31 protein-coding genes and 2 pseudogenes (1 of these 33 only partly in view) are annotated in these 40,902 nt (G+C 42.4%); 13 read left to right on the plus strand and 20 right to left on the minus strand.

Features of this window, described 5'->3' with window-relative positions:
- The 5 genes from H6G41_RS34975 to trmD all read right to left on the minus strand — a co-directional run.
- On the minus strand, window positions 1-142 hold the 5' portion of the coding sequence (locus H6G41_RS34975) for a hypothetical protein (RefSeq protein ID WP_242037820.1). It extends 116 nt beyond the left edge of the window; 142 of the gene's 258 nt are visible here — the first part of the coding sequence; its start codon is at window positions 140-142; its stop codon lies beyond the left edge, outside the window.
- The gene (locus H6G41_RS34980) at window positions 139-354 is read right to left on the minus strand and encodes a hypothetical protein (RefSeq protein WP_242037821.1); all 216 of its coding nucleotides are present in this window, start codon (window positions 352-354) and stop codon (window positions 139-141) included. The genes H6G41_RS34975 and H6G41_RS34980 overlap by 4 nt, the downstream gene beginning before the upstream one ends.
- 13 nt (window positions 355-367) lie before the next feature.
- A complete protein-coding gene (locus H6G41_RS06595; RefSeq protein WP_190744747.1) occupies window positions 368-874 on the minus strand; it encodes a type I restriction enzyme HsdR N-terminal domain-containing protein in 507 nt (168 codons plus the stop codon).
- Between the two features lie 97 nt (window positions 875-971).
- Window positions 972-1,457 carry a 2-C-methyl-D-erythritol 2,4-cyclodiphosphate synthase gene (gene ispF / locus H6G41_RS06600; RefSeq protein ID WP_190744748.1) on the minus strand — a complete coding sequence of 162 codons (486 nt, stop codon included), beginning with the start codon at window positions 1,455-1,457 and terminating at the stop codon, window positions 972-974.
- Window positions 1,458-1,587: 130 nt separating this feature from the next.
- Window positions 1,588-2,361, minus strand: a complete 774-nt coding sequence (gene trmD, locus H6G41_RS06605; RefSeq protein WP_190744750.1) for a tRNA (guanosine(37)-N1)-methyltransferase TrmD — start codon at window positions 2,359-2,361, stop codon at window positions 1,588-1,590.
- 570 nt (window positions 2,362-2,931) lie between these two features.
- Between trmD and H6G41_RS06610 the strand changes: the two genes are divergently transcribed.
- Both H6G41_RS06610 and cphA read left to right on the plus strand, forming a co-directional pair.
- On the plus strand, window positions 2,932-3,795 hold the full coding sequence (locus H6G41_RS06610; RefSeq protein ID WP_096646243.1) for a cyanophycinase: 864 nt from the start codon (window positions 2,932-2,934) through the stop codon (window positions 3,793-3,795).
- Between the two features lie 169 nt (window positions 3,796-3,964).
- On the plus strand, window positions 3,965-6,667 hold the full coding sequence (cphA, locus tag H6G41_RS06615; RefSeq protein WP_190744752.1) for a cyanophycin synthetase: 2,703 nt from the start codon (window positions 3,965-3,967) through the stop codon (window positions 6,665-6,667).
- 67 nt (window positions 6,668-6,734) lie between these two features.
- Here cphA and tatA read toward each other — a convergent pair whose 3' ends face one another.
- Together tatA and H6G41_RS06625 are read right to left on the minus strand one after the other, a co-directional pair.
- Window positions 6,735-6,908, minus strand: coding sequence for a twin-arginine translocase TatA/TatE family subunit (gene tatA, locus H6G41_RS06620; protein ID WP_096646245.1), 174 nt, complete (start codon window positions 6,906-6,908; stop codon window positions 6,735-6,737).
- A 65-nt stretch (window positions 6,909-6,973) separates the two neighbouring features.
- A complete protein-coding gene (locus tag H6G41_RS06625) occupies window positions 6,974-8,368 on the minus strand; it encodes a serine/threonine-protein kinase (RefSeq protein ID WP_190744754.1) in 1,395 nt (464 codons plus the stop codon).
- Between the two features lie 93 nt (window positions 8,369-8,461).
- Between H6G41_RS06625 and cbiT the strand changes: the two genes are divergently transcribed.
- Window positions 8,462-9,064, plus strand: coding sequence for a precorrin-6Y C5,15-methyltransferase subunit CbiT (gene cbiT / locus H6G41_RS06630; RefSeq protein WP_190744756.1), 603 nt, complete (start codon window positions 8,462-8,464; stop codon window positions 9,062-9,064).
- A 400-nt stretch (window positions 9,065-9,464) separates the two neighbouring features.
- On the plus strand, window positions 9,465-10,358 hold the full coding sequence (locus H6G41_RS06635; RefSeq protein ID WP_190744803.1) for a phosphatidate cytidylyltransferase: 894 nt from the start codon (window positions 9,465-9,467) through the stop codon (window positions 10,356-10,358).
- Window positions 10,359-10,491: 133 nt separating this feature from the next.
- On the opposite strand, the gene H6G41_RS06640 is transcribed toward H6G41_RS06635, so the two are convergent.
- On the minus strand, window positions 10,492-11,205 hold the full coding sequence (locus tag H6G41_RS06640; protein ID WP_190744758.1) for a DUF2993 domain-containing protein: 714 nt from the start codon (window positions 11,203-11,205) through the stop codon (window positions 10,492-10,494).
- A 136-nt stretch (window positions 11,206-11,341) separates the two neighbouring features.
- Here H6G41_RS06640 and H6G41_RS06645 point away from each other — a divergent pair, with 136 nt between their 5' ends.
- Both H6G41_RS06645 and H6G41_RS06650 read left to right on the plus strand, forming a co-directional pair.
- Window positions 11,342-12,157 (plus strand): pseudouridine synthase, encoded by an 816-nt coding sequence (locus H6G41_RS06645; RefSeq protein WP_190744760.1) that lies wholly within the window; start codon window positions 11,342-11,344, stop codon window positions 12,155-12,157.
- On the plus strand, window positions 12,132-12,932 hold the full coding sequence (locus H6G41_RS06650) for a RodZ domain-containing protein (protein WP_190744762.1): 801 nt from the start codon (window positions 12,132-12,134) through the stop codon (window positions 12,930-12,932). Before H6G41_RS06645 ends, H6G41_RS06650 begins: the two co-directional genes overlap by 26 nt.
- A 101-nt stretch (window positions 12,933-13,033) precedes the next feature.
- Here H6G41_RS06650 and malQ read toward each other — a convergent pair whose 3' ends face one another.
- Window positions 13,034-14,542, minus strand: coding sequence for a 4-alpha-glucanotransferase (malQ, locus tag H6G41_RS06655; protein ID WP_190744764.1), 1,509 nt, complete (start codon window positions 14,540-14,542; stop codon window positions 13,034-13,036).
- A gap of 171 nt (window positions 14,543-14,713) precedes the next feature.
- Between malQ and H6G41_RS06660 the strand changes: the two genes are divergently transcribed.
- Together H6G41_RS06660 and H6G41_RS06665 are read left to right on the plus strand one after the other, a co-directional pair.
- Entirely contained in the window at window positions 14,714-15,145 is a 432-nt protein-coding gene (locus tag H6G41_RS06660) for an NUDIX hydrolase (protein WP_190744766.1), read from the plus strand.
- Between the two features lie 104 nt (window positions 15,146-15,249).
- The gene (locus H6G41_RS06665) at window positions 15,250-16,500 is read left to right on the plus strand and encodes a Rid family detoxifying hydrolase (RefSeq protein WP_190744768.1); all 1,251 of its coding nucleotides are present in this window, start codon (window positions 15,250-15,252) and stop codon (window positions 16,498-16,500) included.
- Window positions 16,501-16,761: 261 nt separating this feature from the next.
- On the opposite strand, the gene H6G41_RS06670 is transcribed toward H6G41_RS06665, so the two are convergent.
- Window positions 16,762-17,034 (minus strand): GlsB/YeaQ/YmgE family stress response membrane protein, encoded by a 273-nt coding sequence (locus H6G41_RS06670; RefSeq protein ID WP_190744770.1) that lies wholly within the window; start codon window positions 17,032-17,034, stop codon window positions 16,762-16,764.
- Window positions 17,035-17,269: 235 nt separating this feature from the next.
- Window positions 17,270-18,268, minus strand: a complete 999-nt coding sequence (locus tag H6G41_RS06675; protein WP_190744772.1) for an RsmB/NOP family class I SAM-dependent RNA methyltransferase — start codon at window positions 18,266-18,268, stop codon at window positions 17,270-17,272.
- A 188-nt stretch (window positions 18,269-18,456) separates the two neighbouring features.
- Here H6G41_RS06675 and H6G41_RS06680 point away from each other — a divergent pair, with 188 nt between their 5' ends.
- Window positions 18,457-19,899 (plus strand): DUF2157 domain-containing protein, encoded by a 1,443-nt coding sequence (locus tag H6G41_RS06680; RefSeq protein ID WP_190744774.1) that lies wholly within the window; start codon window positions 18,457-18,459, stop codon window positions 19,897-19,899.
- Window positions 19,900-20,161: 262 nt separating this feature from the next.
- Entirely contained in the window at window positions 20,162-20,908 is a 747-nt protein-coding gene (locus tag H6G41_RS06685; protein ID WP_190744775.1) for a GDYXXLXY domain-containing protein, read from the plus strand.
- A 137-nt stretch (window positions 20,909-21,045) separates the two neighbouring features.
- Here H6G41_RS06685 and H6G41_RS06690 read toward each other — a convergent pair whose 3' ends face one another.
- The 6 genes and pseudogenes from H6G41_RS06690 to H6G41_RS06715 all read right to left on the minus strand — a co-directional run bounded on the left by H6G41_RS06690 (window position 21,046) and on the right by H6G41_RS06715 (window position 29,328).
- A complete protein-coding gene (locus tag H6G41_RS06690; protein ID WP_096643096.1) occupies window positions 21,046-21,285 on the minus strand; it encodes a hypothetical protein in 240 nt (79 codons plus the stop codon).
- 208 nt (window positions 21,286-21,493) lie between these two features.
- The gene (locus tag H6G41_RS06695) at window positions 21,494-21,724 is read right to left on the minus strand and encodes a hypothetical protein (protein WP_190744777.1); all 231 of its coding nucleotides are present in this window, start codon (window positions 21,722-21,724) and stop codon (window positions 21,494-21,496) included.
- 392 nt (window positions 21,725-22,116) lie between these two features.
- Window positions 22,117-22,920 (minus strand): DUF928 domain-containing protein, encoded by an 804-nt coding sequence (locus H6G41_RS06700; RefSeq protein ID WP_190744779.1) that lies wholly within the window; start codon window positions 22,918-22,920, stop codon window positions 22,117-22,119.
- Window positions 22,921-22,972: 52 nt separating this feature from the next.
- Window positions 22,973-25,317, minus strand: a pseudogene (locus tag H6G41_RS06705) (CHASE2 domain-containing protein).
- A 255-nt stretch (window positions 25,318-25,572) separates the two neighbouring features.
- Complete coding sequence (locus H6G41_RS06710) at window positions 25,573-26,532, minus strand: DUF1822 family protein (protein WP_190744781.1); 960 nt, start codon at window positions 26,530-26,532, stop codon at window positions 25,573-25,575.
- A gap of 180 nt (window positions 26,533-26,712) precedes the next feature.
- Window positions 26,713-29,328, minus strand: a complete 2,616-nt coding sequence (locus H6G41_RS06715) for a CHAT domain-containing protein (RefSeq protein ID WP_190744783.1) — start codon at window positions 29,326-29,328, stop codon at window positions 26,713-26,715.
- A gap of 248 nt (window positions 29,329-29,576) precedes the next feature.
- Here H6G41_RS06715 and H6G41_RS34580 point away from each other — a divergent pair, with 248 nt between their 5' ends.
- Complete coding sequence (locus H6G41_RS34580) at window positions 29,577-30,851, plus strand: hypothetical protein (RefSeq protein ID WP_199316062.1); 1,275 nt, start codon at window positions 29,577-29,579, stop codon at window positions 30,849-30,851.
- A gap of 478 nt (window positions 30,852-31,329) precedes the next feature.
- Here the strand turns inward: H6G41_RS34580 and H6G41_RS06725 are convergent, their stop codons facing one another.
- Window positions 31,330-36,999, minus strand: coding sequence for a CHAT domain-containing protein (locus tag H6G41_RS06725; protein WP_190744785.1), 5,670 nt, complete (start codon window positions 36,997-36,999; stop codon window positions 31,330-31,332).
- Between the two features lie 207 nt (window positions 37,000-37,206).
- Between H6G41_RS06725 and H6G41_RS06730 the strand changes: the two genes are divergently transcribed.
- Window positions 37,207-39,207 (plus strand): ShlB/FhaC/HecB family hemolysin secretion/activation protein, encoded by a 2,001-nt coding sequence (locus tag H6G41_RS06730; RefSeq protein WP_242037822.1) that lies wholly within the window; start codon window positions 37,207-37,209, stop codon window positions 39,205-39,207.
- A gap of 118 nt (window positions 39,208-39,325) precedes the next feature.
- Window positions 39,326-39,736, plus strand: a complete 411-nt coding sequence (locus H6G41_RS06735) for a tetratricopeptide repeat protein (protein ID WP_190744805.1) — start codon at window positions 39,326-39,328, stop codon at window positions 39,734-39,736.
- 114 nt (window positions 39,737-39,850) lie between these two features.
- On the opposite strand, the gene H6G41_RS06740 is transcribed toward H6G41_RS06735, so the two are convergent.
- Both H6G41_RS06740 and H6G41_RS06745 read right to left on the minus strand, forming a co-directional pair.
- Window positions 39,851-40,276, minus strand: coding sequence for a DUF4278 domain-containing protein (locus H6G41_RS06740; RefSeq protein WP_190744787.1), 426 nt, complete (start codon window positions 40,274-40,276; stop codon window positions 39,851-39,853).
- 431 nt (window positions 40,277-40,707) lie between these two features.
- Window positions 40,708-40,902 (minus strand): annotated as a pseudogene (locus H6G41_RS06745) (photosystem II q(b) protein); the annotation flags it as partial.

The following is a 40,902-nucleotide window of genomic DNA, read 5'->3' on the forward strand; positions in this document are numbered from 1 at the left end:
TACCACTTAAGAATACTTTTTTTGCTGTTGGGTAAGAACTTTTTGCATGGATTATAATAATATCAATAACATCAAACAAACGATTTTGAATATCATTTAGTAATAATTTATTAAAAATACGCGCCTGTTCTAGGTGAGTCATAAATATTTGTGCATTGGAGAAGTTAAATCTCGTTTTGAGTTATTAATCTGTTTATCCAATTCTTTTTCAAATTCTTGAACATAATATTCTTCTTTTTCCCATCTACTTAGGGCTTCAACATAGCAAATTTCTGGTATGACTATATGAATGGATGGAGGGAAAGATGGCAATAAATTTTTAGCTTCTAAATCCTTCCCTTTTGCAATTGCCATCAAAAAGTTAGTTTCAACGTAAAGTATCACCATCAAGATTTGCCTGAGAATGAGTAGTTCCACCTTCTAATTTTTGCAGCAACCCTATTTCTAACAACTTTTCTGATGCTGGCGGTGTTTCTGATTTCCAGTGATAAGCTAAGTCTCGCAGCCAAGCTTCCACAAGCGTTTCTAAGTAAAGACCGAAAATTCTTCTCCTGCTAAACTCCGGATCGTAATGACTAAGGATATTAGCAGTTTCTAGTGAAATCAGAGAATCTGAAAATTTATTACCATCCCATTTAAAAATATCAACATTTCCTAGATCAGCCAACATAGCAAATGTCTCATGGGCTAAATAAAAACGAGTATTTTTTGCATTTTGCAAATATGACTTTAGTTGTGAAAGAGCTTTGTCTTTGGCATCTCCCCCTTTTAATTTTGTTGCTTTAACTTCAACTAATAAAACAATCTGCTCCTCCTTATCCAAGACAATAATATCAGCAACATAATTAGGGATTTGAAATTTTGCAGCTTCCATTGTCTTAGTTCTCCCAAATGATTTAATAATTTTTGAGAAATCTCTTGCTTGTGTATACCTATGCTATCCATTAACCAATCTATTACCGAAATTAAAGTTAGTTAACAGCTACTAGTAAAACCACAGCATAAGCACATATCCCCTCTTCACGCCCTACAGGGCCTAATTTTTCATTGGTAGTAGCTTTAATACCAATTTGATTTGGTTCTAACTGTAAAACAGCCGCTAGTTTGTCCCGCATTTTCTCAATATGGGGTTTTAATTTTGGTCTTTCTGCGACTACCACAGAGTCAATATTGCCGATTCGCCAACCACGATCGCAAATTAGCTGGTTTACTTGAGTTAATAGCACCAAACTATCTGCACCCGCCCATTGAGGATCTGTCGGCGGAAAATAATGTCCAATATCGCCTAAAGATAATGCCCCTAGCATGGCATCCATAATCGCATGGGTCAGCACATCAGCATCACTGTGCCCCAGTAAACCCAGTTCATGGGGAATATTCACTCCCCCTAAAATTAAAGCGCGATCGCTCACTAATCTATGAATATCGTAGCCGTTACCTATACGAATGTTCGTCATTTGTCAATAGTCAATAATCAATTGTTATTGGGCATTGGGTATGGGGCATTGGGCACTTGTACTGAGCGAAGTCGTACCCTACGGGAAGCAAGCTACGCGGAGCGTCTCGAAGAGAAGTATTGGGCATTGATTAATTCTTCCCCTTGTCTCCCTTGTTTCCTCTGCTTTCCTGCTCCTCTGCTCCCTCTGCCCCTCTGCTTCCTCTGCCTCTCTGCTCCTTGTCCCTTTGCCATTTTTCCAGTAAATCGGGGCGGCGATCGCTAGTTCTTTGAATTTGTTGTTCGTAACGCCACTGGGCGATGGCGGCGTGATTTCCAGAGAGTAAGACATCCGGTACTTTCCAACCGCGAAAATTCGCAGGACGGGTGTATTGGGGATAATCTAACAAACCTTCTTCAAAACTCTCTGCCGTCAATGACTCCACTTTGCCAACAGTGCCCGGTAATAGTCTTACCACACCATTGAGTAAAGCCATTGCGGGGATTTCGCCACCTGTGAGAATAAAGTCGCCTAGGGAGACTTCACGGGTAACTAAATGCAGTACTCGTTCATCAACTCCTTCATAATGGCCACAAATGACAACTAATTGGTTATAATTTGTTGCCAGCTCACGTAAAAGCGGTTGATTAATAGTTTGTCCCTGAGGACTCATCAAAATCACCTCTCTTTGCGGTAGAATCGGCAGCGACTCTACAGCAGCGAAAATGGGTTCCGGCTTCATCAGCATCCCCACACCGCCGCCATAGGGTTCATCATCTACTTTCCGGTGCTTGTCATTAGTAAAGTCTCTAGGATTAATCAGATTGACTTGAGCAATCTGTTTGGCTAAGGCTTTAGCCAGCAATCCAGAACTCAAAACTGAGGTAAAACAGTCAGGAAAAAGCGTAACTATATCAAAGCGCACAGTTATTCGTATTCAAGAACACTAATCTTAAATTTGAATGTCTAGGAAACACAAGAAGCTAATGAGTGGTAGGGCTAGAGATAAAGTTTGTCAATAGTAACTAAAAGTACCAGAAAACTTAGATCTTGCGGGAGACAAAAAGTTTTTCTATTTACTTACTTTATGTTTAAATATTGTCAAAACTACATTTAAATTAATATTCTGAACTCAGTTAACAACTTTCAGGATGCATCGAGCCAGCCTCAGAACACAGCTTGTCAAAACCTACTCGCCCCCCATCGTGGGCGTAGCCTAGCCCCCACTTAGCCCTACTCGCACTATTTTGCCAAACTGGCAAAAGTGGACAGGTGAACAAACAAGGCGCTGGCTTTGAGCAAAATGGACATATCAAGACTGAGGCGTCTTGTGAATCGAGCAAACACTCGCAACTGCAAAAAAGTGTCCTCTCATACAAGCAAAGCGCAAAAATCGCCAGGCTACTGAACTTTGTTATATTCACACGCCATTCGCCACAAGCCGGGAAACCCGTCCAAGGCGATGGCTCCTGAAGTTGTTGACAGGAGAAACACAATGCCGCAATTAAAAGCTAAATCGCTGGAAATGAGGACACCCCAAGCAACTAAAACCGCCGTTCTGGTTATCGGAGGCGCAGAAGATAAAGTTCACGGACGTGATATCCTAAGAACTTTTTTTGGCCGTGCTGGTGCTAGCAAGGCCTATATTACAATTATTCCATCTGCCTCTCGCGAACCAGCCATTATTGGCGGTCGGTACATTCGGATTTTTGAAGAAATGGGTGCGGAGAAGGTTGAAATTTTAGATATTCGCGAACGGGAACAGTGCGAAGCCTCTCAAATTAAAGCATCTCTGGAAGCCTGTAGCGGAGTATTTTTGACAGGAGGGGATCAATTGCGTCTGTGTGGCGTGTTGGCAGATACGCCAGTGATGGACATTGTCCGACAGCGAGTTAGGGCAGGGGAACTTACCTTAGCTGGCACCAGTGCGGGAGCGGCGGTGATGGGGCATCATATGATTGCTGGCGGTGGTAGTGGGGAAACGCCTAACCGCTCTCTGGTAGATATGGCAACAGGCTTAGGCTTTATTCCCGAAGTGATTGTAGACCAACACTTTCACAACCGTAATCGCATGGGGCGATTAATTAGCGCGATCGCTGCTCACCCCGATCGCTTAGGTATCGGTATTGACGAAGATACCTGTGCGGTGTTCGAGCGCGATGGTTGGCTACAGGTTATGGGTAAAGGTAGCGTCACAATTGTCGATCCCACGGAGTTAACCCACACAAATGAACCTCATGTAGGAGCAAATGAACCCTTAACTGTGCATAATTTACGCCTCCATATCCTCAGCTATGGCGATCGCTTCCACCTGTACCAGCGGACTGTATTGCCTGCTGTACACCGGATCTCCAGCTGACGGAATAGAGTATCTGAGGTTACACTGAGTTGATCGTTGATTTATTTCTAACCGTAGAAAAATCAGAGATACAGTATTTAAAAATAAAAACTGTTCATGATAAACAGTTTACGGTCAATCCCAGTAAGAAACTAGAATATTGGTTCCGAATCTCCATCTACCTATTCCCATGAGAATCCTCAAGATCCAGACCTTACGCGGCCCAAACTACTGGAGCATTCGACGCCACAAGCTGATCGTCATGCGCCTCGATTTAGAAAACCTTGCCGATAAGCCCTCGAATGAAATCCCCGGTTTTTACGAAGGATTAGTTGAGGCGCTGCCAAGTCTGGAGGGCCACTATTGCTCACCGGGCTGTCGGGGTGGTTTTTTAATGCGCGTGCGCGAAGGCACAATGATGGGCCATATCGTTGAGCATGTAGCCCTCGAACTGCAAGAACTAGCCGGAATGCATGTCGGCTTTGGTCGTACCCGCGAAACAGCTACACCTGGAATTTACCAGGTAGTCATTGAGTACCTCAATGAAGAGGCGGGACGCTACGCCGGACGAGCAGCCGTGCGGTTGTGCCAAAGTATAGTCGATCGCGGTCGTTATCCCAAAGCCGAGCTAGAGCAAGATATCCAAGACTTAAAAGACTTCTGGCGCGATGCATCTTTGGGGCCGTCAACAGAAGCGATCGTCAAAGAAGCAGAAAAACGCGGCATACCCTGGATGTCTTTGGAAGCACGCTTTTTGATTCAGCTAGGCTATGGCGTGAACCAAAAGCGGATGCAAGCAACCATGACCGATAACACCGGCATTTTGGGAGTAGAACTAGCTTGCGACAAAGAAGCCACCAAACGTATCTTGGCATCTGCTGGCGTACCAGTACCGAAAGGTACAGTTATTAGTTTCTTGGATGATTTGGAAGAAGCAATTGAATATGTTGGTGGTTATCCCATAGTCATCAAGCCATTGGATGGCAATCACGGACGGGGGATTACCATTGATATTAGAACCTGGGAAGAAGCCGAAGCCGCTTATGAAGCCGCTAGACAGGTATCTCGGTCAGTGATTGTGGAAAGGTATTATGTAGGACGAGATCATCGGGTATTGGTGGTAGATGGTAAAGTCGTAGCAGTAGCTGAACGAGTACCAGCCCATGTGGTAGGTAATGGCAGATCTAGTGTTGCGGAACTAATTGAGGAAACAAACCAAGACCCAAATCGCGGTGAAGGACATGATAATGTACTCACCAAAATTGAACTCGACCGGACTAGCTACCAACTTCTAGAAAGGCAAGGCTATACCCTAAATAGTATTCTTCCTAAAGGTACAGTTTGTTATTTACGCGCTACAGCTAACTTAAGTACAGGTGGTTCCGCTTTAGACCGTACCGATGAAATCCACCCAGAAAATATTTGGCTAGCACAACGGGTAGTTAAGATTATTGGCTTGGATATCGCTGGCTTAGATATTGTCACCACAGATATTAGTCGCCCCTTAAGGGACGTAGATGGCGTAATTGTTGAAGTTAACGCCGCTCCTGGCTTTAGAATGCATGTTGCGCCCAGTCAAGGCATACCCCGCAATGTTGCAGGCGCAGTCATGGATATGCTCTTTCCTAACGAGCAATCCAGCCGCATTCCCATTCTTAGCGTCACCGGTACTAATGGTAAAACCACTACTACCAGATTACTAGCACATATTTATAAACAGACAGGTAAAGTAGTAGGTTATACAACTACAGACGGAACTTATATCGGTGATTACTTAGTTGAGGCGGGAGATAATACAGGGCCGCAAAGTGCCCATTTAATCTTGCAAGACCCCACTGTAGAAGTCGCAGTTTTAGAAAGCGCTCGTGGTGGGATTCTCCGCTCTGGATTGGGTTTTGAAGCAGCTAATGTAGGAATAGTATTAAATGTTGCTGCTGACCACTTAGGTATAGGCGATATCGATACCATTGACCAATTAGCAAACCTCAAGAGTGTGGTAGCTGAAGCTGTATTCCCTGATGGCTATGCTGTACTTAACGCCGACGATCACCGGGTTGCAGCGATGGCAGACAAGACAAAAGCGAATATTGCTTATTTCACCATGAACCCCGACTCAGAACTAGTGCGCAAGCACATTCAAAAGGGTGGAGTCGCAGCAGTTTATGAAAATGGCTATCTATCAATTGTCAAAGGCGATTGGACGCACCGTATCGAAAGGGCAGAAGCGATTCCCTTAACAATGGGGGGACGCGCACCATTTATGATTGCTAACGCCTTAGCCGCAAGTTTGGCAGCTTTTGTGCAAAACGTCACAATTGAGCAGATTCGCGCCGGCTTAAAGACCTTCCGCGCTTCTGTGAGTCAAACTCCAGGACGGATGAATTTATTTAATTTAGGCAACTACCATGCTTTAGTAGACTATGCTCATAACCCAGCTAGTTACGAAGCTGTAGGGGCTTTCGTCCGTAACTGGACTACAGGACAGCGAATTGGCGTAGTTGGTGGCCCTGGCGATCGCCGTGACGAAGATTTTGTCACCTTGGGCAAATTAGCAGCCGATATTTTTGATTACATCATCATCAAAGAAGATGATGACACAAGAGGTCGTCCTAGAGGTTCAGCCGCAGCGTTGATTACTCAAGGTATTACCCAAGTTAAACCCAATGCTCGGTTTGAGTCGATTTTAGACGAAACCCAAGCAATTAACAAAGGCTTGGATATGGCTCCGGAGAACAGCTTGGTCGTGATTTTACCAGAAAGTGTCAGCCGTGCCATTCGCCTAATTAGGACACGCGGCGTAGTAAAAGAAGAAACACATCAACAAAATTCAACTACGGCGATCGTAGATTCTCAAAATGGCGTGGTATCTCCTATCATTAATACGCTGCTTTAGTCAATAGTAGAGATGCGATCGCGCGTATCTCTACTATTAACCTTTGCTTTGCTGCCAATTTTGAATATTATTGGTCTTGCTCGGAATTATTCTCTGAATTAGAACCTTTAACTTCTTCCTTAAAACCCCGGAGAGTTTTACCCAGTGCATTCCCCAATTCGGGAATTCTTTTCGGGCCGAAAATTACAATAGCCACTATCAGAATAATGGCAATTTCTGGCCATCCTAATCCAAATAACATATATACTTCCTCGCAAGCATCTTTAATTAACTATAAAGTGCAGTTGCTATAGTGACGAACTATTTCTATTTGCTGGCAATTTTGATTCCTAGCCAATCGCTTAATTCCTGGGCTAACCATTCCATTTCTGCTTCAGATTTGAGAGGGATATTATTACCACCAAGCTGATATTTTTGGATTCCAGACCAAAGTTCTAATTGTGCAGGTACATGTGTTCTGTCACCATCAGTGTCTTTAGTAAAATGTGGTGGAATATACACTAGTTTAGTAATATTGTGCCTCGGAGATGGTCGGGGACGATGAAATTTAAAACCAAATAACTCATGAGTTAAAGATACTTGTTGGCTATCCAGGCGTAATCTCATACTTCCCCAGATACTAAATAAGAAACCATACAACATAAAGCCGCCAACGCTCCAAAAAGGCAGAGAGAACAAGGCAAAGGGGATATTAATCGGAAACGGTGCAGAAAGCGCACCAATCGTCCAAAATAGGATAAATGAATTCCAAGCGATCGCAAAGAAACCTAAAACCAACATCGATGCTTGCCAGCCACTAGGCGGAATCAGAATTTCTAGCACATCCTGATTTTTCGTCAGTTGAATTTTGCTCCCTGCTGGTTTGCTAATAGTTAACTCTGTTGCTTTGAGAACTAGGGGTTTATCTAATGCTTGGAGTGCTTCTAAAGCAGAATTAATCCGATTTTCCAAGTTAGGTGCTATGAGCCACCGTAACCAATTACTTAAATCACGACTGATATTAGCTGCTTGCTCAAACTGAATACGAAAATCCTTTTGGGGTAAATCGGCTGGATGAGTCCCTGTCAGCAAGTAAATTAAGGTAGCACCCAAGCTGTAGAGATCCGATACAGGAACGGTGCGCCCCCCAAATTGCTCTGGTGGCATATAGCCATAGGTTCCTACCACCGTCCTCGTCCCACCTTCAGTTGCTAAAACAGTTTGTACTGAGCCAAAATCGACCAGATAAACTTGACCGACGCTATTACCAGAACGCTCTCCCAATAAAATATTGCTAGGCTTAATATCACGGTGGATTACAGGCGGATGTAGTCCGTGTAAGTAAATTAAAATCTCTAAAACAGCCTTGGCTATCTGTTTAATTTCCGTCTCACTAAAAGTACGCCCAGCTTGTAAGTATTGCTCTAAAGTTTGGGCTGGGATATAACTCTGTACTAGGGCAAATCCTTTAATTGTCGGTAAATTTACTTCAAAATAATCTAAATAGCGAGGAATAAAGGGATGTGATAAAGATTTTAAAGTTTCAGCTTCTCTTTCAAAGAGCTTGAGATCGTCCCATTCAAAGTCAGCGCCAAAAATCAGTAACTTGATGATGACGAGTTCCTGAGTTAGTAAGTCATGGGCTAAGAGAGTTCGCCTTCCTGCCTTTTTTCCCAATTGCTGCTGAATTTCGTAGCGTTCGCCCAATATTTCTTTCGTCATGATAATTACTGATAGCGCTACGCCATAAGGTGGTTAGAGCCTATGACTGTCCTAATAAACAAGCTGATATCTTTAGTATAAATATGTAATTCTATGCCTTCCGAAATTTGGCCTTACATTACCCCTGGGATTCCCGATGAAATGTTCGAGCATTTGCCAGGAATACCCATGAGCCAGCGAGAAGTAAGACTATTGCTGATTGCTCAATTACGGCTTCAGCCAGATTCAGTATTATGGGATATTGGTGCAGGTACAGGTACAATTCCTGTAGAAGTAGGATTATTGTGTCCAGGCGGGCAGATTATTGCTGTAGAACGGGATGAAGAAGTCGCCAATTTAATCAGGCGAAACTGCGATCGCTTTGAAGTTAAAAATGTTGAAGTCATTGAAGGTAGCGCCCCAGATTGTTTGCAGGAACTAAAACCTACCCCTCACCGCGTATGTATTGAGGGAGGTCGCCCCATTCAAGAAATTTTGCAAGCTGTGTGGGATTATCTACCACCAACAGGTAGAGTAGTGGCGACAGCTGCTAATCTAGAAAGTCTGTATGCTATTTCGCAAAGCTTTTCTCAGTTAAGAGCGCGCAATATTGAAGTTGTCCAATCTGCGGTCAATCGCTTAGAGATGCGCGGCTTTTCTCAAACTTTTGCCGCAGTAGATCCCATTTTTATCCTCAGTGGTGAGAAACTAGACTAAATCTACATAAATTTAGAGGCTAGGGACTAGGGACTAGGAACTAGGGGACTGGGAAGTAGGGTAAAAAAGCAAGCACAGTTGACAAATGCCCTATGCCCAATGGCACCAGTTGCTACCCTGCGGTAAGCCACCTCGGCGTTGACAACGCGAGAAACCCAACGGACAGTTTGACGCCACTTGCTACAACGGGGGCAACCTCCCTACCCTGCGGGAACGCTTTCAGCGAACGGGTGAGGCTCCTTCTCCCAAGGGGAGACGCTACGCGAACGTCGCTAACGCCAGTCGCCTGCGGAGGGAAACCTTCCCGCAGCGCTGGTCTCACCGCAACGCACTGGCTCCCCAATGCCCCAATGTCCCATGCCCAATGCCCCATGCCCAATGCCCCATCCTCAATACTTCTATGCCTTGGTCTCGGATTATTAGTGGAATTGTTGCGATCGCTCTGGCTCTATTTGCCACCCTGTTAGGGGGTTGGTATTTTACCGTAATGATTGCGATTGTGGTGTTTTTAGGACAGCAGGAATATTTTAATTTGGTGCTAGCCAGAGGTATAGCTCCTGCTGTGAAAACTACCATGTTTGTGAGCCAAATCTTACTGGTAATTTGTACGCTTAATGGTGAATTAGCTGATGCTGTTATGCCCATAGCAGGGACATTTATTTGTTTTTACCTGCTTTTTCAGCCAAAAATGGCGACAATCGCTGATATTTCCGCTTCTATTATGGGATTATTTTATGTAGGTTACTTGCCTAGTTATTGGGTGAGATTGCGATCGCTTGGTAACGTCGCCCTCAGCAATCTACCTTTAGGTGGTTACTGGCCTAAAACTTGGGCAGATATTCTAGATCCAGAAAATCTTGCCTCCCTCCCACAAGGACTGAAAGCGACTGTGCTGACCTTTTTGTGCATCTGGGCAGCTGATATTGGCGCTTATACTATTGGCAAGTTTTTTGGCAAAACACGTTTATCTGATATCAGCCCGAAAAAAACTGTGGAAGGTGCGGTCTTTGGCATTAGTGCTAGCATCGCTGTTGGTTTAGCTGGGGCTTATTATCTTGACTGGCCCAGAGCGCTCTACACTGGGTTAGCCTTGGGTTTACTAATTGGGATCGCTAGTCTTTTAGGCGACCTCATCGAATCTGTATTGAAGCGCGATGCTGGCGTCAAAGATTCCGGACAGTTGATCCCCGGACATGGTGGCATCTTAGATCGTACAGACAGTTATATCTTTACAGCTCCCTTAGTTTACTATTTCGTGACTTTGTTATTGCCCTTAATTGGCAAGGGGGGATGAAGGAGCAGGGAGTAGGGAGCAGGGGGAAGAAATGATGGAATCTTACCCAATGCCCAATGCCCAATGCCCATCTTTCTTGAGAAAGATAAATTATTATAAATAATAAGCATTTTGAGTTTTTGATTTCTAATCATCAGGGATTAACGTTAATCTGCCCGCGACATTGTAACTGGCCTGGGATCAGGGTAAGTTCTTGAATATCGACCTCTGAACCGAGATCGAAAGTGTACTCTTGATTACTCTGTTCTGGAGTGAAAAGATCGCACTTTATGAGAACTGGTGCTAGTTGCAACTCGCGACCACTAATTAAGTTTATGCCCATGTATATGTCCAGGGGCATAGATTGACCTTCAGATGTTAGAATGCCACTCAGTATAATTTGATGATTTTCCAGAATAATTTTTTGCCAAGAAATAGACTTGGTTTTTGCGCAGTGTTCTGGTAAAAGTTTAACCAGTACATCATTTAAGGCCGTTAATAACAGCTCAGATGAGAGGGAGTTATTTAGATCCTTCTCTTCGATGATCAATTCACCAACCACTGGTACTGTTTCTAACAGTCTGAGTGGCTGTCCTTTAATAACCGAGCCGATGTTGACTTGAATATTTTCAGCGATAAGTTGAATTTGTCCAATATGGAGGCCTTGATACACAGCATGACTAGCCCCAATCGATACCCAAGGAATTTTACCAGACAGCAATTGGCGATCGCTGGCTTTGATTTCCACGTCTATGTGCGAGACTTGACTTACTTGTGCTCGCAACCATATCTTTAGTGCAGTTGTGAGCAGATTCGTAATTATCCGTATCTTCTGGGTACGTTTGGCGTCAGAATTTTGCTCAGACATTTCACTTTTTATTGATGGGTAGTGACTCAAAAATTGGCTGAAGTTAATCAGTCCTTAAATGTAACATTTATGTTGATTAACTACAAAGTGCAAATTTTATGATTTAAATGTTAACGGTAGAATAAGTAATTTTCACATGGAGGCTCGGTTACAAAAAGTTCTCGCCCAATGGGGTATTGCCTCACGTCGTGAAGCCGAAGAAATGATCAGGCGATCGCGCGTGCGGATTAACGGGGTATTGGCACATCTAGGTCAAAAAGTTGACCCCGAAACAGACAAAATTACAGTTGACGGCAAACCCGTTGTTACAAAACAACGACCTTCTCCTATATATTTGTTGCTAAATAAACCTGCTGGTGTCGTTTCTACTTGCTACGACCCCCAGGGAAGAACTACAGTTCTAGATTTATTACCCAAAGATTTACGTAGTGGTTCAGGTATTCACCCAGTTGGACGTTTAGATACAGACTCCACTGGTGCATTATTACTGACCAACGATGGAGACTTAACATTTGCTCTTACCCATCCCAGTCACAGTGTTCCCAAAACTTATCGTGTAGTAGTTAAAGGACATCCGCCAGAAGAACTGTTACAAATGTGGCGTCAGGGTGTGATCTTAGATGGTAGAAGAACAAGACCAGCCGAGGTGCGCCTCATAGAAAGTGGGAATGCACAAAGCTGTTTAGAGATTGTTTTAAAGGAGGGACGTAACCGCCAGATTCGCCGTATAGCCGAACAATTAGGCTACCCGGTCATCAAGCTACATAGGACTGCCATCGGACTGATTAAATTACAAGTTCCCAAACAACCCTATCTCAAAGAGGGTAAATATCGTTCCCTAAGAAATGATGAGATGCGCTTTTTGCAACAGCAAATCAAGCACATACCTATTACAGATTCAGCTGAGTTAAGGAGTGTAACTACACATGAAATGGTTCAACAGGAAGGATAATCAGCCACCAACACTGTCAGTAGAGCAACAACGGGCCGAAAAATTAGCGGAAATTGGCGGTCAACTGTGGGCTGCGCGTCAAGAACAAGGCTTATCTTTAGAAGAAGTCGTTATATTAACCAGAATTCCCAAAAGGTTGTTACAAGCTATTGAAGAAGGTAATTTAGAGGAATTGCCAGAACCAGTTTATCTTCAGGGCTTAATTAGGCAATTTGCCGAGGCTTTAGGCTTTAATGGCGTGGAATTGGCTAGCACTTTCCCCATTGTCTATCAACAAGCGAATCCTAAACCAGCTTGGACAACTAAGCCTGTTAATCAATTACGTCCCCTGCATCTTTACTTTCTTTATATATTTGTGATTATCTGCTCTGTTAGCGGCTTATCTCAACTGTTGAAAGATTCTGCCTTACAAGCAAGTACCACCCCACCTCAACCCAAAGCAGGACAGCAAACAAAATTACAACAAATACCAGAGGTTAAACCTTATAGCAATACACTCATGACCAGCAACACTGGAACACCAGTACAGGTTGGTGTGAGATTAAAAGCCTCATCCTGGATTCGGGTTGTAGCTGATGGTAAAACTCAGTTTGAGGGTACTCTTCCAGAAGGAACTCAACGTACTTGGAAAGCCAATGAGCAGCTCACTGTGAAGACTGATAACGCTGGTGGTGTATTGATGAGCGTTAATCAGGAGCAACCCAAGGAAATGGGTGAGTTAGGAAAGCCAGAGGAAGTGCAAATTGCTGCCAGAACTCGTAGTCTACCACGTTAATTTTGACCGCAAGCTAAATTATCTGAATTTTCAAGCACTTCAGTTGGTCAATTTTGCAATACTGAAGTGCTTAATTAGTACTTATGACAATCCGCAATCTCTCAGGACTGTCTAGGTGCGCGTCCATAGAGTGTAGTCAGAACTTTGAGCTTCTGGCTTAATTCCTCAGTCAAGGCGTCTTTTTGATAGCGCCATCCCCAATTCCCCTCAGCCACACTGGGGAAATTCATCCGTGCTTCTGTTCCCAATCCTAAAACATCTTGTAAAGGAATAATTGCCTGATTGGCAATAGAACTTAAAGCCAGTCGAATTAAATCCCAATGAACTCCTTCAGGACTAATACAGCCGAGGTAAAGTAATAAATTGCGCTTTTCCCAATCACTGGCTTGGTTGTACCAGCCGATAGTTGTGTCATTATCATGAGTGCCGGTGTAGACTACAGCATTGCGCGGGTAGTTAAAGGGTAGAAAAGGATTACCAGGATCGGAACCAAAAGCAAATTGTAAAACTTTCATTCCCGGAAATTCAAATTGATCGCGTAGTGCTTCTACTTCTGGTGTAATTACTCCTAAATCTTCTGCCAACACGGGTAGAGTGCCTAACTTTTGTTTGATTGTCTCAAACAATTCTTCCCCAGGTGCTTTTAACCATTCACCATTAATTGCTGTTTCTTCTCCCTGTTCCACAGCCCAGTATGCTTCAAAACCTCGGAAGTGATCGATGCGAATGACATCAACATAATCCAGCATGGCTTGGAAGCGTCTCAGCCACCACTTAAAGTCTTGCTTTTCTAATTCCTCCCAGTTGTATACTGGGTTACCCCACAGTTGACCTGTAGCACTAAAGTAATCTGGTGGAACACCAGCCATCAATGCTGCTTCGCCTGTTTCTTCATCTAAACAGAAAATATCGGGGTTAGCCCAGACATCAGAGCTATCATGAGCTACATAAATGGGGATGTCACCAATAATGTGGATACCCCTCATGTTGGCATAGTTCTTAAGTTCCGACCACTGACGGAAAAATTCAAACTGGATGTATTTGTGAAAGTAAATTTCTTCAGTTAGCTGTCGCTGTGCTTGCTCGATGGCTTTGGGTTCGCGTTTGGCAATTTCTGCTTCCCAACTATACCAACTTGAACCGCCGTTGCTATCTTTCAGCGCCATAAATAAAGCATAGTCATCGAGCCAATAAGCTTTACTCTGGCAAAAACCAGAAAATTCTTTTTGTTGTAAAGGCGTGGCTTGATTTTTGAAGTTCTTACAGGCTTTTTTGAGCAAATCAAGCTTGATGGGCGCGATTTTTTCGTACTCTACCTGAGAGGTGTCAAATGCTGGTAAGTTAGCAAAGTCATCTTCTGTGAGTAAACCTTGCTCTTTGAGTTGTTCTGGACTGATGAGTTGGGGGTTACCCGCTATTGCTGAATAACATGCATAAGGAGAATTACCATACCCCGTAGGCCCTAAAGGTAAAACTTGCCAATATTGTTGATAGCTCTGTTGGAGAAAATCAATAAAATTATAGGCTTCTAGGCCTAAATCCCCAATCCCAAATCGACTGGGAAAGGAAGTAGGGTGCAGCAAAATGCCACTGGATCTAGGGAAAGGCATAGTTAATTAGATGATATGGGAGCAAGCGATCGCCTTAACATCTCGCTAGGGGATCGCATCGAATTTATCACGGTAGGGGTTGGTTTAAAAGCTGTCTATGGTGATAGATGTAGAGAATGTAACAATTCCCTATAAAAGCTCATAATTACTACTTAATCCTTAATAATGCAGATGAATTACAGAAATCCCGCGCCGACAGTAGATATCATTATTGAATTGGTGGATCGCCCTCATCTACCCATAGTGTTAATTGAGCGACATAACCCGCCTTTAGGTTGGGCGCTTCCTGGTGGTTTTGTCGATTATGGTGAAGCGGTGGAAGTGGCGGCGAAGCGGGAAGCCCAGGAAGAAACGGGTTTGCAGGTGGAGTTAATTGAACAATTTTTGGTGTATTCTGACCCCAACCGCGATCCGCGTCAGCATACGATGAGTGTTGTGTTTTTAGCGATCGCCAAAGGTGAGCCTAAAGCCGGTGATGATGCGAAGAATATCGGCATTTTTGAGTCTTGGCGGGTTCCGGGAAATTTGTGTTTTGACCACGATCGCATTCTGCGGGATTATTGGCAGTATCGGCATTATGGGTTGCGTCCGAGGTTGGGTTAGGGGAATTAACCGCAGAGGCGCAGAGGGCGCAAAGAAAAGAGTTGAATACCACTGATGCAAAATTATCGAGATTATACTGTGTCAGAGGTATTTAAAGGTGCATTATGGATGCTGAGGAACTTTTACGGAAATATGCAGCAGGAGAAAGGAATTTTCGTTCAGTAAATTTAAGAGGGGTAGACCTCAAAGGTGCAAACCTGAGTGGTATAGATCTAACAAGTGCTGATTTGACGGGAGCGAATTTGAATGATGCCAACCTCTGTAAAGGATTGCTTCAGAGCACTAACTTTACCAGAGCATCTTTGACAAGTGCAAATTTGAGTGGGTTGCTGGAAAGTTCTCATTTAAATTTTAGTTGGGCAGATTTGACTAGTGCTGATTTGAGTGGAGCAATCATCAATAGCTCTAAATTCAGTAATGCTAGCCTGGATAATGCCAATCTGAGTGATAGCAATTTAAGCTCTAGCAATCTCACTGAAGCCTCATTGAGAAAAGCAAATTTTGGTAGAGCTAACCTGAGTGGTACTAATTTGAGTGAGGCTAACTTGTTTGGATCTGATTTAAGCCAAGCAAACCTCAATAGTGTGATATTCAAAGATGCTAATCTCCAAGGAGCAAAGATTCGGGGTGTTAATTTAACTAAACAGGATTTGTCTGGCATAAATCTAGCTGAGGCTGATCTGGGTGCAGCAAACCTCAGAGGTACAAATTTTAGAAAAGCTTGTCTACAAGGAACAAATTTAGAAAGAGCAGATTTACAAGAAGCGAATCTGATGAAAGCAAATCTCAGCGGAGCAACCTTAAAAAAGGCTGATTTGACTTCTGCTCATGTCTACAGAGCTAGCTTTAAACATGCTGACCTAACTGGTGCGATAATGCCTGATGGAGAAGTTTACAAACCGATCGCCTGTGAGATGGAAGTCGGTAAGCAGCAAGCATCTTTGGGGAAAGTAATATCTATGACACGCCAAGTTATTCGCACTGATAATGCACCGGAACCAGTGGGGCCATATAATCAAGCGATCGCCGCTTCTGGTCAAATGTTATTTGTAGCTGGACAAATTGCCATCGATCCCCGCATTGGTCAAGTTGTCTATACTGATGATGTAAAAAAGCAAACTGAACAAGTAATAGCTAATTTAGAGGCTATCTTAAAAGAAGCTGGTGCTGGTTTTGAAGATGTGGTAAAAACTACCGTCTTTCTGGCTGATATGAATGATTTCGCAGCAGTGAATGGAATTTACGCGAAATATTTCCCAGAGGACACAGCCCCAGCAAGGGCTTGTGTAGAAGTATCGCGTTTACCTAAGGATGTATTAGTAGAGATTGATTGTATTGCGGTAATTCCTGGTTAGCGATTTGCGACACCTCAAAGGGTGTGGCTCTAAGAAATTAGCCCACGCAGATGGGCTTTGTATTGATAGCCCTAGGCTTCTAGCCTGTGGGCGTTTTTGTGTGAAATACTATGCAAGCAAATTGAACAGTATCAATATTCGTTTTTAAATTTTGTTCTGCTTGCATGGTTAATCACAAAAAGACCCCACTTTTGCATAATATGTGGAGTCTTCTTCGGAAATTTCCCGCATGAATTATTAGTCAAAAAGCTAACCATGAATTTAATAACTGCTACGACCAGTTACTAGACCCCATAAGAAAATAGCAATTATTGCACCAATAACAGCAATAATTAAGCTGGGAATACTGAGTGTTCCAGCAGCGTATGCTGCACCACTTCTACCTAACAAAGAAACTAAACTACCCCCAATTAAAGCACCAATAATTCCTAAAACCATTGTGGCTAGAATACCGCCACCCTGACGCCCAGGATAAATAGCTTTAGCTATAGCTCCGGCAATAATACCAAGAAGTATCCAAGCAAGAAGGTTCATAATTGTTCTTTAAAAGCTTAGATTGTTAATTTTATTTATTTTCGACTAAATTGACTTCTGCCGTAGGAGATAGGTTTAATATTTTAACTGGATTTTTATAAAAATATAAATCCCCATTAAGTGGGGAATGCCCGCCCGAAAATATTCAAAAAATGTAAACTTAGAGTTAAGTTTTTTTACTGTTTAAAATTAGTTTACAAGTCTAGACAGTTGATAGAAGTTTGTTGTGTCTCTTTTATCTTTCTTTTGCTCTCACCTCTACAGAGGAATTTTCTTCGCCGATTCGTATTTGTTTACAACCAAGTTGCTGCCAAACTTCTTCATCTATCTCTTTAGCCTCACCTTCTGTTGTATTCTGAAACAGCACGGTGAATGCGCCAGCGCCTAACCTATCTTGAGGAAATAGTCTATAACAAGGTATATCTGTAAGGTGCGATTGATATCCTTGTAATTGATTAATACTTAATGCTTGAAATTGGGGAAAGCGTTCTACAAACCATTGGCAAACTTCTTCATTTTCTTCAGGAGAGTAAGTACAAGTCATATAAGCTAGATAGCCTTGAGGAGCAACAAGTTGAGCAGAGTTGGCAATAATTCGTTTTTGACGATTGGCACATTTATTAATGTTAGTTGGATGAAAACATCCGGGCGCTGTTTCTCCTTTGGCTAGTAAAGATTGACCTGTACAAGGAGCATCTACTAAAACTAAGTTTGCTGATAGTGGTATAGTTTCTGCAAAAATACTCGAATCTCTATTGGCTACTAAGCTAGGGGAGATTTGGCAACGTTTTAAGTTAGAAATCAGCATTCCTAGCCGTTTACCAATGACTTCATTACTGATAAGTAAACTGGGTTGCAAAGCTTTCCAAGCAAAGATACTTTTACCGCCTGGTGCAGCGCACATATCAAAAATTAAACCCCCAGATTGCTCAATTGCTAATAAGCTAGTAGCTGCAAATACTGAAGAAAAATCTAGACAATAAAAATCGCCTTGGTTATGTAGCGGATGTTTACCAGGCTTTTCTCCTAATTGTAAACGGTCTACAAATTGCGGTTGCCAAGTTGTCGGGGATTCTACTACAAAAGGAGAATTTCCTGGTCTTTGTTGACACCAAAGAATGCAAGGTGAGAAAGGTTGGGGATTAATTAACGCCTGAATAAATTTTTCTTGAATATCAAGGTTTGTAAACAAACGGCGCGAGAGTTTTAGTAAGAGATTTGAAGGTTTTTCCATTGAGAAATGAAACTGTTATAGAAGAACAATGCCATGCCAGGGATTGGCTGCATACTGAAAAATAATGACCGCCATTTTTATCATCGCCAAAAGTGCGAACTGCATAAGCTTCCAGCTTTGAACTGGAAGCTGTTGCCTTTAGAAATGCACTCAAGCGCGTTAAACTAACCACTTCACTGGAGATGGTCATGTTCTTAGATAATTTTCAGCGAAAAATACGCCAAGAAGCACAACGATGGAGAGACGAAGGCATAATTAGCGCTTCGCAGTACCAACAGTTAGCAGACCGTTATCAATTTAACAATCTAGAAGCTGCGGCGCGCGATCGCTCGCGGATGATTGCGATCGCCATCGGCGGTATCCTCTTAATATTAGGTGCAATCATCTTTATTGCTGCTAGTTGGCAAGAATGGTCACGGGATGTCAAGTTTATCTTGATGATCAGTTTGTTTTTCTCCGTTACCATCATTGGTTTCTACACTTGGCGCGAACCCGCACTCAAGAAAGCTGAAGGTAAGAAACCTGAAAAAAGCAAACGCCTTTTAGGAGAAGCATTACTGATATTAGGCGCTTTTATCTTAGGCGTAACTATCCTATTAATGGCGCAAGCCTTTAATATTTCTGGTTCTACTTCCGAATGGCTTCTGGCTTGGGGTTTTGGTGTGTTGGTGATGGCTTATAGCCTCTCCCTCAATTCCTTAGGTATATTAGCCATTGTCTTAATTCAAATTGGCTATTGGAGTGGATTGGGAGACTGGTGGTACACTCCTAACGAATGGAGTTGGGCGCGGTTAATCGTTCGCCACATGCCTTTGGTATCATGGTTGCTGTTCATACCTTTAGCTTACATCTGTCGCTCTCGTTGGATTTTTGGCTTAGCAGTTTTAGCCTTTGCTAGTTCCTTGCAATTCAACCTCAACCCTTTGCAAATATTAACCTATTCGGATATTGCACCTTGGGTAGCTTCCTTTGCTTTTGCACTTCCCCCAGCTTTATTGTGGAGTTACGATGACCTACTATTTCCTACAGTGAATTATAGGTTATTTCAACCACTAGCGCGGACATTAGCCTTCTTCTGTTTTGGCTTTGCCTTTTATATGTTGTCTTTTCGTTGGCAATGGCAATTTCCTGATTACGGTTATTCTCCACCAACCACTAACAGTAACATCTTGAGAACTCTTCCGATTATTGATGTAGGAATTCTGAGCGGTTTAGCTGTTTTACAATGGTTATTTTTGCTGCGTCAACGCAACAGTCCTATCCGCCGAGAAATGGTTTTTACTCTAGTTTTAATCGGCACATTTATCGGCTTGATCCTATTAATACCTTTCTGGCATCAAGGTGTTACCAGAATTAGTGCTTTAGGCATTTTTGCCTTTAACGTCCTTCTCGCAACCTTGGCATGGGGGTTAATTCAAGAAGGATTGAAATTAAACGATAGACGCAGCTTTTGGGGAGGTATGCTATTGTTAACTTTACAGGTTCTCAGCCGGGTGTGGGAGTATAATTCAGACTTGCCATTGAAGTCTCTGGTGTTTGTGATGTGCGGTTCGGCTTTAATTAGTGCTGGACTTTGGTTTGAACGCCGTTTATCGGAATCAAAAAGTAAAAAAAGCAATAGTAATTCGTAATTCGTAATCCTTAATTCGTAATTACGAAGTTTAATTACTCATAGATATCTCTGCGTATTTCTATATTTAATATTTAGTCAGTACACCGGAAATCAAGATTTCATTGTACAAAGTTCAATTGCCAATAAAAAAGCCATTTTGAATTTTGAATTTTGAATTTTGAATTTTGAATTCCGCGTAGCGGTAGTCTCTCTGCGTCAGTCCTAAACCTGGGTATTTCACCAGACTTTTACCTATTGCCACCTTCTTTAGGACTACGCCCATGAAAAGTAATTCCTCTGAATCATCGAATAAATCGAGTACATCCGAATCAAGTAAATCCAATAAAAACCTATCTCCTGAAGCTGAGTTTTCTGGGAAGTTGACTTTTAAAGATTATCTAATTGCGACTGAACAGAAAGCAAATAAACCTTTACCTTTTTGGCGATTACTAGTTCCTTTAGCGCTGCAAACCGGGTTAATTCTGGCTGTACCTACCCAGGCTTTATATACAGATGTGGCGGGGAAAACGGTAATTTTGCAAAGTGCGCCTGTAGATGCTAATGATGTGCGGCAAAACTACGCGCTCAATTTGGACTATAACATATCTCGCGTTTCCACATTGAGAAGGCTTCCTGGCTGGGAGGAGTTACTGCGGCAAAATCGCGGCAGAAATCGGCAATTAGCGCAAGGAACTAATTTGTATGTGACTTTGCAAGAGAGAGAATCTTTTGAACGTGGGGTTCCTCGCGCTTGGAGACTAGTAAGGGTAAGTGGTAGGCGTCCAACAAACTTGCCTAATGATCAGGTAGCTTTAAAAGGTGTATATCGGGATGGTTTTGTCAACTATGGCGTGGAAACTTATTACATCCCCGAAGAACAAAGAGAACGCATTAGTCGCGATATTTCCCGCACCCTAGAAAGCCGAGAAGGAAGACGACGCCCAATAGCAGTCAAAGTCAAAGTTGATCCCCAAGGTAACGCCGTACCAATTAGTTTATGGGTAGGCGATCGCAATTACCGTTTTTAGGGGCTAGGGCTAGGGCTAGGGACTAGGGACTAGGGGCTAGGGATAGGGGTTAGGGAAGGGGACAAGGAAGCAACTGACAACTTTACAGACAAGGGTTATCGCGTCTCTAACCAATGCCCAATGCCCAATGCCCAACTTTAATCTTGCTGCCGTAACTGCCAAGCGACGCCGCAAGCTGCTCCAGCGCCGGCTACTAAGCCGGTACTCATTCCTTGTATAGTTTTTTGTATAGGGTCTTGAGTCAAGCAATCGCTGGTAACTGTCTTGGCTTCTAAGCACATATTGCTTTCTGCCCAGCTGGCAGTTCCGCCTAAAATTACACCTGTCAAACTACAGAAAACAACAAGCAGCAAGAGGCGTTTGGTTTTTCTATCCATATCAGGATGGGTTAAATAATTGCAGTTACAAAATAATCCTCAACTACTGTACACATCCAAAAGACAGATTGTCAGCTGGGTCGAGTTGTGATATTCAATCAGCCACAAAAAACCTCAGCAATTTTAGCTGAGGCAAGAAGGAGAAGTCCAAATAAGATGATGGGAGTTTGATACCAAGGGAAAAAAGTAGGAAAAAGTATATATATTATTATGCTGACCTTGCAAAAGCTAAATCGCGTATGAGTTGAGTTCTAGAGAATAGGTAAGCGTTGACAGAATTCACTTCTTCATTGCTGAGTGCTTGTTTGCTATCCAGCTGTCTCACCAATTGCTTGACTAAATCAGGATCGCTGAGTCCCACAAGAGTACTAGTCTGAGTTTGCTCAACTTCTGACCACAGTTGACGCAATATTTTTGAGTTTATCAGGCATATGTTCATGACCACCGCTCCAACTCTTGTGACTTCAACACAGTGTTGTGAAGAATCTAAAGAAAATATTAAATTAAGAATCTAAAGAAAATATTAAATTTTTACGAAACTTAACTATTTAGATGAATCTCTAAATTTGTGTAATGTAGGGGTTAGGGGTTAGGGGCTAGGGGCTAGGGGCTAGGGGGCAGGGAGCAGGGGGGAAATAAGGGACTTCCAAGTAAAAACATATTCCATTACTATTGTTCACTGTTGACGGTTGACAGTTGACTGTTAACCGTCAACTGTCAACCGTCAACGACTTGAACGGAATAATTTATTTTTTTGAGTTCCCTAAATAACTTTTGCCATTACCTATTACTTATTGTCTTCTTGCCCAATGCCCAATGCCCAATGCCCAATTAATTAAAACTACTTGGTGGTGAAACAATCGGTTCTGCGGCTACGTCCGGTAAACCGATGCTGGTAATTAAATTGCGCCATGCAGTTTGCAGCTTTCTATCTTCAGGATTGTTGAGACGCAGTTTGGCTAAGGTTGTGAGTGTTTCGTACCAAATGCCATTTTGGGCATAAATGGCAGACTGTTGTTGGGGTTTGGCAGTTTCGATTTGTTGAGCGATCGCTTGATTTAAATGTACTCGTTGGATGACGCCTTCTACAAAAATCGGTGGTGAATCTTGTTGCGGATTGCAAAAGATATTGAAAAACCAGCGATAGCGTTTATTCAAGGTAAGTGGATCAATATTCTTCGGTAAGGGAATACCGATGACTCCGGGCTTTTCTGGCAGAGCGATCGCAGTTTTGTAAATATCTTTGCCTGCGTCATCTTGCAGGACAAACTCTGCTGGGAAGTCAGGATTTTTGGTTAATGGGACATAAAACCAGAAAGTCGGATGAGCCTCTGTTGTCAATGCCCAAACATCCACTTCTAAATCAGATTTTTTGGTAAAGGGTACTAAAGCTGTGAGTTCAGGTTGCAGGGCTGGACAAGTACCGCGTTTGGCTCCTCCTAATACTCGCCCTCCTGGGGGTGGTTCTGGTGGTGGTGCTGGTGGATTGTATTGTATAGTTGTATCCAAACTTACAGGACTACCGATTTGTGCGCTGACTGGATCTACCCAGTTCGGTAGTTGACTGGCTAACAAACTACTGAAACCAATAGCTAGAACTACAGACAGCTTTACCGAATTTGCAATAGATTTCATAATATTGTGCGGGAATAAGTTGATGAAATCTCGGCAACATTTTGCTGATGCCTTAAATATTTTCCCGGATTAATCTGGAATTGTGAATTTTAAACTTGGGATTCTGGTTTGAGATGGCACCAACTGTGCCAATTAATGCAAGAGATGAGGGTATAAAAGGCACCCAAATACCCCCAATTAATAGCCCAAAGCTAAATACATATAAAACGCCGCTACTAATAGTAACTGCGATCGCTAAGCCTTTAACGGAAGGTATGCGCCAAACCAGCACGCCGCCAATTAAAGCCCAACTCCACATCCAAATTAATTCCAGCCAACCAGACCAAACCCTAATTAATGGACGCTCTTCTAAAGCAGCACTGAGAATTTGGCTGACCATGTGAGCTTGAACTATTACCCCTGGCATTTGCATATCTAAGTGATTACCGTATGGTGTTGCCCAGTAGTCGGGAAAATCGCCTTTGGCCGATACACCAATCAGGACGATTTTGCCTTTGATGGCGTCGGGGTTCACCTGGTCAGATAATAATTGTGTCAGGGTGACTTGTTCGGCAATCTTTTTAGTGGCGCGGTAGTTAAGTAAAACTTGACCGCCTTTAGCATCAATACTTTGATAGCCACTAGCACGGGATGACAACCGAGGGAAAATAATCTTTCCGAGTTTTAATTCATTCTTCGCTGTGTATGTGGGCTGAATCCCACGGGGTACAAGATAGCGGAATGCTAGTTGAGTGCTAAGTGCATAAGGTGTAGGACATAATGATGCGGCTTCTTGGGTCATGAATAAGAGATGGCGACGCAGTACTCCATCGCGATCGTGAATGAAGTCGCTAAATCCTAGGCGATTTTTGGGAATTTCCTGAGGTGGAGCAATACCTTTAGACTTTTCTGTGGTATCGCTACCTTTACAGACGCCAATTAAGTTATCGGTATTTTGTAACAAAGGGATTAAAGCTGGATGTTTGGCGGGGAAATCGCGGTAAATATCTAAACCAATGGCTAAAGGTTGATGCTGTTGTAGTTTGAGTATGAGTTGGGTGAGGGATTCATCAGAAAGGGAGTTCCTTTTAATTCTTCACCTTTGTGGCGTTGAACGGCTAAATCACCATCGTCTATGGTTACCAAGAGTAAGCGGGAATCTTGACCTTCATCAGGACGCGATCGCATCATTTGGTCGTAGGCGGTAAATTCGACATTTTGCAAGATTCCTACATATCTGATTCCCCAAACCAAAGCTGTCATTAGCAAACTAGAAACCAGAACTCCCGAAAATCCCCGTTTGCTAAATATTGGGGTAATGCTACTGAATTGTTTTTTAACGCTGGTTAGTCCCTCCCAAGTAGCCGGATGTTGGGCTGGATTTTGGCAAATCACTGGTAACCAAGTCGCGCAGGGAAATTTATCTTCCAGACCTTGCAGCCGCTCCCGTGCTTGTCGCACCGACTGGTATAAAGGTTCACCACTGGCAAAACTACCGAGAAAATACTTTAAAAACTCCTGCGCTACGCGATCGGGGACAGGTTCCCGCATGATAATCATTTGGGGAATTTGCAAATCAGCCAGTTCTTGCGCCAGTCCCAATCCGTCACAGGAGTTGAAAATTGCTAATTGTAAACCGCGTTCAATCGCTTTTTTTAAGGCATATTTTAATTCGCTAATTGTTAAGCTATCGGTTTTATTTAAATAAATCCGCCCGCTACCATCTCTCCCCTGACTGGAACTATGGCCAGCGAAAAAGAGAATATCCCAGTTTTTTTCCCAAAGATGATCGTTTAATTCTTTGCGTTCTGGTTCTACCAAAAAACAAACATCAGCATTGCGACAACGTTGCAGTAAATCGCGATCGGACTTGGTGTCAATTCCCTCGCTATTACCAACAATCGCCAAAATATTCACCAATTTATTGGGATTGCGTGGCCTGTGAATCCGTTCGTAAGTGGGTGATGATAAGGCAATTTCTGCCTTGGGGTAGCGTTCTAGTAAGTCCCACAGATGCCAAGGTAAACGTTGCAACTGCCGATTTTCGGCTTGCAAAATTACCCGGATTTCATCAGATGGCATTAATCTTTCTAGCCATTTCTCCCTGATAGGACGAAATTCTTCAGCTTTTAACCAGGTATTAAAACGCGCACGTAAAATATGGGATGTGTTAAGACAGTCCTGTGTCATGGACACATTAGTTATCTGGACTTTATCTGCATCTAGACGATAACCGTTACCTAAACGCCGATAACTGGATTGCCAATGACTATAGTATAGGGGTATTTCCGGACATGGAGGTAGCTTTCCTGTGATTTCTGCGGCAGGGCGATCGCATTCTTCGCCAATTTGCAGGGTGACAGCAAACCCTTGCTCAAAACTACCGTCTGCAAATTTCAGCATCACTAACTTACTCATGACAGTGGCTACGCTCCTACTGAAAATTCAAAATCAAAATTCACAAATAGTCAGCCGGAATTTTGCTTTTTGAATTTTTAAACTCCCTACTAGTATTTTGCCAGACAAATTTTGCGTGGTATGTAGTAAGTCTGGAGCAGTCTTTTCCGCTTCCTGGACAGTGACTACTTATTCAGCAAAGTTTGATTGAACTACAGGTATAAAATATCAGATCCCCGATGATAATTATCGGAAATTCAGGAAGTAGCTGCACCTTTAGATTGTAAACTGTTCCGTAATACTGATATCGTTCAATGCCACCCTAACGCTAAATTTCTCGCCTGCATCACCGCGCAATTGCAACTGAATATAGTTATCGGCACTCCGTGCTTGAGCTTCCAGAAATACTGCCCCGGCTTCATCTAAAACTGTGAGTTGCACTCCTTGGGGTAAATAAATTTGATTACTTGTGGGGTGTAACTGAAGACGAATACTGGTTTTTTGGTCAGGTAGAGGGCTAATTTCCACAATCAACATCAGGGGTGTATCAGCAATTTGGATACCCAAATCAAGGAGTTTTGCCCTTCTGGTGACAGGTTGGTTGGAAGTTTGTTGCTCAAAAATTTCTGGGCCGCGAAATGCAAAAGCTAAGGTGGGTTCTTGGGAATTTGCCAAAGCTGCCAAACTTTGCCAACTTGATTCAAATATACCAGCAAACCACTGACGTAAATTTACGATAGTGGCTATTGATTGCTGAAGTCTTCCCAAATGTTCAATAAACGCTTCCGGGGGTTGCAGTTGAGTTAAAGGTAGTTCTTCGGTAGCCACACTAGGTACAAAACCCAATAATTTTGCTTCTTGTAAAGATTCATCAATTTGTACAACTACATAAGCTATCCGTTCTTCCCAAGTTTCGGGAGGAACAGAGCAGGTAAGATCAAACGTGCTGACAGGGCGACATTCTAAACTGCCAAAGGATGGCATAGCTAAGTCTGCGACATCTGCAAATAGCCGCATGACAGGATTCCAACTATCACTAGCTGTGAGATTGGTAGGAATATCCATCATTTGCAAATATTCATGCACCACCAACACAGCTATGGTATTCAACTTAACTTGCGTTGCTTTTTCGGGAGTTGGCTGTTGGCTGGCAAAGTTTTGGGCTATTTTGCGTGCTGCTTGAGTAATCGGCAAAGGTACAGCGAAATTTTCTTGCTGATAGATGGTGTTTGTCATAAACTTTAGTTCCCGGTTTTCGATGCTGCCATACACATATCGGCCTCATTCGCGAAATTTATGCCAAAAATGTTGAATTATTAAAATTTTGTGATCGCGAATTAAGTTTTATAGATTTTGGGCAGAGCGAATGGGGCATAGGAAAGAACATACCAATGCCCCCAGCCCCATGCCCATTATTTAAAGCCAATTCCCAATTAACACATAGGCAGACCAAAAGCTGGGGTTATTGTAGTTGGGATGTTGCAGTAGTTGTAGCTGGGCGTTACGCAGGGCTTGGGCTTTGGTGACTTTACCGTCTTTGAGTTGTTGATAGAAAGCACCGACAAATAAAGCTGTGGAGCGATCGTCAATTTGCCACAGAGATGCTAAGGTACTGCGTGCGCCGGCTCTGACTGCGGTACCGGCTAAACCTAGGGCGGCGCGGTTGTCTCCGGTTGCGGTTTGACAAGCACTTAATACTAAGAGTTCTACGGCTTGGGGCGTGCTTTCATCTCTAGTGCGGAGCAAACTATCAAATTGGGTGACGTTAATTGGGCCATCAGCCGCCAAGATAAATGTATCTTCGGCGCGGGAACTAAACTGACCGTGGGTTGCTAGATGCACTATGTTGAAGGGAACGGTATTAACTTTTGTTTCTAGGGCTTTGCGGGTGAATTGCTCGTCTATGATGCTGGTGGTGGCTACTCCAGATTTGGCAATTAACTCAACTTCCGATTTGATGGCTGGTAGGGGTGGAAAATTATTGTAGCCTGGTGGCGGTTGGGTGAGTCCGGCTGTGAGGGCGCGGATTTGCTGTGTGAGTAGTGGTTTGGGATCTAATAGTTGCAGTCCCACACTGAGAGCGATCGCATATTTCTCAATTAAATATTGTTTACCATCATAAAGTGATGCCATTGGGATGTTGCGTAAAGCTCCATCCAGCACAAATACTAAGGTATTTACCTGTCTTGCTGGCAATTCTGATTCAATGGGTTTAATTAACCAGTCATACACCTGTTGCGATCGCTTTTTAACTGTGTTTTTAGCTGCTGGATTAACTAAGCTTTTCCGTAGTTCTGCTATAACTTGGTTTACTTCTGTTTCAGGAATCTTTGTAGTATAAAGCTTTAGCGGTGTTTTGGGAATTTTGACAATTACTTGAATCTCATTTTTAAGTATGATTGGATACAGTATGGCTGCATTTGGATTATCTTGATCTACTATTTGATCTAAAGGTACATTCTGACCAGAAATACAGGCTTCGCGAAAGAAGTTATCTAATTCTGCTAACTGCAAAGCTTCAATGCGCTGGCGTGCTTTATCTAAGGTGGTTTCTTCTGGTTCTTCGCCTTGGGATTGCAGCAATAACTCTACTGACTCGCGATAAACTGGTTCTACACTGTCACGGAAGTTGAATTGCACATCCTGATTGATGGCGGCTAAGTCACGGCGCAGTAGTTGCAAATTATCTATTGCTACATCATAAGCGGCGATCGCACTTGTGATATCATTTTGCGCCCAGAATAATCTCCCCAGTTGCCAATTTACCTGATAGATAATTTCTGGTGCATTACTGGTTTGGGCTAAAACTAAGGCTTGCTGCGTCAGCTTCAGGGCTTCTTGCCTCTGTTGTGTCTGCTCGTATAAATGACCTAAACTCAAGATGGCATAAGCTTCGGTTTGGCGATCGCCTAAATTGCGAGATTGCTCAATGGCTTTGGCAAGTAGCGGTGCAATATCTTGATAACTGATATTAGGGTAGGTATGAGCATCTCTACTGACTAGTTTATTGAGACTTTGCGCCAGGTTAATAGCAGCGTAGATAGTACCACGACTGTTGGGAAGTTGTGCCAGTCGGGATTGTATGCCTGGTACTAGAGTTTTAGCGGCTGTCAATTCACCATTTTCAATTAACAAACTGAGGTGATTTAGCTGTGCTTGGACTCTTGTTAAGGGAAAAGGTGAAGATTCCACAGCTTTTTGATAATTGGCGATCGCTTCTGCTTGATTTTGCTGTGTGCGGTAGTTATTACCTAAACTCAGATAACTAGCGGCGATATCTGCACTAGATTGCAGACTTTTTGCAATTGTGAGACTTTGCTGTAGAACAGTGAGCGACTTTTCCCCATTACCCATTGCTAAAAGAATATCGCCCAGCGATCGCACTTGCACTGCTTTGGCAAGGGAGTTTGGTTGTGATTGTAATTTTTTATCTACTTCTGTCAGTATTTCTCTGGCACGACGATAGGAACCTTGACTGCGCCAAGCCTGTGCTTGATTAATTAGCGACTTTACCACACCGTTTTGATTATTTAACTGGGTATAAATTTTTTCTGCTTGCTTCCAAGTAATTAAAGCCGCCTCAGCTTGTCCTGTAGATATTTGCCAGCGTCCTTGAATATCAAGCATCTGGGCAAATAATAACAAATTTTGATTATTTGGGTCTTTTTTCAGTATATTTAAACTTGCTGCAATTGCTTGCTGTGCTTGCGTCCAGTTACCAACTTGCTGGTATGCAAGAGAAAGATTACCCAAAGTTGCCGCGAGGGCTAAATTATCGCCTTGATTTTGGTAAGCTTTCACAGCTTGCTGTAATATCTGCACCGCTTCAGCAAACCTACCTGCATCGTAAAGCAATTTACCTTCCGCCAGTAAAGCATCAGGTGTTGCAGCTTGGTTAATTATTGATTGGGGGGAAGGATTAATTCCCGGAACCGCCGCCATCAGGGGAGTATTCAGACTGCACAGCAATGCCATGAAAAAGTAAAACAGCAGACGGAAAAATCTGTAATTTTGCCTGTGAACTTTGATCATGGTTGACTGTTGATGGTTGACGGTTGACGGTAGATTGGGAAGAAAGTGTTTTTTATGACACCTAAAACTAAACTAAAGTATAAAAGAGTTACACATCAAGCAGTGACATAATAGATTTAGGGACTTCCAAGTCAAAAAATATTCCATTGCTATTGTTCGCTGTTGAGCATCAACAGTCAACAGTCAACGACTTGAATGCTTTTTTGGAATTCCCTTAACCAAACTAATGTCAAAATGTGAGATGGGCGATGAAAGAACGACTGCAAATCCACAAAAAAGCTGACTCATCAACTTCTAAGTTAGAGTCAAGTCTGTTCCCATCGCCCCAATCCCCTGATAAAGCTAAAGGGCGTTCTCCCAAACCGCCTACACAGATAGAAATTGCTAACCAAGAATTTCAACAACACAAAATAGAAGCGACAAAATTAGCTATCCAAGCTAAGTATGGCAACCTGAATTCAGAAGGACAAGAGCGACTGACTGTATTACAAGCAAAGATGAATAGCTTTTGGGAAAATACAGGCGAACAAGGTTATGGTGTTGGTCATAACTTTGATAATATAGCTACCAATCGTCCTGAAGGTTCATCATCACAGCTAAATAGGGCAGCAATTATCCAAGCGCAACTCACCATCGGTCAACCTGGAGATAAATACGAACAAGAAGCTGATAATGTCGCTACTGCGGTAGTTAATCAGATAAATACAGCCAGTGGAGAAAACCAAATCTTACCGGCTACAGAAGAAGGAAAAGCCACCGCTGAAGAAATGCGATCGCCAAATTCTGTTTCTCCCCAAAAACAAAAGTTTTTACAAGATTATTTACTAGCTAAAGAACTCGTACATGGCATAGACGAGAGTTTACCGGCAGATAAAATTTTGGAAGGACTGTTTAACAACTTTAAAAATATCGGCTTTAAATACACAATGGTGAGTAAGAGCTGCGAAAAGTTTTTAACAGGTACTAGAGAAGGTGATTGTCAAACCTTAGCTGAAGCTTTTAAAAGAGTAGCTGAGGAATATTTTGGTATTGCCAATCTCAATATTGAGAAAATTCCCAAACCATTTATCACTGAAGCGGGAAAAACACCTTATCGCGGCATTGAACCTAATTGCGATGATGGTAAACGCTGGTTTTTTCAAAACCATTATTGGGTAACTTGGAATAATAAAATTTATGATGTTTTATTCCTCAGCCATAAGAAAGTAGATACAGATTTAGCTAGACAAACAGACCCACTAAAATCAATGTTAATGCCTGAGGAAGAATATTTTGAAACCGAAAAAGGCAAAGTAGTATATCCATATAGGGATAAATATTCTACCGCAGAATTAAGCATGTTTGAAAAATTGAAAAACTTTATCAAAAATATGAGTAGATGGTTAGCGAATGATATGGATGATATCACAGCTAAAATTCACGCTTTATTTATTAGAAAAGCCGGTGCTAGCGAGTTTGATGCATTGATGCAAGAACTGCAAAACAATCAAATTAATCAAGCTGCTTCTGGGGATGGGGAATAATTAAAGAAGGTAATTGAAAGGGAACAGGGAACCGGCAACAGGGAAAACTAAGCCCGATAGATCGCCCGCAGGCTATAAGCCACTGGCTAACGCTACAAAGCCTGCTCCGCAGGCTCAATTTCTTTAGCCTGCCTCCGCAGGCTTTGTTTGTATAGCAATACCCTATAAGGGTATTGCGTCGAAATTGGAACGCATTTGTTATAAACGCAAGTCCATTTGTTATAAACGCAAGTCCATTTGTTATAAACGCAAGTCCATTTGTTATAAACGCAAGTCCATTTGTTATAAACGCAAGTCCATTTGTTATAAACGCAAGTCCATTTGTTATAAACGCAAGTCCATTTGTTATAAACGCAAGTCCATTTGTTATAAACGCAAGTCCGTTTGTTATAAACGCAAGTCCGTTTGTAACAAACGCAAGTCCGTTTGTTATAACCGTCAACAGCCAACCGTCAACAGTCAACAGTCAACCATCAACTTACCAAGGATTCCCCACCATTGTGAATCCTGCCCAATAATAAGGATGGGATAATGATTCACTGGTGCGATCGCTTGTTTCCCCAGGTAAAAGCAAACTTTCCACGGGTTCTAAACCAAAAATTTGACCATTCTTGATATATACTTTCCCTGACGCCATCGCTACTTGCGCTTGTCTTAAAGCTTGTGCGCGAATTGGGGCTGTTTTCAAGTCTTCGTAAAATTTCGTCATCAATGCGGCTGTACCAACATCATTCACAGCCCAAAGGCTAGCGACACTAGTTTTCACCCCAGCTAGTACGGCTAATCCCGCAAAGCCAATTTCTGCTTCTTCGTTTCCTAAAGCAGTTCGACAAGCACTTAACACCATCATCTCTACTTGGGGTTCATTTAAGCGTAACTCCCGGATTTGGTTTAAACGTAACTTGTCTTCCCACAACTGAATATACGAGTTACTCAATTCACCACCACTAAAATCAGCGTGGGTTGCCATGTGAATAATACCAAATGGCTGTTGGCGGCGAGTAGCTTTAAGATTTTCTAAAGTCGCTTGTTTGTCTAACAGTAATTTTCCTTTCCAAAGTTTTGAAACTAATGTGCTTAACTCTACGGGAACTGCTGGTAAAGGTTCTTGTCCTTGGGTACTCTGGGAAACTCCCAACGCTAAAACTTGAGACTTTTTAATATCTGTATACAGAGTATTAGTTAAACTCAGGCTGGGCATTAAGCCAATACTATATTTTTCTACCAAAAACCCTTTACCATCGTGAAGAGCGGCTATTGGAGTAGAACGTAAGCCAATGTCAGGTAAAAACACCAGATTATTGATATTTTTCGCCTGTAATTCTGCGTCTAAGGGAGCAATTAGCCAACGATAAAGTTGCTGTGCTGAAGCTAAATAAGTGTTACGCCGACGATTTTGGGGATTAATTATTTGATCTCGAAATTCTTTAGCGACTGCTAAAACTTTAGTTTTTGTGGCTTCTGGGATACGTCTGCGGATTGGTTCGCCTTTTCCGGTAACGATGATTAACTCCAGTTGTTGATTATCCTGTTCTGCTGATGTATCCAATTGTTTTTTGGATTTAGCTGTTCCCAATAACTGGTTATGATCAATTTCTACAGGGACAAAACTAATATAGATAAACGCAGGTTTAACGCCAGTAGCTTGCTCAATTTTTACAGCAATTTGCCTCGCTTCATCTGGAGATTTCAATCGGGGACTGGATACACCTAAATGATCTGTTACCTTAGCTGTGAATTCACCTTCAGGTGTAAAGTTGGGATCGAGAACGCTAATCTCGTTTCTTGGGGAATTGGGAATAGGGTTAGGTGGTGTGTTTTCATTGCATTGGAAAGTGCAAGGAGGAACATCCGGTTTAGGATCTGGAGGTGGAACTGGAGCGGGAATTGGATCAGGAACTGGATCAGGAACTGGATCAGGAACTGGATCAGGAACTGGATCGGGAATTGGATCAGGAACTGGATCAGGAACTGGATCAGGAACTGGATCGGGAATTGGATCAGGAATTGGATCAGGAACTGGATCGGGAATTGGATCAGGAATTGGATCAGGAACTGGATCAGGAATTGGATCGGGATCAGGAACTGGATCGGGAATTGGATCGGGAACTGGAGGTGGTGCGGTGACGTTGATTTGAATCTGTGTTGGTGCTGAAGTGGAAACGCGATCGCTAGAACTAATGGTAAAAGCATTGAGCGCACCATTAGTATCTGTAGGGGGGGTATAAACTAAAGTATCACCAGCTTTAATGTCAGTCACTCCCGAAACCGGAGTACCATTAACAGTTAAACTGCCTGTATTGACAACATTAATTTGAATCGTCGTGTTGTCATTATTCGCATCTAATGCTTGTGGTGCTAAATCTGCAAAGGTAAAGGTAACAAATTTATTAGTTTCGGTATCAGGTAATGTTGTATTTGCTGTAATTGTTGGCGGAGTATTTACAGAATTAATTGTAATCCCGCTGGGTGTCGTCGTATCTGTCCCGCCATTGGGTAACACAGGCGAATTCAAGCTACCCGCAGAAATTATTGTAGTTCCCCCCGCATTCAGCGCCCCTGCTGTCCCATTAACAGCAGAATTCCCCACAATAAAGTCTACATTATCGGGGCCGCCATCATGTCGAATTGTGATCGTGCCGCCCTCGGTATTAGTAGTCACACCATCTCCCAAATCGATAATTTCACCTGTGGCGATGGTATCGCCTGTACCGACTTCCGATAATGTTCCCGTACCTTGAATGATGCCATTAGTCAGCACTTGCACATTACCACCTTGAAGATTATTATCAGTAAATTCTGTGTTTGCTTGTGAAGCAATGGTGCTAAATTGAATTACACTGCCAAAAGGATTGGTAGTTTCTAAGGTGACATTACCTGCTTGCAAAGTTGTATCGCCATCAACATTAAACGCCGTGGCTCTAGTATTAATAGCTCCAGTAGTAATATTAACTGCGGCATTTAAGTTAACTGCACCGGATATACCTGTAAAATCGCCTCCGCCTTGAGTTTTGAATACAGATGAGTTGATATTCCCTGTGGTAATACTGCCTGTAGTTGTTGTTATGCCTACATTACCAGCGGTGGCTGATTCAAAACTCTGCCTCACAGAGGAGTTAATATTACCTACAATAATATTACCAACAGAACTTAAAGTAATCGTTCCTGCCTGAGCATTATTTACATCTGAGAAACTATTTGCGATCGTATTACTATTGAGATTTTCTATCTCAATCTCACCATTATTGCTAGTAACAGCAATATTTCCCGCCGTCAAATTCACAGTTCCCCGAGAAAATCCCTCATCGATATCAAAAGTTGCTGAGGAATTAATTCCTGTGGTGGTAATCTTATTTGCGGCTGTTAAATTAACTGCACCTGATGTACCATCAAAACCAGTTAGATTGTTTGTTGTCACAGAAGAGTTAATCAATCCTGTGGTGATACTACCAGCAGTTGATGTTAACTCCACAGCGCCACCATTACCAGAACTGAGGAAACTACTATTAAAAGTAGAGTTAATTTCACTAGTAACGATATCACCTACAGCATTGATGGTAACTGCGCCAGCATTGATAGCGCTGTCGAAGAGTTCGCCGCTATTAGTATCGAGAATTCCTAAACTAACTGCACCATTGCTGCTGGTAACATTGATGCTACCACTATCACCATAGCCATTGCCAACAGCAACAATATTACCACCGCTAATATTACCAGTTGCAGATAAATTGACAGTACCGCTACCACTAAAACTAGCAGTTGTGTCAATATTGCCTAGAGTTAAACTAGCTCCTGTAATGGTGATGTTTCTGCCATTAGTATTAATGGCTTGGGTGGTATCCATTATAAAAGACCCCGCACCACTATTATCTGCATCAGCGGTAAAGGTAATATTTGTACCACTGCTAATAAAATCTAACGATACCCCATCAGCAACGGTAATGTTATTAGTCGCTTCTAAGGTAACCGCCGCAGTTTGAGTTTCTAAGGCTGTTTTAGAAATTGTAAATGTCGCTGGGGTAGCATCTTGCAGAATTGTTGGTAAAGAAGTATCCTGCGGTTGTGGTGCAGATTCGACAATATTAATATCTGTGGGATCTAATAGTAAATTACCAAGGCTACCTTTCACCGCGCTTAAGTCAACATTACCTTGGAAAAGTAGGTTATTTTTTCCAGATACTTCCACAAAACCACCGTTACCAAAATTCGCACCGCCAGTAGCTGTGATTTTTCCAAAGAATTGGGTGTTGTCGTTACCCCAGACAATGACTCGTCCGCCATTACCATTTAAATTACTATTAGCTGTAATTTGCGATCGCGCATCAATATAAGTTCTCTCTGCATTAGGAACTGTACCTTCTCCTCGATAATCGCCGCCAATCAGTACATTACCGCCGCCATTATTCCCAGAGGCGTTAATATTAGCACCAACTAACCCGACTTTTGTGCCTAAAATATTAACTGTACCGCCTGTAGTCCCAGATACATCAATTTTGCCACTAACAATAGTTGTGCCTGGATTTGTGGGAACATTGGCGTTAGTACCTGGAAGTTTTACTGAACCATCAGCGTTAGCAATTAACCCAGTGTTACCCACTGTGAGCAATTCAGGTAAAGCAGCAATGGAAATTTCCCAATCGGTTGGTTGATTACTATTTCCCGCTAAACTTTTAACTTCTAAACTTAATAAATTCCCAGGTTGGCTGAGACGTATCCAAGTTTGTCCAGGTACAGAAGTAACAGAAATTTTTCCCGATTGGGCTAATAGTTGCCCATTATGAATAACTGTACCACCCAACAGGTTTAAACTATGTCCTGTACCTACTGCCAAATTCCCCGCATTAAAAATTGCGCCTGGCTGGTTCATGGTAAAGGCAAAGCCTGTAGGATTCCCCACTAAAGTTGAGTAATTATTAGTTCCTGTAGCGTTAAACCAGTTGTTACCAAAACTAATGCCATTAGCTGTTGTCGCGGTAAAAGCACCGGGAACGTTTAAGCTAGCGTTAGTACCAAAGACAAAACCGGCAGGATTCATCAAAAACAGGTTAGGGTTACCACCTGTAACTTGAATTAAACCATTAATAATTGAAGGATTACCGCCAGTTATGCGACCGAGAATATTTTGCAGATTGGGATTGGCTTGAAAGTTGGCTATTTGTTCTGGTGTCAAGCCAAATTGTTGAAAGCTGTGGAACAGATTCGCGCCATCATTAGAAGTTGTTCCCCCATGAATATCTAAAATATTGGCATTGGGTGTAACGATTGTACCCGTACCATCAACTGCGGGGACAATTTGTCCTTGGGCTATTCCCGCATTCATGGCTAAGGCTAGGGGAAATATAGCTTTAATTATAGAATTGCCGATTTTACTGATAAAATTCCGGAAGGAAGGTTTGTGCTTTAAGACGAAACGACCTGCACTTACATCCAAATCAATTTGATATTTGTCAGTTAATCCCCGGCGTTGTATCGCTTGATCAATAGCTTGTTGAGAACAGAGAAGAACTTCTAACTTGTGGATTTGCGAAACATTTCCAGCATGTTGACGGTAATAATAGAGTGGCTTCTTGATCCGCCCTACCTGCCCTACCTCTGACAGCCGCAAACATAAATCGTAATCTTCAGCATAAGTTGGCGAACCGTGAAATCCCTGGACTAAATCATATGTTTTCCGGCGAATCAAGCGGAATTGGAAACTCATGAAATCTACGAGCATTCGCTCTTTGGAGTAGGGAATGCAACAGCGATCGCCATAGCGAATAACTTGTTTATGTTCGTCAATATCTAAATAATCGGTGTAAACAAATCCCATCTCTGGGTGATGGTGAAGCAAAGTCACCGTTTCGGCTAAAGCTGTGGGTGCGAGGATATCATCGCTATCTACCCAACCAAAGTATTTTCCTTGCGTTTGCGCGATCGCATTTTGACGAGATAACGCAATTCCTTGATGCGCTGCTTCCACTACCCGCACTCGTCTATCTCGTCGCGCATATTGTAGAGCGATCGCTACTGAGTTATCTGTAGAACCATCATCCCAAACTATTAATTCAAAATCTTGCCATGTCTGCTGCTGAATGCTAGCGATCGCGTCTCCTAGATAACGCTCCCGATTGTAATTAGTAATGACAATAGAAATCGGCAGTGACATGAAATAGCTCCGGAATTGTTAACCTGTTACCAGGATATAATGCTAGGGTTATTACTGAGAATTATTTGTCTAAAAATGTAGTTAAATATATCAACTCTTTGTAATCCGGCCTCGAAAATATGATATTCAAATATTACTGGGGAGTTATGGCAAAATCAGGAGTCCAAACAGGCCAGTTAGTTACATCAAACATCCCTAGATACGGACATGAGAAAAGGTAAAAAAACTGGTCTTCCGCCGAAAATTTGCATTCAACAAAGATTAATTAGTTTATTTCCCAGTCTGAGTTGGTATTGCAGCTTGCTGATTCTGCATTTGCTATCAACGATGGGGATAACTGGGTTAAAAGTAACAGCTAGTGAAATTTCCAATCAACACTTCGACAAACTCAGTGCAGCGCAGTCAACAGTCAACAGTCAACACTCAATAGCCACTAATCCCAACTCAATAGCCACTAATCCCAACTCAATAGCCACTAATCAAAACCCAATAGCCACTAATCCCAACTCAATAGCCACTAATCCCAACTCAATAGCCACTAATCCCAACTCAATAGCCACTAATCCCAACTCAATAGCCACTAATCCCAACTCAATAGCCACTACTCAACCGTCAACAGTTAACCGTCAACAGTCAACCGTCAACAGTCAACCGTATTCTCAAACCAATCCAACCGCACCAGCACCAGTTATTCCTGAACGGATTAATGTGCGGAAAATTCAAGTTTTAGATAGCACAGTATTTACAGAACAACAGTTAAATCAAGTTGTCCAGCCTTTTGAAGGACGAGAATTAACAATTGAAGAGTTGCGCCAAGCTGCTGATGCGATTACCCAGCTTTACCTGAATAATAACTATATTAATTCCAGAGCAATCCCCGAAACCATCCAACCGGGAAATACAGATGGTGTAGTTGTGATTCGCGTGATCGAAGGGCGAGTTGCAGAGATAGATATTCAAGGAACCAAGCGGTTAAATTATGGCTATATTCGCGATCGCATTCGCTTAGGAGCAGGACAACCCCTAAATACAATTAAACTCGAAGAACAACTGCGCCTACTCCGACTCGATCCGCTGTTTAATAATGTCGAAGCCAGTTTGCGCCCTACAGGTAAAGTTGGTGAAAGTATTCTCATTGTCAGAGTTGAAGAAGCAAATTCCATCATTAGCAACTTCAGCATCGATAACTATTCACCATCTAGCATTGGTTCAGAAAGAGTTGGCATTGAACTTGGGTATCGCAATCTCACAGGCAATGGCGATGAAATCACCGGAGCATGGTATCATACTCTCACAGGTGGTTCTGACATTTTTGACTTGAGATATCAAATTCCCGTCAACGCCATGAACGGGAAGATCAGTTTGCGATACGCATCCAATAGCAACGAAATTACCCAGCCACCCTTCGATAACCTGGGAATCAAAGCTGATTTGGATGTGTATGAAATCAATTTCCGTCAACCGTTAATGCGATCGCCCAGAGAAGAATTTGCTTTATCCTTCGGCTTTACCCATCAAAACGGGCAAACCTTTCTTTTCGACAGGCTACCAACCCCCTTTGGTATCGGCCCCGATGTTAATGGTATCAGCCGTACCAGCGTTTTTAAATTTAGCCAAGATTATGTCAAACGCGATCCCCAAGGAGCTTGGTATTTACAATCGCAATTTAGTTTAGGCACAGGCTTACTCGATGCGACAATTAACGCCGATCCCACACCTGACGGAAGGTTTTTCAGTTGGCTAGCTTTAATACAGCGCGTACAGCAACTTAATCAAAACAATTTATTAGTCATTCAAGGAGAATTGCAACTCACACCAGATAGCCTCTTACCTTCCCAACAATTCGTCATTGGCGGTGGACGTTCTCTACGAGGATATCGGCAAAACGCTCGCTCTGGGGATAATGGATTTCGTTTCGCAATTGAAGATAGAATTACTGTAGAACGCAATCAAGCCGGTTTATCTACCATTGAGTTAATTCCCTTTCTCGACTTAGGCGCAGTTTGGAATCAAGCCGATAACCCCAATAAATTACCCAATCAAACCTTTCTCGCTAGCGCAGGTTTAGGACTGTTGTGGAATCAAGCCTTGGGGATAGATAAACTGACAATGCGCTTAGATTATGGCATACCCTTCGTTAACTTGAGCGATCGCGGTAATAACGCTCAAGATGATGGCTTTTACTTTAGCATTCGCTATCAACCTTAAAATTATTCCATCTTGTCCATTGTGGACAATTACTATTAGTTACAATCGTCAAAATTCTGGGTACGCTAAAACCATGTAGAGCAAAAAAATTATTAATAAATATTTGTTTTTTAGTAAAATGGATAACAATGTGCCAAACCTCAGCCAATCTCAAGTAAATCCCCCATTCCCGGTAGAAGTACCTGCGAAAGCTAAAGAAATCAGTTTATATATTAAACAAGCCTACAGCCATTTTGCCGAGGGAGATATCGAAAGTGCGATCGCAGATTTTAACACAGCCATCTGCATCCATCCCCACAGCGCCGAACTATATACCGCACGCGCCAATTTTCGCAAAAAGAAATTAGGCGATCGTCAAGGCGCATTAGAAGATTATACTCAAGCCATATATATTAATCCTGAAAACGCTTTCTTTTATTTTTGGCGCAGTCAAATACATCAAGAATTGGGTAATCAACAAAAAGCAGTTGAAGATTACAACATTGCCATGAGCCTAGCACCAGAAGGCACAATGTATCATTTAATTTAATAGCAAATTCCCAAAATACACCCGTAGGGGTGGGGTTTCCCCACCCTTTGTCATTAGTCTTTTATTAATATACTTGGTTGGTTTTAAAAACTTCTCTTCCCTAGCCCCTAGCCCCTAACCCCTATTCTCCATTTCTCGGCGTGCAGCTTTATTGACAGTATAATTACCTCCTCTAAAACACAACTTATGAGTTACAGGTTGTATTTTTTCTTCATCTAAATTGACAGGAGAATTCGCACGATAGGAAGCACCACGATAAATCAACTGATGACAATCTTCTTCAGAACTAAGTACTTCTGGTTGTGGAGATTCCGTTTCCAAACTGACAACTTTGCTATTGTAATATTCGTAGCTGGTACTAATTAAAACAACCAATAATAGTAAAAGTAATACCTGCCAAGGCGCAAAGATTAACCCCAAAATCAAGCTGATAGCCGCAAACACAGCTAATAGATGAGAGACTTCATTATTACTTTTTTTAAAAATAAAATAGCTAGTGATTAAACAAGCACACAAGAGAATGAAAAAACACAAAGCCATTTTTCCTCACTTCAGAAATTAAAGCAAAGGTTAGAGTGCCTAGATTCTAATAATTGTTGTTTATTTTACATCCGATTAACCTTTTGAGTCACCGTGCTACGTCAGTAAGACAATATCTTAGAAATTACCCACAACTTACGTAGAAACCAAACCCAGCCGATAAAACCTGAATTTGCTTTCTCTCTAAGCTTTCTGCGTTTGGTCGTTGCAAAATAATTTATTTAACCACAGAGGCGCAGAGAAGCCAGTGCGTTGCGTGGGTTTCCCGCGTTGTAGCAACTGGCGTGACACAGAGATAATTAAAATTTTGTAGTTAAGGCTAAAGTCCTTACTAAGAAATAAATAAATAAATAAATAAATAAATAAAAAGCGCCCTCCCGCTTGGGAGAGCGCTTTTCAATTCACAGAGAAGCTATTGTTATCTCAGACAATTAGCCGTTGATAGCAGGAGCAGTTAGAGCAACAGGAGCAACTTCACCAGCAGCCAAGTCTAAGGGGAAGTTGTGAGCGTTACGCTCGTGCATGACTTCCATACCCAAGTTAGCGCGGTTGATGATGTCAGCCCAGGTGTTAACTACACGACCTTGAGAGTCAATCACTGATTGGTTGAAGTTGAAACCGTTGAG

The organism is Tolypothrix sp. FACHB-123 (assembly GCF_014697075.1).
Classification (GTDB): Bacteria; Cyanobacteriota; Cyanobacteriia; order Cyanobacteriales; family Nostocaceae; genus Aulosira.

Bases quoted from the DNA above. Each gene is read 5' to 3' on its own strand.
- H6G41_RS34980 (WP_242037821.1), bottom strand. From the start codon at position 354: ATGGCAATTGCAAAAGGGAAGGATTTAGAAGCTAAAAATTTATTGCCA.
- H6G41_RS06595 (WP_190744747.1), bottom strand. From the start codon at position 874: ATGGAAGCTGCAAAATTTCAAATCCCTAATTATGTTGCTGATATTATT.
- ispF (WP_190744748.1), bottom strand. From the start codon at position 1,457: ATGACGAACATTCGTATAGGTAACGGCTACGATATTCATAGATTAGTG.
- H6G41_RS06610 (WP_096646243.1), top strand. From the start codon at position 2,932: ATGCCGCAATTAAAAGCTAAATCGCTGGAAATGAGGACACCCCAAGCA.
- cphA (WP_190744752.1), top strand. From the start codon at position 3,965: ATGAGAATCCTCAAGATCCAGACCTTACGCGGCCCAAACTACTGGAGC.
- tatA (WP_096646245.1), bottom strand. From the start codon at position 6,908: ATGTTATTTGGATTAGGATGGCCAGAAATTGCCATTATTCTGATAGTG.
- H6G41_RS06625 (WP_190744754.1), bottom strand. From the start codon at position 8,368: ATGACGAAAGAAATATTGGGCGAACGCTACGAAATTCAGCAGCAATTG.
- cbiT (WP_190744756.1), top strand. From the start codon at position 8,462: ATGCCTTCCGAAATTTGGCCTTACATTACCCCTGGGATTCCCGATGAA.
- H6G41_RS06635 (WP_190744803.1), top strand. From the start codon at position 9,465: ATGCCTTGGTCTCGGATTATTAGTGGAATTGTTGCGATCGCTCTGGCT.
- H6G41_RS06640 (WP_190744758.1), bottom strand. From the start codon at position 11,205: ATGTCTGAGCAAAATTCTGACGCCAAACGTACCCAGAAGATACGGATA.
- H6G41_RS06645 (WP_190744760.1), top strand. From the start codon at position 11,342: ATGGAGGCTCGGTTACAAAAAGTTCTCGCCCAATGGGGTATTGCCTCA.
- H6G41_RS06650 (WP_190744762.1), top strand. From the start codon at position 12,132: ATGAAATGGTTCAACAGGAAGGATAATCAGCCACCAACACTGTCAGTA.
- malQ (WP_190744764.1), bottom strand. From the start codon at position 14,542: ATGCCTTTCCCTAGATCCAGTGGCATTTTGCTGCACCCTACTTCCTTT.
- H6G41_RS06660 (WP_190744766.1), top strand. From the start codon at position 14,714: ATGAATTACAGAAATCCCGCGCCGACAGTAGATATCATTATTGAATTG.
- H6G41_RS06665 (WP_190744768.1), top strand. From the start codon at position 15,250: ATGGATGCTGAGGAACTTTTACGGAAATATGCAGCAGGAGAAAGGAAT.
- H6G41_RS06670 (WP_190744770.1), bottom strand. From the start codon at position 17,034: ATGAACCTTCTTGCTTGGATACTTCTTGGTATTATTGCCGGAGCTATA.
- H6G41_RS06675 (WP_190744772.1), bottom strand. From the start codon at position 18,268: ATGGAAAAACCTTCAAATCTCTTACTAAAACTCTCGCGCCGTTTGTTT.
- H6G41_RS06680 (WP_190744774.1), top strand. From the start codon at position 18,457: ATGTTCTTAGATAATTTTCAGCGAAAAATACGCCAAGAAGCACAACGA.
- H6G41_RS06685 (WP_190744775.1), top strand. From the start codon at position 20,162: ATGAAAAGTAATTCCTCTGAATCATCGAATAAATCGAGTACATCCGAA.
- H6G41_RS06690 (WP_096643096.1), bottom strand. From the start codon at position 21,285: ATGGATAGAAAAACCAAACGCCTCTTGCTGCTTGTTGTTTTCTGTAGT.
- H6G41_RS06695 (WP_190744777.1), bottom strand. From the start codon at position 21,724: ATGAACATATGCCTGATAAACTCAAAAATATTGCGTCAACTGTGGTCA.
- H6G41_RS06700 (WP_190744779.1), bottom strand. From the start codon at position 22,920: ATGAAATCTATTGCAAATTCGGTAAAGCTGTCTGTAGTTCTAGCTATT.
- H6G41_RS06710 (WP_190744781.1), bottom strand. From the start codon at position 26,532: ATGACAAACACCATCTATCAGCAAGAAAATTTCGCTGTACCTTTGCCG.
- H6G41_RS06715 (WP_190744783.1), bottom strand. From the start codon at position 29,328: ATGATCAAAGTTCACAGGCAAAATTACAGATTTTTCCGTCTGCTGTTT.
- H6G41_RS34580 (WP_199316062.1), top strand. From the start codon at position 29,577: ATGAAAGAACGACTGCAAATCCACAAAAAAGCTGACTCATCAACTTCT.
- H6G41_RS06725 (WP_190744785.1), bottom strand. From the start codon at position 36,999: ATGTCACTGCCGATTTCTATTGTCATTACTAATTACAATCGGGAGCGT.
- H6G41_RS06730 (WP_242037822.1), top strand. From the start codon at position 37,207: ATGAGAAAAGGTAAAAAAACTGGTCTTCCGCCGAAAATTTGCATTCAA.
- H6G41_RS06735 (WP_190744805.1), top strand. From the start codon at position 39,326: ATGGATAACAATGTGCCAAACCTCAGCCAATCTCAAGTAAATCCCCCA.
- H6G41_RS06740 (WP_190744787.1), bottom strand. From the start codon at position 40,276: ATGGCTTTGTGTTTTTTCATTCTCTTGTGTGCTTGTTTAATCACTAGC.